At 68.9% G+C, this 54857-nt stretch carries 59 protein-coding genes (1 of these 59 only partly in view); 38 read left to right on the forward strand and 21 right to left on the reverse strand.

Going from position 1 to position 54857, the window contains the following annotated elements:
* Positions 1-14 precede the first annotated feature (14 nt).
* Positions 15-914, reverse strand: coding sequence for a LysR substrate-binding domain-containing protein (locus C0481_RS08935; protein WP_293402782.1), 900 nt, complete (start codon positions 912-914; stop codon positions 15-17).
* Between the two features lie 421 nt (positions 915-1335).
* Here C0481_RS08935 and C0481_RS08940 point away from each other — a divergent pair, with 421 nt between their 5' ends.
* From C0481_RS08940 to C0481_RS08955, 4 genes are all read left to right on the forward strand, one after another.
* Complete coding sequence (locus C0481_RS08940) at positions 1336-1698, forward strand: DUF4180 domain-containing protein (protein ID WP_293402784.1); 363 nt, start codon at positions 1336-1338, stop codon at positions 1696-1698.
* Positions 1699-1808: 110 nt separating this feature from the next.
* On the forward strand, positions 1809-2129 hold the full coding sequence (locus C0481_RS08945; protein WP_293402786.1) for a UrcA family protein: 321 nt from the start codon (positions 1809-1811) through the stop codon (positions 2127-2129).
* A 64-nt stretch (positions 2130-2193) separates the two neighbouring features.
* Positions 2194-2886 carry a Crp/Fnr family transcriptional regulator gene (locus C0481_RS08950; protein ID WP_293402788.1) on the forward strand — a complete coding sequence of 231 codons (693 nt, stop codon included), beginning with the start codon at positions 2194-2196 and terminating at the stop codon, positions 2884-2886.
* A 96-nt stretch (positions 2887-2982) separates the two neighbouring features.
* Positions 2983-3369: a hypothetical protein gene (locus C0481_RS08955; protein WP_293402790.1), complete on the forward strand. Its 387-nt coding sequence runs from the start codon at positions 2983-2985 to the stop codon at positions 3367-3369.
* Here the strand turns inward: C0481_RS08955 and C0481_RS08960 are convergent.
* Positions 3366-5129: an adenylate/guanylate cyclase domain-containing protein gene (locus C0481_RS08960; protein ID WP_293402792.1), complete on the reverse strand. Its 1764-nt coding sequence runs from the start codon at positions 5127-5129 to the stop codon at positions 3366-3368. The genes C0481_RS08955 and C0481_RS08960 overlap by 4 nt on opposite strands.
* Before the next feature lie 195 nt (positions 5130-5324).
* On the opposite strand from C0481_RS08960, the gene C0481_RS08965 reads away from it, so the two are divergent.
* Positions 5325-6440, forward strand: a complete 1116-nt coding sequence (locus tag C0481_RS08965; protein WP_293402794.1) for a histidine kinase — start codon at positions 5325-5327, stop codon at positions 6438-6440.
* On the forward strand, positions 6440-7189 hold the full coding sequence (locus C0481_RS08970; protein ID WP_293402796.1) for a LytTR family DNA-binding domain-containing protein: 750 nt from the start codon (positions 6440-6442) through the stop codon (positions 7187-7189). Before C0481_RS08965 ends, C0481_RS08970 begins: the two co-directional genes overlap by 1 nt.
* Before the next feature lie 66 nt (positions 7190-7255).
* On the opposite strand, the gene C0481_RS08975 is transcribed toward C0481_RS08970, so the two are convergent.
* Positions 7256-7909: a PEPxxWA-CTERM sorting domain-containing protein gene (locus tag C0481_RS08975; RefSeq protein WP_293402798.1), complete on the reverse strand. Its 654-nt coding sequence runs from the start codon at positions 7907-7909 to the stop codon at positions 7256-7258.
* A gap of 234 nt (positions 7910-8143) precedes the next feature.
* Here C0481_RS08975 and C0481_RS08980 point away from each other — a divergent pair, with 234 nt between their 5' ends.
* The 6 genes from C0481_RS08980 to C0481_RS09005 all read left to right on the forward strand — a co-directional run bounded on the left by C0481_RS08980 (position 8144) and on the right by C0481_RS09005 (position 11656).
* Positions 8144-8509: a YciI family protein gene (locus C0481_RS08980; protein WP_267230437.1), complete on the forward strand. Its 366-nt coding sequence runs from the start codon at positions 8144-8146 to the stop codon at positions 8507-8509.
* Positions 8506-9756, forward strand: a complete 1251-nt coding sequence (locus C0481_RS08985; protein WP_293402802.1) for an RNA polymerase sigma factor — start codon at positions 8506-8508, stop codon at positions 9754-9756. Before C0481_RS08980 ends, C0481_RS08985 begins: the two co-directional genes overlap by 4 nt.
* A 98-nt stretch (positions 9757-9854) precedes the next feature.
* Entirely contained in the window at positions 9855-10304 is a 450-nt protein-coding gene (locus C0481_RS08990; RefSeq protein WP_293402804.1) for a VOC family protein, read from the forward strand.
* Positions 10305-10320: 16 nt separating this feature from the next.
* On the forward strand, positions 10321-10848 hold the full coding sequence (locus C0481_RS08995; protein ID WP_293402806.1) for an SRPBCC family protein: 528 nt from the start codon (positions 10321-10323) through the stop codon (positions 10846-10848).
* A gap of 23 nt (positions 10849-10871) precedes the next feature.
* Positions 10872-11294 carry a DoxX family protein gene (locus C0481_RS09000; protein WP_293402808.1) on the forward strand — a complete coding sequence of 141 codons (423 nt, stop codon included), beginning with the start codon at positions 10872-10874 and terminating at the stop codon, positions 11292-11294.
* A 14-nt stretch (positions 11295-11308) separates the two neighbouring features.
* A complete protein-coding gene (locus C0481_RS09005; protein WP_293402810.1) occupies positions 11309-11656 on the forward strand; it encodes a DUF1801 domain-containing protein in 348 nt (115 codons plus the stop codon).
* 52 nt (positions 11657-11708) lie between these two features.
* Here C0481_RS09005 and C0481_RS09010 read toward each other — a convergent pair whose 3' ends face one another.
* Entirely contained in the window at positions 11709-13190 is a 1482-nt protein-coding gene (locus C0481_RS09010; RefSeq protein ID WP_293402812.1) for a PAS domain-containing methyl-accepting chemotaxis protein, read from the reverse strand.
* A 273-nt stretch (positions 13191-13463) separates the two neighbouring features.
* Here C0481_RS09010 and C0481_RS09015 point away from each other — a divergent pair, with 273 nt between their 5' ends.
* Positions 13464-14951 carry an MFS transporter gene (locus C0481_RS09015; protein WP_293402814.1) on the forward strand — a complete coding sequence of 496 codons (1488 nt, stop codon included), beginning with the start codon at positions 13464-13466 and terminating at the stop codon, positions 14949-14951.
* Entirely contained in the window at positions 14951-15550 is a 600-nt protein-coding gene (locus C0481_RS09020; RefSeq protein ID WP_293402816.1) for a GNAT family N-acetyltransferase, read from the forward strand. The genes C0481_RS09015 and C0481_RS09020 overlap by 1 nt, the downstream gene beginning before the upstream one ends.
* Here the strand turns inward: C0481_RS09020 and C0481_RS09025 are convergent.
* Positions 15517-16950 (reverse strand): sulfatase-like hydrolase/transferase, encoded by a 1434-nt coding sequence (locus C0481_RS09025; protein ID WP_293402818.1) that lies wholly within the window; start codon positions 16948-16950, stop codon positions 15517-15519. The two genes, C0481_RS09020 and C0481_RS09025, sit on opposite strands and share 34 nt — an antisense overlap.
* Positions 16951-17030: 80 nt before the next feature.
* Between C0481_RS09025 and C0481_RS09030 the strand changes: the two genes are divergently transcribed.
* The 5 genes from C0481_RS09030 (at position 17031) to C0481_RS09050 (ending at position 23003) form a co-directional block, all read left to right on the forward strand.
* The gene (locus tag C0481_RS09030) at positions 17031-17723 is read left to right on the forward strand and encodes a MarC family protein (protein WP_293402820.1); all 693 of its coding nucleotides are present in this window, start codon (positions 17031-17033) and stop codon (positions 17721-17723) included.
* 62 nt (positions 17724-17785) lie between these two features.
* The gene (purB, locus tag C0481_RS09035) at positions 17786-19108 is read left to right on the forward strand and encodes an adenylosuccinate lyase (protein ID WP_293402822.1); all 1323 of its coding nucleotides are present in this window, start codon (positions 17786-17788) and stop codon (positions 19106-19108) included.
* A gap of 195 nt (positions 19109-19303) precedes the next feature.
* Positions 19304-20530 (forward strand): PLP-dependent aminotransferase family protein, encoded by a 1227-nt coding sequence (locus C0481_RS09040; protein WP_293402824.1) that lies wholly within the window; start codon positions 19304-19306, stop codon positions 20528-20530.
* Positions 20531-20598: 68 nt separating this feature from the next.
* Positions 20599-21861 (forward strand): hypothetical protein, encoded by a 1263-nt coding sequence (locus C0481_RS09045; RefSeq protein ID WP_293402826.1) that lies wholly within the window; start codon positions 20599-20601, stop codon positions 21859-21861.
* A complete protein-coding gene (locus tag C0481_RS09050) occupies positions 21858-23003 on the forward strand; it encodes an MFS transporter (RefSeq protein ID WP_293402828.1) in 1146 nt (381 codons plus the stop codon). The genes C0481_RS09045 and C0481_RS09050 overlap by 4 nt, the downstream gene beginning before the upstream one ends.
* A gap of 33 nt (positions 23004-23036) precedes the next feature.
* Here the strand turns inward: C0481_RS09050 and C0481_RS09055 are convergent, their stop codons facing one another.
* Together C0481_RS09055 and C0481_RS09060 are read right to left on the reverse strand one after the other, a co-directional pair.
* The gene (locus C0481_RS09055; RefSeq protein ID WP_293402830.1) at positions 23037-24275 is read right to left on the reverse strand and encodes an acetyl-CoA C-acetyltransferase; all 1239 of its coding nucleotides are present in this window, start codon (positions 24273-24275) and stop codon (positions 23037-23039) included.
* Between the two features lie 100 nt (positions 24276-24375).
* Positions 24376-25386, reverse strand: a complete 1011-nt coding sequence (locus C0481_RS09060; RefSeq protein ID WP_293402832.1) for a calcium-binding protein — start codon at positions 25384-25386, stop codon at positions 24376-24378.
* Positions 25387-25611: 225 nt separating this feature from the next.
* On the opposite strand from C0481_RS09060, the gene C0481_RS09065 reads away from it, so the two are divergent.
* Both C0481_RS09065 and C0481_RS09070 read left to right on the forward strand, forming a co-directional pair.
* Positions 25612-27156, forward strand: a complete 1545-nt coding sequence (locus C0481_RS09065) for an arylsulfatase (RefSeq protein WP_293402834.1) — start codon at positions 25612-25614, stop codon at positions 27154-27156.
* Positions 27157-27249: 93 nt separating this feature from the next.
* Complete coding sequence (locus tag C0481_RS09070) at positions 27250-28698, forward strand: coniferyl aldehyde dehydrogenase (RefSeq protein WP_293402836.1); 1449 nt, start codon at positions 27250-27252, stop codon at positions 28696-28698.
* A gap of 168 nt (positions 28699-28866) precedes the next feature.
* On the opposite strand, the gene C0481_RS09075 is transcribed toward C0481_RS09070, so the two are convergent.
* A complete protein-coding gene (locus tag C0481_RS09075; protein ID WP_293402838.1) occupies positions 28867-29190 on the reverse strand; it encodes a DUF1476 domain-containing protein in 324 nt (107 codons plus the stop codon).
* Between the two features lie 245 nt (positions 29191-29435).
* Between C0481_RS09075 and purC the strand changes: the two genes are divergently transcribed.
* The 5 genes from purC to purQ are packed head-to-tail and all read left to right on the forward strand — an operon-like array spanning position 29436 to position 31985.
* Positions 29436-30194, forward strand: a complete 759-nt coding sequence (gene purC, locus C0481_RS09080) for a phosphoribosylaminoimidazolesuccinocarboxamide synthase (protein ID WP_056023569.1) — start codon at positions 29436-29438, stop codon at positions 30192-30194.
* Positions 30194-30436 (forward strand): phosphoribosylformylglycinamidine synthase subunit PurS, encoded by a 243-nt coding sequence (gene purS, locus C0481_RS09085; protein ID WP_183773609.1) that lies wholly within the window; start codon positions 30194-30196, stop codon positions 30434-30436. Before purC ends, purS begins: the two co-directional genes overlap by 1 nt.
* Positions 30433-30813, forward strand: coding sequence for a hypothetical protein (locus C0481_RS09090; protein ID WP_293402846.1), 381 nt, complete (start codon positions 30433-30435; stop codon positions 30811-30813). The genes purS and C0481_RS09090 overlap by 4 nt, the downstream gene beginning before the upstream one ends.
* Before the next feature lie 13 nt (positions 30814-30826).
* A complete protein-coding gene (locus C0481_RS09095; protein ID WP_293402848.1) occupies positions 30827-31312 on the forward strand; it encodes a DUF3291 domain-containing protein in 486 nt (161 codons plus the stop codon).
* A gap of 10 nt (positions 31313-31322) precedes the next feature.
* Entirely contained in the window at positions 31323-31985 is a 663-nt protein-coding gene (gene purQ / locus C0481_RS09100) for a phosphoribosylformylglycinamidine synthase subunit PurQ (protein ID WP_183773605.1), read from the forward strand.
* On the opposite strand, the gene C0481_RS09105 is transcribed toward purQ, so the two are convergent.
* From C0481_RS09105 to C0481_RS09115, 3 genes are read right to left on the reverse strand one after another with little or no spacing between them, the layout of a single operon-like run.
* On the reverse strand, positions 31982-32395 hold the full coding sequence (locus tag C0481_RS09105; protein ID WP_293402850.1) for a hypothetical protein: 414 nt from the start codon (positions 32393-32395) through the stop codon (positions 31982-31984). The genes purQ and C0481_RS09105 overlap by 4 nt on opposite strands.
* 45 nt (positions 32396-32440) lie before the next feature.
* Positions 32441-32911 (reverse strand): hypothetical protein, encoded by a 471-nt coding sequence (locus tag C0481_RS09110; RefSeq protein WP_293402852.1) that lies wholly within the window; start codon positions 32909-32911, stop codon positions 32441-32443.
* A 59-nt stretch (positions 32912-32970) separates the two neighbouring features.
* A complete protein-coding gene (locus C0481_RS09115) occupies positions 32971-33369 on the reverse strand; it encodes an SRPBCC family protein (RefSeq protein WP_293402854.1) in 399 nt (132 codons plus the stop codon).
* 142 nt (positions 33370-33511) lie between these two features.
* On the opposite strand from C0481_RS09115, the gene C0481_RS09120 reads away from it, so the two are divergent.
* Positions 33512-34537 carry a DUF2804 domain-containing protein gene (locus C0481_RS09120; protein ID WP_293402856.1) on the forward strand — a complete coding sequence of 342 codons (1026 nt, stop codon included), beginning with the start codon at positions 33512-33514 and terminating at the stop codon, positions 34535-34537.
* Positions 34538-34700: 163 nt separating this feature from the next.
* On the opposite strand, the gene C0481_RS09125 is transcribed toward C0481_RS09120, so the two are convergent.
* On the reverse strand, positions 34701-35969 hold the full coding sequence (locus C0481_RS09125; RefSeq protein ID WP_293402858.1) for an MFS transporter: 1269 nt from the start codon (positions 35967-35969) through the stop codon (positions 34701-34703).
* 142 nt (positions 35970-36111) lie between these two features.
* Here C0481_RS09125 and C0481_RS09130 point away from each other — a divergent pair, with 142 nt between their 5' ends.
* Entirely contained in the window at positions 36112-36621 is a 510-nt protein-coding gene (locus C0481_RS09130) for a response regulator (RefSeq protein WP_293402860.1), read from the forward strand.
* A gap of 4 nt (positions 36622-36625) precedes the next feature.
* Here the strand turns inward: C0481_RS09130 and C0481_RS09135 are convergent, their stop codons facing one another.
* The 4 genes from C0481_RS09135 to hdhA all read right to left on the reverse strand — a co-directional run bounded on the left by C0481_RS09135 (position 36626) and on the right by hdhA (position 41241).
* Complete coding sequence (locus C0481_RS09135; RefSeq protein ID WP_293402862.1) at positions 36626-38146, reverse strand: hypothetical protein; 1521 nt, start codon at positions 38144-38146, stop codon at positions 36626-36628.
* A gap of 124 nt (positions 38147-38270) precedes the next feature.
* Positions 38271-38723 (reverse strand): sugar O-acetyltransferase, encoded by a 453-nt coding sequence (locus tag C0481_RS09140; RefSeq protein WP_293402864.1) that lies wholly within the window; start codon positions 38721-38723, stop codon positions 38271-38273.
* A 98-nt stretch (positions 38724-38821) separates the two neighbouring features.
* On the reverse strand, positions 38822-40531 hold the full coding sequence (locus tag C0481_RS09145; RefSeq protein ID WP_293402866.1) for an amidohydrolase: 1710 nt from the start codon (positions 40529-40531) through the stop codon (positions 38822-38824).
* A 38-nt stretch (positions 40532-40569) separates the two neighbouring features.
* Positions 40570-41241, reverse strand: coding sequence for a 7-alpha-hydroxysteroid dehydrogenase (gene hdhA / locus C0481_RS09150; RefSeq protein WP_293402868.1), 672 nt, complete (start codon positions 41239-41241; stop codon positions 40570-40572).
* Between the two features lie 192 nt (positions 41242-41433).
* Between hdhA and C0481_RS09155 the strand changes: the two genes are divergently transcribed.
* Together C0481_RS09155 and C0481_RS09160 are read left to right on the forward strand one after the other, a co-directional pair.
* Positions 41434-42579, forward strand: a complete 1146-nt coding sequence (locus C0481_RS09155; RefSeq protein ID WP_293402870.1) for an aminotransferase class I/II-fold pyridoxal phosphate-dependent enzyme — start codon at positions 41434-41436, stop codon at positions 42577-42579.
* Positions 42580-42644: 65 nt separating this feature from the next.
* Positions 42645-43103: an SRPBCC family protein gene (locus tag C0481_RS09160; RefSeq protein ID WP_293402872.1), complete on the forward strand. Its 459-nt coding sequence runs from the start codon at positions 42645-42647 to the stop codon at positions 43101-43103.
* A 15-nt stretch (positions 43104-43118) separates the two neighbouring features.
* Here C0481_RS09160 and C0481_RS09165 read toward each other — a convergent pair whose 3' ends face one another.
* Positions 43119-43451, reverse strand: a complete 333-nt coding sequence (locus C0481_RS09165) for an antibiotic biosynthesis monooxygenase (RefSeq protein WP_293402874.1) — start codon at positions 43449-43451, stop codon at positions 43119-43121.
* Between the two features lie 122 nt (positions 43452-43573).
* On the opposite strand from C0481_RS09165, the gene C0481_RS09170 reads away from it, so the two are divergent.
* The 4 genes from C0481_RS09170 (at position 43574) to C0481_RS09185 (ending at position 46215) form a co-directional block, all read left to right on the forward strand.
* On the forward strand, positions 43574-44446 hold the full coding sequence (locus C0481_RS09170) for a LysR family transcriptional regulator (protein ID WP_293402876.1): 873 nt from the start codon (positions 43574-43576) through the stop codon (positions 44444-44446).
* Between the two features lie 49 nt (positions 44447-44495).
* Positions 44496-44939, forward strand: a complete 444-nt coding sequence (locus C0481_RS09175) for a GNAT family N-acetyltransferase (protein ID WP_293402878.1) — start codon at positions 44496-44498, stop codon at positions 44937-44939.
* Between the two features lie 64 nt (positions 44940-45003).
* Complete coding sequence (locus tag C0481_RS09180; RefSeq protein WP_293402880.1) at positions 45004-45321, forward strand: hypothetical protein; 318 nt, start codon at positions 45004-45006, stop codon at positions 45319-45321.
* Positions 45322-45390: 69 nt separating this feature from the next.
* On the forward strand, positions 45391-46215 hold the full coding sequence (locus C0481_RS09185) for an enoyl-CoA hydratase-related protein (protein ID WP_293402882.1): 825 nt from the start codon (positions 45391-45393) through the stop codon (positions 46213-46215).
* Here the strand turns inward: C0481_RS09185 and C0481_RS09190 are convergent.
* Entirely contained in the window at positions 46212-46805 is a 594-nt protein-coding gene (locus tag C0481_RS09190; protein ID WP_293402884.1) for a murein L,D-transpeptidase catalytic domain family protein, read from the reverse strand. The two genes, C0481_RS09185 and C0481_RS09190, sit on opposite strands and share 4 nt — an antisense overlap.
* Before the next feature lie 90 nt (positions 46806-46895).
* Positions 46896-47159, reverse strand: a complete 264-nt coding sequence (locus tag C0481_RS09195; protein WP_293402886.1) for an acylphosphatase — start codon at positions 47157-47159, stop codon at positions 46896-46898.
* Between the two features lie 131 nt (positions 47160-47290).
* Here C0481_RS09195 and C0481_RS09200 point away from each other — a divergent pair, with 131 nt between their 5' ends.
* Positions 47291-48124: a phosphatase PAP2 family protein gene (locus C0481_RS09200; RefSeq protein ID WP_293402888.1), complete on the forward strand. Its 834-nt coding sequence runs from the start codon at positions 47291-47293 to the stop codon at positions 48122-48124.
* A gap of 181 nt (positions 48125-48305) precedes the next feature.
* Here the strand turns inward: C0481_RS09200 and C0481_RS09205 are convergent, their stop codons facing one another.
* The gene (locus C0481_RS09205) at positions 48306-48782 is read right to left on the reverse strand and encodes a VOC family protein (RefSeq protein ID WP_293402890.1); all 477 of its coding nucleotides are present in this window, start codon (positions 48780-48782) and stop codon (positions 48306-48308) included.
* Between the two features lie 169 nt (positions 48783-48951).
* On the opposite strand from C0481_RS09205, the gene C0481_RS09210 reads away from it, so the two are divergent.
* Complete coding sequence (locus C0481_RS09210; RefSeq protein WP_293402892.1) at positions 48952-50136, forward strand: hypothetical protein; 1185 nt, start codon at positions 48952-48954, stop codon at positions 50134-50136.
* A 27-nt stretch (positions 50137-50163) separates the two neighbouring features.
* On the opposite strand, the gene C0481_RS09215 is transcribed toward C0481_RS09210, so the two are convergent.
* Positions 50164-50979, reverse strand: a complete 816-nt coding sequence (locus tag C0481_RS09215; RefSeq protein WP_293402894.1) for a hypothetical protein — start codon at positions 50977-50979, stop codon at positions 50164-50166.
* A gap of 191 nt (positions 50980-51170) precedes the next feature.
* On the opposite strand from C0481_RS09215, the gene C0481_RS09220 reads away from it, so the two are divergent.
* Both C0481_RS09220 and C0481_RS09225 read left to right on the forward strand, forming a co-directional pair.
* Complete coding sequence (locus C0481_RS09220; RefSeq protein WP_293402896.1) at positions 51171-52361, forward strand: acyl-CoA dehydrogenase family protein; 1191 nt, start codon at positions 51171-51173, stop codon at positions 52359-52361.
* Positions 52362-52551: 190 nt separating this feature from the next.
* A protein-coding gene (locus tag C0481_RS09225) for a TonB-dependent receptor (protein ID WP_293402898.1) crosses the window boundary here: on the forward strand, positions 52552-54857 show its 5' portion. 10 nt of this gene lie beyond the right edge of the window; only the first 2306 of its 2316 coding nucleotides appear in the window; the start codon lies at positions 52552-52554; the stop codon falls past the right edge of the window.

Here is a 54857-nt window from a genome sequence, read left to right on the forward strand (position 1 = left end):
CGGATATGGTCGGTCTACAGCTCAGCCGCAACGGCGCGGACCGGCGGCGGCGGAGCGGCGGCCGCCTCCTCCAGCAGCCAGTCGCGGAACGCCGCGGTCACCGGCCGTGCAGAGGCCCTCGGCGTCACGAAATGAAATCGCGCCGGGGTCCGCACGAAGCCATAGGGCGCGACCAGTCGGCCTGAGGCGATGTCGCCGGCCACGTAGATCCACGGCGAGACCCCGACCCCGAGGCCCGCGACCGCCGCCTCCAGCATGTAGAACAGGTGCTCGTACTCGCGATGCTCGCCGCCGGCGCCGATCGGCACGCCGGAGTGGTCGGCCCACTCGCGCCAGGCCTGGCGGTGCGGGCGGGTATGCAGCCGCGGGGCGCCCGCCAGGTCGAGCTGCGCCAGCGGCGGCGCCATTACCGGGCCATGGTAGTTGTCGAGGAACGGCGTCGCCTCCAGCCCCTCCCCGGCGATGGTCTCGGCCAGCCGGATCGCCGCATCGAACGGGTCGCGCCCGAAATCGACCGGCCCATAGGCCTCGGTCACGCGGATGCTCAGGCCCGGATGGCGCGCATGGAAGCCCGGCAGCCGCGGGATCAGCCAGCGCATGGCCAGCGTGCCGACACATGAGACATGCAGCTCGCGCTCGGCGGCCGAGCGCAGGGCCGTGAACGACCGCTCGATGCCGTCGAAGGCGCTGCCGAGGCTCTCGGCGAGGTTCAGCCCCGCCTCAGTCAGCCGCAGGCTGTTGCGCGGCCCCTGGGTCAACCGCACGCCGCACAGCCGCTCCAGGCTTCGCACCTGCCGGCTGATCGCCCCGTGGGTGACGCAGAGCTCGTCGGCGGCCAAGTTCATGCGCCCCAGGCGCGCGAACGCCTCGAAGGCGCGCAGGGCGGTGAGCGGCGGCAGGCTTCGCTTCGGCATGTGACCTCAGATCACAGACATATCGTGGTTATACGCTACGCCCGAACCCGCGACAGCAGGCCTTACTGATCGTTGTCGCCCGGTCCTTGCATCACCTTCATCCAGGCGTGCGGGGGTCCTCCAGGCCGTCGCGCGGTATCCCATGACGAGCCGCGACGCGCGCCCTGAGCAGCCACCAATAGCAGGCCCAGAGCCGGTGCAGTTCGTAGATCGCCCGATCGAGGAGCCAGCGGAAAATCCCGCGTTCCTCAGCTGGCGCCATCGTCATCTGCTCAACCAACATCGGTCAGCCCTCGATCTGCAGCCGCAGGATGCAAGGCCGCACATTGGGCCGCAAACGACTAGTTGGCCGCCGCTCTGTGAGCTGAGCTCACTTGGCCCTCACCGTTGACAGCGCCGCTGCGCGGTCCACCTTTCCGACATGGAAACCACTGAGATCTCCGGCCTTCGGGTCCTGCTCTGGCCCGAGGAAGGGCCGCCCCTGGCCTCCGGCCGCGACGCCAGCGACATCATCGGCGACGCCTTTTCCGTCCAAGCCCAGGTGGTGGTGATCCCGGCCGCCCGGCTTTCGCCGGACTTCCTGCGGCTGTCCACCGGACTGGCGGGCGAGGTGCTGCAGAAGTTCGTCAACTACGGCCTGCGCGCGGTGATCCTCGGCGACGTCTCGGCCGCGGCGGCCGCCAGCGCCCCGCTGCGGGATTTCATCGGCGAGTCCAATCGCGGCCGCCAGGTCTGGTTCCTGCCCGACCTCGCCGCTCTCGAAGCCAAAGCCGCCATCGCGTAACAACGTTCTGCGGCGTGACCCAGGTCACAGCCGGTCGGCCGCAACGGGCCTACGAATCTGCCTCACAAGACGGCCGCATCCCGCGGTCCTTCACTCCCCTGGAGGCAGTCATGCATCGCTTGGTTCTCCCGACCCTCGCCGTTCTCGCCCTGTCCATGGCGGCCGGCGCCCATGCCGAAGAAGGCATCATGCGGGTCAAAGTCGGTGATCTGAACGTCCATTCGGACGCCGGCGCCCGCACCGCATTCAAGCGTATCAACATTGCAGTCCGCAACTTCTGCGGCCCGCTGCAAGGCTACTCGCCCGGTTATCCGGCCGAGGTCCGCGCCTGCCGCAAGGAGATGACGGACAAGGCGGTTTCGAAGCTCGACGCGCCGCTGGTCACCGCCCTCTACACGCCGCAAGCCACGACCCAGCTGGCGCGGCGCTGAACCTACCGCCCACGGTTCGCACCGCTGTGATAGCCTCCGCCCCTCTGGAGCGGAGGCTATCGCTGTGTCCGATCGGATCGACGGCGTAGAGGCGGTGCTGGCGAGTCTGGGGCGCAGTCCCGTGCTCGCCCGCTTCACGCCGCAGGGCCTCGAACGCCTGGCGCGCTCCGGCGGCTGGCGCTCGCTCGCTCCGGGCGAGGCGCTGTTCCAAGCCGGCGATCCTGGCGACGCGGTCTATGTCGTGGTCGAGGGCGAGGTCGAGGTGCGCGCCTCGACCCAGGGCGGGCGCGACGTGCGGCTGATCTCGCTCGGCCCCGGCGACCTGGTCGGCGAGATGGCCGCCCTCGACGGCGGCCCGCGCTCGGCGGACGTGGCCGCGCTGCGCCGCACGCGGCTGTGGCGCATCTCCCGCGTCGCCATGCTCGCGGCGCTCGAAGCCGATCCGAAGGCCGCCGTAGCGCTGGTGGTCGAGCTCAGTGCCCGCCTGCGCGCCGCCGACGCCGCGATCAGCGATCAGGCGGTACTGGACCTGGGCGGCCGCCTCGCCCGCCTGTTGCTGGCCGAGCAGGGCGCGGGCGGCCTCGTCTCCCTGACCCAGACTGAAATCAGCCGCCGCCTCGGCCATTCGCGTGAAAAAGTGAACCGCAAGCTGCACGACTGGGTCCGCGAGGGCTCGGTCGAACTGGCCCCCGCCGGGGTCCGGGTCCTCATCGCCCAGCGGCTGGAGGCCTTGATCGGGCATCGGTTGCGGACCTGATCCCAGCGGCCTCGAAGGTGCGGTACGGTGCGTTCCAACCTGGCGTCGCCGACGGCGCTTGCGCGGCGCCGTTGCTCAACTACGAGGGACGCCTGCATGCCTGCGCTCCAAACCGCGATGACCAAGCTCAACGCTTCGTTCGGCCCCGACGAGATCGACAAGTTCGCCGCCGCCAACGCCAAGTCCTTCGCCCCTGGCGGCAAGATCGAGGCCGGCCTGCTCACGCCCCCCGGCACGGTGCTGCACCGTGCGCTCGGGACCTACCTCGAGACCCTGCCCGGCGCCTTCCACGAGACCCTGCGCGGCATCCTGCATTATGCGCTCAGCGCCGCCCCGCCGATCCCGGTCACCTTTGCCTGGGCCCCCGGCTACGACTTCGAGCTCAACATCTGGCAGGCCCCCGATGCGCCGGAGACCCGCGGCGGGATCACCGTGCTGATCAAGAGCCGCTATCCGGCCGACAAGCATCCGCTAAGCCGCTAGTAGGCGCGCTCGCCCTCGTCGCCGCCCAGGAACGCCAGGCGCACGCCCTCGCGCAGGTGCCGCTCGTCCTCGGGATTGGCGTAGGTCACCAATCGCGGTGCCTCGGCCCGTGCACGCGCACGTACGTCCAGCGGATAGGCCGCGCGGGCGTCCTCGAACCGGCCGAGCCGCGCCAGTCCGGCCGCCAGGATCGCCGCGGCGCGGGAGTCGTTCAGCCGCACAGCCGACTGCGCATGGCGCACGGCCTCACCGTAGTTGCGCGCCTGATAGTGGGCCAGGGCCAGCAGCTGCAGCATCGGGGCGATCTGCGGGTCATAGGGGCTGAGCCTCAGGCTGCGCTCGATCGGCTCGACCGCCTGCGCCGGCTGGCCGGAATAGATCAGCACCTGACCCAGCCGGAAGTGACCGAAGGCGAAGTTCGGGTTCAGCGACAGCGCCCGCTGCGCCTGCTCCAGCGCCTCCTCGTGACGGCCCAGATAGAGCGCCGCCCCGGCTCCGGCGAAGTAGCCGTAGGCGTCGCGCGGATCGAGCGCCACCGCCCGCCGCGCCGCCTCGCGCGCCTCCTCCAGATCGGCGACCGGCTGCTCGGACCAGCCGTAGATCGCCCCGCCATAGAGCATTCGCGCCAGGCCGACATAGCCCAGGGCCAAGGTCGGATCGCGGGCGATGGCCTGGCGGAACAGCTCCAGCGCCTGGTGGTAGTCGCCCCGGCTCATCCGGTTGAAGTGCCACATGCCGCGCTGGAAGCAGTCGAGCGCGCTGAGGTCGGCCAGGCTCTTGCGGGCGATCCGCGCGGCCTCGGTGTCCAGCATCGCCGGCTCGATCGCCGCCACCACGTGTTCGGTGATCTCGTCCTGCAGCGCGAAGAGGTCGGCCATGCTGCGGTCCAGGGCGTGCGCCCAGATCTGCTGAGCGCTGGCCGCCTCGATCAGCCGCACATTGACCCGGACCCGCTCGCCGGCCCGCCGGACGCTGCCTTCCAGCACGTAGCGGACGCCCAGGTCGCGGCCCACCTGACGCGCGTCGACGCTGCGGCCCTTGTAGGTGAAGCTGGTGTTGCGATCGATGACGAAGAACCAGCGCCAGCGCGAGAGCGCCGTGACCACGTCGTCGGTGACCGCGTCGGCGAAGTAGTCGTTCTCGGCCTCCGCGCCAAAGCACTGGAACGGCAGCACCACCATCGACGGCTTGTCCGGCAGGGCCAGCCCAGTCCGCCGCCCGCTCTCGGCCGCGCCGTCCAGCAATACCCGGTAGACCCGCACCGGCCGCGCCATGTTCTTCAGGCTCTGCTCGCCGACGTCGTCGAACCCGACGTCGACGCGGCCCTGCGCATCCTCCTGCACCCGCGCCGACACCCAGATGCCGCCCGGCTCGGCCAGGCCTTCCAGCCGGGCGGCGACGTTGACCCCGTCGCCGAGGATGTCGTCGCCATCGATCACCACGTCGGCGGCGTTCACCCCGACCCGGAAACGGATCTGCTCGTCCTCGGCCACGCCGTCATTGAGACCGGCCATGCCGCGCTGGATCTCGATGGCGCAGTTCAGCGCCTCGACGACGCTGTCGAACGCCGCCAGCAGCCCATCGCCCGCCGTCTTGATGATCCGCCCGCGCCGTGCGGCGATGGTTGGCTCGATCAGCCCGTGCAAGTGATCGGCGAAGCGCGCCAGCGTCGCCTCCTCGTCGGCCTCGACCAGGCGGCTGTAGCCGACGACGTCGGCGGCGAGGATCGCGGTCAGCCGACGCTCCATGGGACCGGCCAAGTCTCCTTCTGGCCCGCCCCGACGCCGCGGCGACTATAGCAAACCCAGCGCCGGCCAAACGCCCTCATCGGCGATCACGGTTCAAAATCATCGGCTTAGCCGCAAATGCGACCAATCCGGACACCGGGTCGACCAGCAGGGAGCCGCAATCGCAGCTTTGCTGCTAACTTCTCGCGAGCAAACCCGAGGGCTGCGATGTTCAAGACCGACGTATCGCGACAGGCCGCGTGGCTGACGCTCGGCATCTGGCTGCTGTCCGGCTCACTCGCCTCGACAATCGCCGCCATCGTCGGCGTGCGGATGACCCCGGCCCTGGTCGGCACCGCCATCGCCATCAACCTGGTCGGCATCCTCTGCTCGGTGTTGCTCTACCGGGTCTCCGTGCACGTTCGCGACAAGAACGCCTTCCAGCGCATCGCCCTGATGGCCGCCGCGGTCGTGTTCCTGGCCGCCGTCCTGTCCGGCTCGGACATGCTGATCATGGACCTCTCCAACACCGCCAAGCAGTGGTCGCCCAACCGCACCCTGTGGATGCGCTTCGCCAACAACGCCGGCGGCTTCTTCTGGATTTTGGGCGCCCTGGGCGCGATCTACACGACCCTCCAGGCCAACCACATGGTGCGCGAGCGCGAACGCCAGCTCGCCGACGCCCGCACCGCCGCCAGCGAGGCCCACGCCGCAGCCAGCGCCGCGCGTCTGGCCGCCCTGCGCTACCAGCTCAACCCGCACTTCCTGTTCAACACGCTCAACGCCGTCTCGTCCGCCGTCATCACCGGCCGCAACGACGAGGCCGAGAGCATGCTCTCCAAGCTCGCCGACTTCCTGCGCGTGACCCTGGTCGCCGATCCCGAGGCGCTGATCTCGCTCGACGACGAGATGGCCACCCTCCAGGCCTATCTGGAGATCGAGAGCGTCCGCTTCCGCGAGCGACTGGCCCTGGAGTTCGTCTGCCCCGACGACCTGCGCACCGCGCTGATCCCCTCGTTCCTGCTGCAGCCGCTGATCGAGAACGCCATCAAGCACGCCGTCTCCCCGACCAGCGCCACCGTCACCATCCGCCTGGAAGCCACCCGCGACGGCGAGGACCTCGTGGTCCTGGTCCAGGACGACGGCGATGGCTCCCATGGGGGCGAAGTGCGCCCCGGCGCCGGCGTCGGGCTCAGCAATGTGCGCCAGCGGCTGGAAGCGCTCTATGGCCCGCGCGGCGTGCTGCAGGCCGCCCCGCTGGCCCGCGGCTTCCTCGCCATGGTGCGGCTGCCGCTGCAGCGCGCCGCCGCCGTCACTCCGCTCCGATCGAAAGCCGCCGCCTGATGCGTCTCCTGCTCGTCGACGACGAACCCGCCGCGCTCGAGCGGCTCTCGGCCCTGCTGACCCAGGTCAGCGACGTCGAGGTCGTGGGCCAGGCCCGCAACGGCCGCGAGGCCGCCGAGGCGGTCGAGGCCCTGAAGCCCGATCTGGTGCTGCTCGACATCCAGATGCCCGAGCGCAGCGGCCTCGACGTCGCCGCCGGTCTGCCGTTGGAGGAGCGGCCGGAGATCGTCTTCGTCACCGCCTTCGAGCTCTACGCCGCTGACGCCTTCGAGGTCGAGGCCGCCGACTACCTGCTCAAGCCCGTCCGTTTCGACCGCCTGCGCCAGGCGATCGAGCGCGCCCGCCGCCGCCGCGCCATGCGCGCGGCCGCCGCCCGCGCCGAGGACGCCGCGGCCTCGCCGGCCGACGAGGATCCCGACGGCTTCTGGGTCCAGGTCCGCACCGGCTACGTGCGCGTGCCGCTGGGCGAGATCGACTGGATCGAGGCCGCCAAGGACTACGTGCTGCTGCACACCGCCACCCGCAGCCATATCCACCGCGCCACCATGACTGCGCTGGAGCGCAAGATGCCGCCGGCCGAGATGATCCGCGTGCACCGCTCGGCCTTCGTGCGGCCGGCCAAGGTCAAGGAGGTCAAGCGCCTGGGCAAGGGACTGATCTCGCTGGTGCTGGAGGACGGCGTCAACGTCGCCGTCGGCCCCTCCTACGTCAACGCGGTCACCGAGCGGCTGGCTCTCTACCAGGACTGAACCGCACAAACGAAAACGCCGCCCCTAATGCAAGGGCGGCGCTCGCAGCAGGACAGATGTTCGGCGTCAGCCGAAGGCCAGGCTCCGCCGACGATTGCGGATCGCGGTCCCGGCCAGGCCGAACCCCATGATCATCATCGCCCAGGTCGCCGGCTCCGGCACCGCGCTCGGCATCGCGCCGGTGACCAGCAGGTTGTCGAACTTCACCCCGCGGCCCAGCGCAGCATAGTCGCTGGCGAACTGGAAGCGGATGTCGACCACCTGGCCGGCCAGCGCGCTCAGGTCGTACGTCGCCCGCCCCGACTGCGTGCCGGAATAGCCCTTGCCGCCCAGCAGCGTCGCGGCCCGGCCGGAGAGGTTGTAGTAGGTGTCGCTCGAAGCCGGGGTCAGCATCGCGCCCGGGCCGAACACGCCGCTGGTCGAGAACGCCAGGTTGAAGGCGTCGTAGCCGTACTCGCTGACGATGTCGTAGTCGAAGGCCAGCAGCGCGTCGGTCGCCTTCGTGAGGTCCAGTCGCACCTGATAGAACGAGTATTCGTTGTTGGTGTAGACGCCGCCCTGGTGGCCGACCGTGCCGCCTCCGACGCTGAACTTGCCGCCCAGGCTCTCGTTCGCGCCCAGCCCGGTGTTGAAGTTCTGCGAGAAGATCGTCGCGGCCTGCGCCGCTCCGGTCATCAGGGCGCTCGCGGCCACCGCCGCCAGCAGTATGCTTGTCTTCATCAGAAGCCCTCGTTGAGCGCCGCGACGTCCGCGGCGGCTTTCGGGGACTCCTCTTGGCGAGCGCGGGCCGAAGCGTCAGCGCAGCTGCGCCCAAACCCGACCGGAGGGCGCTCCGCGCGACGAAATACGACGTACGGTCGACCAGTCCTGTGCGACGTTCACCTCTAGTTTTATATCTGACCGATGTCGGGAACGGGCGCCCTGCCCCGTCCTTAGGGAGAACGAGACACACCCATGCGCTACGCCATCCTTTGCTACAACGACGAAGCCGTGACCTCCGCCTGGAGCAAGGAGGAGGACGACGCGGTGATGGAAAAGCTGGAAGTGGTCCAGGAGCGGCTGCGACAGGAGGGCAAGCTCGGCCCGGCCATCCGCCTGCTGCCGACCACCTCGGCCACCACCCTGCGCAAGGCCCAGAACCTGGTCGTGGACGGTCCGTTCGCCGAGACCAAGGAACAGCTGCTCGGCTTCTACATCGTCGACGTTGAAACCCTTGAGGACGGTCTGCAGATCGCCCGCGACCTCGCCGTGGCCAATCCCGGCGGCGCGTACGAACTGCGTCCGATCGCCCTCTTCCTGCCCGGAATCGAGATGACGTGACCACCGACCCCGCCTGGATCGACGCCGCCCTGACCTCCGCCCGCCCGCAGGCGGTCAGCGCCCTGCTGCGCTACTTCCGCGACCTCGACCTGGCCGAGGAGGCGTTCCAGGACGCCTGCCTGCGGGCGCTGAAGTCCTGGCCGGACAAGGGCCCTCCGCGCGATCCAGCCGCCTGGCTGATCCTGGTCGGCCGCAACAGCGGCATCGACGCCACGCGCCGGCGCTCGCGCCTCCAGGCCCTGCCCTCCGAAGTACTGCTGTCCGATCTCGACGACGTCGAGGCGCCGCTCGCCGAGCGTCTCGACGGCTCGGACTACCGCGACGACATCCTGCGGCTGCTGTTCATCTGCTGCCATCCGGACCTGCCGGCGGTGCAGCAGGTGGCCGTCGCCCTGCGCATCGTCAGCGGCTTGTCGGTCAAGCAGATCGCCCGCGCCTTCCTGGTCAGCGAGGCGGCGATGGAACAGCGCATCACCCGTGCCAAGGCCAAGATCGGCCAGGCCAACGTCGCCTTCGAGGCCCCCGGCCCCGCCGAGCGCGCCGAGCGCCTGGCCGCCGTCGCCGCGGTCATCTACCTGATCTTCAACGAGGGCTACTCCTCGACCGTGGCCGAGGCCGACGCCCGCACGCCGTTCGCCGAAGAGGCCATCCGCCTCGCGCGCCTGCTGCTGCGCCTATTCCAGACCGAGCCGGAGATCATGGGTCTGGCCGCCCTGATGCTGCTGCAGCACTCGCGCGCCGCCGCCCGCTTCGACGCCGATGGCCAGATCGTGTTGCTCGACGACCAGGACCGCGGCCTCTGGAACCGCACCCTGATCGCCGAGGGCCTGGCCCTGATCGACAAGGCGCTGCGCCACGCCGCCCCCGGCCCCTACCAAGTCCAGGCCGCCATCGCCGCACTGCACGCCCGCGCCGCCAGCGCCGCCGACACCGACTGGCCCCAGATCGACCGGCTCTACGCCACGCTGGAGCAGATGAACCCCTCGCCGGTCGTCACCCTCAACCGCGCAGTCGCGGTCTCCAAGACGCAGGGACCAGAAGCGGCGCTGGCGATGATCGACCCGCTGGAGGCGCAGCTTTCCGGCTACTTCTACTTCCACGGGGCCCGCGGCAGCTTCCTCAAGCAGCTCGGCCGCAAGGACGAGGCGCGCATCGCCTTCGACCGCGCCATCGCCCTGGCCAACAGCGCGCCGGAGGCGGCCCACATCCGCCAGCACCTCGACAGCCTGGCCGGCGAGGCCGGCTGAAACGCATTTTTTGCAAGACCCGCTGTCGGATCGGGCTAACCTCGTTCGTCCTTGGATCAGACGCCCCTCTCAAGGGGCCAGCCAGGAAGGAAGCCGCCATGTCCGTCACCGCGACCATGGAAACCACCGCCGGCGAACTCGCCGCGATCGATATGCCGCCGATGACCGGCGTCACCCCGCACCTCAACCTCGTCGGCGCCAGCGACGCCTCGGCGTTCTACCAGAAGGCCTTCGGGGCCCGCGAAGCCTTCCGGCTGCCGGCCGACGACGGCCAGCGGCTGATGCACTGCGCGCTGGTGATCAACGGCGGCAATCTAATGATCTGCGACTGTTTCCCGGAAATGGGACACGGCTTCGAGCACCAGCCCTCGGCCTCGTTCACCATGCATCTGCAGGTCGACGACATCGAAGCCTGGTTCCAGCGCGCCGTCGACGCTGGCGCCCAGGTGCTGCAGCCCATCGAGGACATGTTCTGGGGCGACCGCTACGCCCGCCTGCTCGATCCCTACGGCGTCCACTGGGCGCTGGGCCAGACCAAGACAGGCTGACCCGAAAGGACATCCCATGCTCGCCGCGCTCATCGGCATCCTGATCATCGCGCTGTTGGGCTTGATCGCCTACGTCGCGAACCACCCCTCCGACTTCCGGCTCGAGCGCTCGACCACGGTCCGCGCCGCGCCGGAAACGCTCTTCGACCTGATTTCGGATTTCCACCGCTGGACCGCTTGGTCGCCGTTCGAAGGCATCGACGCCGACCTCAAGCGCGCCTACGGCGGGGCCGACCAGGGGGTCGGGGCGACCTACGGCTGGGAAGGACGCAAGACCGGGTCAGGAAGCATGGCCATCACCGAGGCCGAGAAACCCTCCCGGGTGCTGATCGACCTCATGTTCATCAAGCCGGTCCAGGCCCACAACAAGGCCGAGTTCACCCTCGAACCGGACGGCGATGCGACCAAGGTCACTTGGGCGATGTCAGGCCATAGCGGCTTCTTCGCCAAGCTGATCGATGTCTTCCTCCCGATGGAGAAGATGGTCGGACCGCGGTTCGAACAAGGCCTCGCCAAGCTCAAGGCGCTCGCCGAGCAGGCCTGACCGCCACTCCAAGGATTACTGCAATGACCTCCCTCGACCCGGCGGCGCGCGCGACTGCGCCCGCCGCCTCCAAGGCCCTGACCTGGGCCGGCTGGGGCCTCACGGGCCTGGCCACCCTGTTCATGACCTTCGACATCGCCATCAAGCTGATCGACCTCCAGATCGTCCGCGACACCATGGTCCAGCTCGGCTACCCGCCCGAGCTCGGCCGCACCATCGGCGTGATCGAGCTGATCTGTCTGGCCCTCTACCTGAACCCCCGGACGGCGGTGCTCGGCGCGGTGCTGTTCACCGGCGTCATGGGCGGAGCGATCGCCACTCACCTGCGGATCGGCGACCCGCTGTTCAGCCACGTCCTGTTCGGCGTCTATCTCGGCGCCGCGATCTGGGGCGGCCTTTGGCTGCGCGACACGCGCCTGCGCGCCCTCTTCCCCGTCCGTCTCTGACCAGGAGCCTGAGCATGTCCGACAAGGTCGACGCCTACCTCGCCGCCCTCATAGCCGTCCGCGCTGAAGCGCAGGCCGCCGGTCTCTCGGAAGACTTCAAATGGGGCCACCCCATGTGGTCCTCCGCCGATGGCGCGGTGTGCCTGATCAAGGGCTTCAAGACCCATGTGAACCTCGCGTTCTGGCGCGGAGCCCAGATGACCGAGCTCGACGCCCGGCTGACGCCCAGCGGCGGCTTCCAGATGGCGACGATCAAGTTGACCGATCCAGTCGAGCTGAACCCTGGCCAGCTCCGCGGCCTGATCGAGGCGGGCGCCGCGCTTAACGCCAAGCACGGCGACCCGTTGAAGGCGAAAGCCTAGTCGCGACCGCGCGAAGCCTCGGCGACGTCTCCCGTCGCCGAGGTGATCGCTCCTAGAATTCTTCCCAGGCGTCGGCCGCCGGCTCCAGCTTGCGCGCGGTCGCCGCGCCCGAGGCGGCGATCCGCATCGGGGCCTGGACCGTGCGCCGCTGTTGCGGTGGCGGGGGACTGGCGGCGCCCAGCTCGAACTGCGCCATCGAATGCCCCAGTTCCGCCGCCTGCTGGGCCAGGGCGTGGCTGGCGGCGGTGGACTGCTCGACCATCGCCGCGTTCTGCTGGGTCATTTGGTCCATGTCGTTGATGGCGGTGTTGACCTGCGCCAGGCCCACGGCCTGTTCCTGGGCCGAGGCCGCGATCTCGGTCACCAGCTCGGTGATCTTGGCGACCTCTCCGACGATCCGCCGCAGCGCCTCGCCGGTCTTGCCGACCAGTTCGACGCCCGAGCTCACCTGGGCGGTCGAAGCGGTGATCAGCGCCTTGATCTCCTTGGCCGCCTCGGCCGAGCGCTGGGCCAGGGCCCTCACTTCCGACGCCACGACCGCAAAGCCGCGACCGGCCTCTCCGGCCCGGGCCGCTTCGACCCCGGCGTTCAACGCCAGCAGATTGGTCTGGAAGGCGATCTCGTCGATCACCCCGACGATCTGGCTGATCTGGGTGGCCGAAGACTCGATCTTGCCCATCGCCGAAATCGCGTCGGAAACCACCACGCCGGAGGCCTCGGCGTCGCCGCGAGCGGCGTTGACGACGCTTTGCGCCTCCTTGGCCCCTTCGGCGGTCTTCCTGACCGTGGCGGTGATCTCGTCCAGCGCCGCCGCCGTCTCCTCCAGGTTGGCCGCCTGCCGCTCGGTCCGGTGCGACAGGTCGTCGGCCGCTGAGGTGATCTCCCCGGTGCCCGACTGAATGGCCCCGGCGGCGGTCGCCACGCTGTCCATGACCTCGTGCAGACGGCCGATGGCCGCATTGAAGTCGGCCTGCAGGCGCGCGTACTCCTCGGGGAACTCGCCGTCGATGCGATAGCTCAGGTCGCCCCTGGCTAGCCGCGCCAGCGCCTTGGCCGTGGCTTCGACTGCAAACACCTGCTGCTCACGCGCCGCCGCGCGCTCGGCGTCGCGCCTCTGGTGCTCCAGCTCGGTGGCGGTGATGTCGGTGGCGAACTTGATGACTTTGTAGAGCCGGCCGGACTTGTCGAACATCGGGTTGTAAGTGGCCTGCAGCCAAATCTGCCGGCCGCCCTTGGCGACGCGAAGAAACTTGTCGGACAGGAACTCGCCGCGGTTCAGGCCGCGCCAGAACTCGCGGTACGCCTCGCTGGACCCGTACTCGGACGTGACGAACAGGCTGTGCTTGCGCCCCACCACCTCGCCGGGGGTGTAGCCCATCGCGCTATAGAAGTTGTCGTTGGCCTTGATGATCGTGCCGTCGAGTTCGAATTCGATCACGGCTTGAGACTTATGCACCGCGCCCATGATCGCCTCGAGCTCGGCGACCGCACTGGCCGCCGCCTCGTCGGCCGGCGTCCTTCTCTTGAACATCATGTGTCAGTTCCCCCGCAGTGCGGCGGCACGACCCGCCTCACCCTAGGAGGGTTGCCCTGACGCGGTAAACGAAACCGTAAGGCTGAACGACAAAATTATACGTACTTTCCGTAACTTACGCGCGACCACTTGCCAGATTTTTGAGCAGCGGAACGGCGCGCCGGCCGCGCACGCGCGCCGCATTCGAAACCTGCGTCGCATCGGCCCTTCCCCTCGGCCGCTGCTGCAGCCATGCTCGCCGCAACGAACAAGTCGGGGGAGGAAACCACACTCATGGCCGCCACAGATGCGGGCGCCGCCGCGCCGCCGCGCCAGCCGTTGTTCTCAGAGGGCTACAAGCAGTCCGTCCTGTGGCTGCTGGTCCTCGCCTACACTTTCAACTTCATCGACCGGACGATCATCTCGACCATCGGCCAGGCGATCAAAGTCGACCTGAAGCTGACCGACACCCAGCTCGGCCTGCTCGGCGGCCTGGCCTTCGCCCTGCTCTACACGACCCTCGGCATTCCGATCGCCCGCCTGGCCGAGCGCCATAGCCGGGTCAACATCATCACCATCGCCATCGTCGTCTGGTCAGCCTTCACCGCGCTTTGCGGCATGGCCACCAGCTTCCTGCAGCTGCTGCTGTTCCGCGTCGGCGTCGGGGTCGGCGAAGCTGGCCTCTCCCCGCCCGCCCACTCGCTGATCTCCGACTACTTCGAGCCCCAAAAGCGCGCCTCGGCGCTGTCGATCTACTCGTTCGGGATTCCGCTCGGCACCATGTTCGGCGCGGTCGCCGGCGGCTGGATCGCCCAGAACCTCGATTGGCGCATGGCCTTCATGATGGTCGGCCTGCCTGGCGTCATCGTCGCCATCCTGCTCAAGGTCTTCGTCAAGGAACCGCCGCGCGGCTATTCCGACCGCCTGGTCGCCCAGCAGGCCGCCGACGCGCCGGTTCTGGAGGGTGATGAGACCGCGCCCACCGTCCACGCCAAGCCGCCCTCGATCCTGGCGGTGGCCAAGCGGATCTTCGGCAAGTGGGGCTTCTTCCACATGGTGGCCGGCATCACCCTGGCCTCCTTCGCCGGCTACGGCACCGGCCAGTACTCGGCCCCGTACTTCATCCGCATGTTCGGCCTGGACCTCGCCACCGTTGGCCTGATCTTCGGGGTCATCGGCGGGATCGCCGCTGGCATCGGCACCCTGCTCGGCGGCTTCCTCACTGACTATGCCGCCCGCAAGTCCGGTCGCTGGTACGCGCTGGTCCCGGCCATCGGCCTGCTGATCGCCTGCCCGCTCTACATCCTCGTCTACACCCGCGACGACTGGAAGCTGGCCGCCGGCCTGCTGCTGATCCCGGGCATCTTCCACTACACCTATCTCGGCCCGACGTTCGGGGTGATCCAGAACGCCGTCAGCCTGCGCATGCGCGCCACCGCCACGGCGCTGCTGTTCTTCGTGCTGAACCTGATCGCGCTGGGCTTCGGCCCGCCCTTCTGCGGCTGGGTGATCGACATGCTCAGCCAGGGCCAGTTCGCCGCCAAGGACCTCGGTCCGTTCTTCGACCTCTGCCCCGGCGGAGTCGGCAAGGAAGGCGCCGGCGCGGCCATCGACGCGGCCTGCAAGGCCGCCGTCGCCCAGGGCACACGCGAGGGCATCGTCTGGAACCTGCTGATCTACGGCTGGGCCGGCCTCCACTACCTGCTCGCCGCGATCACCCTGCCCAAGGACATGGCCGACGCCCTCGCCAAGACCGAGGCCGAAGCCGCGGCCGGCGCCTGATGGACGGTCAGGCGGAACAACCCGGCCGCCTGATCGGCCTGCCCGAGCGACTGACTGACGACGTGGTCCTGCTCGACGGCCACGTCCTCGCCGACGCCGAGGCTCACCTGGCCGGCGAGGACGCCGAGATGCTGCTGCGCTTCGAGGCGCCGCACGCCTCCACCCTCGATCAGACCCGCGCGGCCATCGGGCGCTGGATCGCGGCTCGCGCCGCCGGCGGCCCGATGTTCGCCTACGCCGTGCGCGACGCGTCGGGGGAGCTGGTCGGCGGCTGCGAACTGCGTCTCGCCGCCCCCGACAGCGCCGACGTCTCCTACTGGGTGTTCCCGGCCTTCCGCGGCCAGGGCTACGCCCGGCGGGCGCTGACCCTGCTCTGCCAGGCGGCGGCCGGGCTGGACGACGTGAACTGGGCCGAGGCCCACATCGACCCCGACAATCTCGCCTCGCGCTGCGTCGCCGAGCGCGCCGGCTTCGTCGAGACCGGGGTGGTCAGCGACGCCACCGCCTCGGGCGAGACCGCGCGCCGCGTGCTCTACACCCTAGCGCTTGCGCCCGAGCTCGGCCGCTACTCCGGCCAGCGGCCGACGCCGCCGTCCTGAACGAGCAGCCCAGTGAGTGTGCGGTCGGCGTGCTGGGCGCGCCAGGCCAGCATCGCCTGGGCCTGCGCCAGCACCCGTCCAGGGTCGCTCGTCAGCGTCCGCCAACTCGGATCGGCCGCGAGGTCAAAGCACAGCCAGTCACCGTCGGCGAATTGGACATAGGCCTCGGTCGCAGTCCGCCGCACCGCCAGGCTCTGCCGTTCCAGCCGCCGGTCCCAGGGCCACGGATGCGGCCCGCGCGGAATGTTCCCGAACCGCCAGTCGAACTCCCAGTGCGCCGCCTCGCGCCACCATGGCGGGTCGCCGCCCTCGAGGAACGGCGTCAACGGCAGCCCGTCGCACTGGGCCGGCACCGCAACGCCCATCGCCTCGCACAGGGTCGGCAGCAGGTCGACGTTTTCGGTGAACCGCTCGACGACCCTCCCGTGGGCCTGCGGCCGGCGCGGATCGCGGACGATCCCCAGCACGTGATAGCTGGCCTCGAAGTAGCCGGCCTTCTGGATCAGCCCCTGGTCGCCGAGCTGCTCGCCATGGTCGGCCGTCACCACGATGAAGGTGTCGTCCCACTGGCCCGCCGCCTCCAGCGCCGCCCAGACCCGGCCGAGCTGATGGTCGACCTCGCTGATCATGCCGAAGTACTGCGCACGCAGCTTGGCCATCTCGGCCGCATCGCTCGGCGCGGCCAGCCCCGACTTCAGCAGACCCTCGTGCAGTCGGTGCCGCTCCTCGCCGGCCGGAACCGGAGCCGGGACGTCGGCGGGATCGTACATCGTCGCGAACTCGCCGGCCGCAGCGTACGGCGGATGCGGGCGCAGCTGCGACAGATGCGCGAACCAGGGCCCATCCTGACGCCCCAGCCAATCGAGGAAGACGTCGGTGTGGAACGCCGACAGGCTGTGTTCGGCCGGTCGATCCGGCTCGCCGGCCAGCGCGCCGTCGCTATCGTCAGGTACCTGGTGACCCAGGGCCCTTAACCTGCCGATCCAGGCGCTCGGGTCGTGTGTCGTGAAGTTCAGGCCGACCTCGAAACCCGGCAGTACGCCCTCATAGGTGAACAGCCGCGGATCCTTACGGTCATTGACCTCGCGGGGGTCCACAGCCTGGTCGGTGTAGCCGAAAAGCGTCGGAACGTATCCGGCGCGAGCGGCGGCTTTCGCCACGTTGTCGAGCCTGCGATCCAATGGCGTCCCGTTGGCGACCACCCGGTGATTGAGCTGGTAGGTCCCGGTGTAGAGGCTGGCCCGCCCCGGCCCGCAGGGCGCGGCCTGGCTGTAGTGCCGCGCCAGCCGAACCCCTTGCCGCGCCAGGCGGTCCAGGTTGGGCGTGCGCACGATCGGATGCCCGGCGCACGACAGGCAGTCGGCGCGGAACTGGTCGAGGGTGATGAAGAGGATGTTCACGCCCGCCACACTGAACGCTGCGTGGCCGAAGGGGAAGCAGCCTAGCCTGGCGCCTAGGGTTGCGCTTACCCTCCCCCCGCATGACTCTCTCCGATCTCAGCCCCCTCCCGCTCACCACTGTCGTCGGCGCCTTCCTTCTGGCGTTTCCGGCCCTGTTCTCGATCGTCAATCCGGTCGGCGCGGCGATCACCTTTCACCAGGTCACCGAGGGGCGTTCGGACAGGCACGAGCTGGCCTGGCGCATCGCCTTCAACGCCTTGCTGATCTTGCTGGGGTCGCTGCTGCTGGGCGGCTACATCCTGAACTTCTTCGGCGTCAGTCTGGGCGCCCTGCGGGTCGCCGGCGGCCTGGTCGTCGCCATCCGCGCCTGGCAGCTGCTGATGCAGCCCGAGGCCCAGGAAAGCCGCAAGGCCAACGCCGCCGCCTCGGCCGAGCAGCACGTGCAGGAAGACGTCGCCTTCTTCCCGCTGACCATGCCGTTCACCACCGGCCCGGGGGCGATCTCGGTGGCCATCGCGCTGGCCTCGCAGCGCCCGGCCGACGGCCATGGCGTGCTGTCGTTCTTCGCGGGGGTCAGCATCGCCGCGGTGCTGGTCGCCTTGCTGGTCGGCGTTTCCTACCGCTGGTCGAGCAAGGTCCTGTCGCTGCTGGGCGCGTCGGGCGCTCGGGTGATGTCGCGGCTGGTGGCCTTCCTGCTGCTCTGCGTCGGCGTCCAGATCATCTCCAGCGGCCTGGAAAGCCTGGTCACCTCCTATCTGAAGGCCGCGACCTAAGGCCCCCGAACGTTGCGATTCCGGCTCGGTGGGGCTAACACCCGCCGCGAAGGAGCCCCGCCATGATCCCCCGTTACGCCCGCCCGGAAGCCGCCGCCATCTGGGACCCGCAAACGCGGTTCAAGATCATGTTCGAGATCGAGGCCCACGCCGCCGACAAGATGGCCGAGCTGGGCGTGATCCCGAAGCAAGCCGCCGAAACCATCTGGGCCAAGGGCCGCGACGCGGTGTTCGAAGTCGAGCGCATTGACGCCATCGAGCGTGAAGTGAAGCACGACGTCATCGCCTTCCTGACCCACGTCACCGAGATCGTCGGCCCCGAAGCCCGCTTCCTGCACCAGGGCATGACCTCGTCGGACGTCAACGACACCGCACTGGCCGTCCAGCTCAGCCGCGCCACCGACCTCCTGATCGAGGACGTCGACCTGGTCCTGGCCGCCCTTCAGAAGCGCGCCTTCGAGCACAAGCTGACCCCGACCGTCGGCCGCAGCCACGGCATCCACGCCGAGCCGACCACCTTCGGCCTGAAGCTCGCCGGCCACTACGCCGAGTTCGTGCGCGCCAAGGAACGCCTGGCGATGGCCAAGTTCGAGATCGCCACCTGCGCGATCTCCGGCGCGGTCGGCACCTTCGCCAACGTCTCGCCCGAAGTCGAAGCTCACGTCGCCGAGAAGATGGGCCTGGCCGTCGAGCCGGTCTCCACCCAGGTGATCCCGCGCGACCGTCACGCCGCCTACTTTGCCGCCCTCGGCGTCGTCGCCTCGTCGGTCGAGCGCCTCGCCGTCGAGATCCGCCACCTGCAGCGCACCGAAGTGCTTGAAGCCGAAGAGTTCTTCGACGTCGGCCAAAAGGGCTCGTCGGCCATGCCGCACAAGCGCAACCCGATCCTCACCGAGAACCTGACCGGCCTCGCCCGCCTGGTCCGCTCGGCCGTGGTCCCGGCGATGGAGAACGTCGCCCTCTGGCACGAGCGCGACATCAGCCACTCGTCGGTCGAGCGCGGCATCGCCCCGGACACCACCATCCACCTCGACTTCGCCCTGCGCCGCCTGGCCAACGTCGTCGACCGCCTGCTGATCTACCCGCAGAACATGCTGAAGAACCTCGACCGCCTCGGCGGCCTGGTCCACTCCCAGCGCGTGCTGCTGGCCCTGACCCAGAAGGACATCAGCCGCGAGGGCGCCTACGCGGCGGTCCAGCGCAACGCCATGAAGGTCTGGCGCGGCGAAGGGAACTTCCTCGACTTCCTCAAGGCCGACCCGGAAGTGATCCTGTCGGACGAAGAGCTCTCCGAGCTGTTCGACAACGGCTATCACTTCAAGAACGTCGACACCGTCTTCGCCCGCGTGTTCGGCGAAGACGCCATGAAAGCCGCGGCGGAGTAGTTCCGTCGCACGCCAAGTCAGGCTAGAGATCGGTCATGATTACGACCTCACGTGGTCGGCGGCGCTTCTGGCTCCGCCGGACCCAGGGCCCGACCTGCATCGTATGACGCCCCTGATCTGATTCAGGCGACGCCGCACGGCCGTGCGGCGTCTAGGGGCGGCCCGCGCCGCCAGCGACACATACGAGACCCTTCGATGACCGATCACACCACCGCCTGGGCGCAGCGTTTCAGCGAGCGCATGTCCCGCGTCCGCGCCAACGAGATCCGCGAGTTGCTCAAGCTGCTCGACCAGCCCGACATCCTCTCCTTCGCCGGCGGCATTCCTGACCCCGGCCTGTTCCCCTCCGAGCGCATCCAGGCCAGCTACCAGGCGGTCCTGACCGACCCCGAGCTGTCCCAACAGGCGCTGCAGTACTCGGTCAGCGAGGGCTATCTGCCGCTGCGCGAGTGGCTGGCCGAGCGGATGGCCACGCATGGCGTCGCCTGCGGGCCGGAGAACATCATGCTGACCGCTGGCTCGCAGCAGGCGCTCGACCTGCTGGGCAAGCTGTTCCTGAGCCGCGGCGACACCGTGGTCGTCGCCCGCCCGACCTATCTGGGCGCCCTGCAGGCCTTCACCGCCTACGAGCCGAACTATCTGGACTTGCCGGAAGGCGCCTTGGACGGCGACTGGGACGCCGAGAGCCTGATGGCCGGTCGCGCGGCCCGGCCGCTTGGCTACTTCGTCCCCGACTACGCCAACCCGACCGGCGAGAGCATGACCACCGCCCAGCGCCAGGCGCTGCTGGAGCTGGCCGACGCGACGGACATGACGCTGATTGAGGACGCCGCCTATCGCGAACTGCGCTTCGCCGGCGAGGCGCTGCCCAGCCTGCTGGCCCTCGACATCACCCGGTCTGGCTCGATCGAGCAGGCGCGCACGCTCTATTGCGGCACGTTCTCGAAGACGATTTCGCCGGCGCTGCGGCTGGGCTGGGTCTGCGGCCCCAAGGCGGTCATCGAAAAGCTGGTGCTGCTCAAGCAGGGCAGCGACCTGCACGTCTCGACGATCAACCAGATGGTCGGCTGGCGCACCGTGACCGAGGACTACGAGCAGCACCTTTCGCGTCTGCGCAACGCCTATGGGGCCAAGGCCCAGGCGACGCTGGACGCCCTGGACCGTCACATGCCGCAGGGCGTGACGTGGTCGAAGCCGGAGGGCGGCATGTTCGTCTGGCTGCGGCTGCCGGAGGGGATCGACGGCAAGGACCTGCTGGCCCGCGCCATCGCCGAGGAGCGCGTGGCCTTCGTGCCCGGCGCGCCGTTCTTCGCCGAGACGGCGGCCGACAACACCATCCGGCTCAGCTACTCGCTGCCGTCGGCCGACGAGATCGACGACGGCGTGGCGCGCCTGGCCCGGCTGATCGCCCGGCAGGGCTAGCCCCGGCGGGAGACCAGCGTTCGCCCCACTCCCGCCGCGCGGCGATCGGTGCTTCTATGGCGCCCTAGATGGTCCACCTCGCCCTGCTTCTGATCGGCGCAAAGGCGCTCCAGCCCCACTGGCGCACCCTTGTGGCGCTGGGGCTGGTCTGCATCGCCTTCGGGGCGGTGCTGGTCGCCGACGTCTGGAACGGGGTCGACATCTTCACGATCGACGTGGTCGGCGCGGTGCTGTTCGTCTACGGCCTGATCGACCTCGCAGCCGCGCTGTTCGTCGGCGCGCGCCGCAGCCGCCCGGCCGTGCTGCGCGGGCTGGTCTTCATGGTCTGCGGCTTCCTGGCCTACAACTTCCCGTCCGATCGCAACATCGGCGCGACGGTGATCCTCGGCACGGCCTTCGCCCTCGACGGCGGCTTGCGGATCCTGACCGCGGCGACGGTGCGCTTCCGCACGTGGCGCTGGGCGGTGGCCGGGGCGCTGGGCGAGCTGGCGCTCTCGGCGATGATCTTCGCCGACTGGCCCTTCCACCATCACCTGACAGCGCCGTTCTGCCTGGGCCTGGCGCTGACCATGACCGGACTGGCCTTCTTCCGCCTCGGCCGCCAGCTCCGGCTGCTGCCGCCGGGCGCCTCAGTCACCGCCCTGCCGCTATTCTCGCACTGGAACTGGCACGCCCGCACGCCGCTGCCGGACCCCGACGCCGAGGCGCCCTGGGCGCACTCCGACCCGATGACCGTTTACGTCTGGACGCCTATCGGCTCGGCGCTGGATCCGCGCCGCCGGCCGGTGGTCGACCGCTACGTCGCCGCCGTGGATCGCAAGGGGGTCATCTCGACCGGCCACTCGGCGCTCGACTGCCCGCCCGAACTCTATGTGAGCCACTATCCGGGCGTAGAGATCGACCACTCGCCGACCGATTTCTCGCACATACTGCGCGCCACCTCGGAGAACGACATCCGCGGCCGCTTCCTGCCCTCGCACGAGGCCGAAGTCGCCGACTGGTGTCCGCCCGATCGACACATCAACTTTCACCGCTACAACCGCAAGGCCCTCGCCCAGTTCTGGCGCGGCTACAGCCAGGACGACACCTACAACCTGACCCGCCGCAACTGCTCCTCGACCGTGGTCATGGCGCTGGATTCGGCGATCGAGGGCGTCTTTGGGCATGAACGGCCGGGGACGCGTCTGCTGCGGCTGTTTCTCGACCCGAACATGTACCTGCTGGCCCTGCTGCGCGGCCGGGCCGAGAGCATGACCTGGACGCCCGGGCTGGTGCTCGACTACGCCACTCGCCTGCAGGCCGTCACCCAGCCGAAGGCGCGGTCGGCGTGAGCGAAGTTCGAGCCGCCCCCCGGCCGCTTGCGATCGGCGTGGTCATCGCCACCGCGGCGATCTTCGGACTTACCTACGGCCTGGTCTCGCCGCTGATCTCGCTGAACCTGGTCAAGCGCGGCCTGGGCGAAGGGGCCATCGGCCTGAATGCGGCGATGTACGCGCTCGGCGTGCTGCTGGTGGCGGTCTTTCTGCCGCGACTGGCGGCGCGCTTTGGCCTGCGCAGCCTCAGCCTGACGGCGCTGGCGGCCGCCGCGGTGGTGCTGGCGCTGTTCCCGGCCGCGCCGTGGATCTGGCTGTGGTTCCCGCTGCGCTTCTGTCTGGGTCTCGCGTCCGAACTGCTGTTCGTCAGCTCCGAGGCCTGGCTGAACGGCATGGCCACCGAGGAGAGCCGCGGCCGCACCATGGCCGCCTACACCGCCACCCTGTCGCTCGGCTACGCGGTCGGGCCGATGGTCCTCTCGGTGGTCGGGACCGACGGAGCCACGGCCTACCTGATCGGCGCCGGCATCACCCTGACGGCCTTCGCAGTGATGGCGCTCTCGAGGGTGCACGCGCCCCGCTTCGACGAGCCGCCGACCGTGCGGCCGTTGGCCTATCTGAAGCTCGCCCCGGTCGGGATCGCCGCCACCGCGCTGAACGCCGCAATCGAGACCGCCGGCCTCAGCTTCTTCGCCATCTACGCCATGCACTCGGGCTGGAACGAACCGGGCGCGGCGCGGCTGCTCTCGACGCTGCTGGTCGGGGCGGTGCTGCTGCAGTTGCCGATCGGCTGGCTGGCCGACCGCGTCGACCGCCGCCGACTGTTGGTCAGCCTGGCGCTGCTGGCCGCAGGCGGAGCGCTCGTCTGGCCGCTGATCCTGCCCGATCCCTACCTGGCCTATCCGGCCATCTTTCTGTGGGGCGGGGTGTTCGTCGGGGTCTACACCATCGCGCTGGCCCATGTCGGCGGCCGCTTCAGCGGCGGCGACCTGGTCGGGATCTATGCGGTGATGTCATTGGCCTGGGGCTTGGGAGCCCTGCTCGGCCCGGCCACGGCCGGCCTGGCCATGGAGGCGACCCCGCAGGGCCTGCCGCTGTTCGCCGCCGCAGCCTGTTTCGGCTTCGCGGTGCTGGCCTGGCGCCTGCGCAAGGGCGCATAGGCCCGAGGGACGGCTCCCCCGGGCCCGCTGTCGTCAGATGCGCTCGACGATGATCGCCGGGGCCATGCCGCCGGCGGCGCACATGGTGATCAGCCCGCGCTTCAGGTCGCGGCGTTCCAGTTCGTCGAGAACGGTGCCGATCAGGATCGAACCGGTGGCGCCGATCGGATGGCCCAGCGCCATCGCCCCGCCGTTCACATTGACCTTTTCACGGTCGAGCTTCAGGTCGCGGATGAACTTCTCGGCCACGACCGCGAAGGCCTCGTTGATCTCGAACAGGTCGATGTCGTCGATGGTCAGGCCGGCCTTGGCCAGCACCTTCTGCGCCGCAGGCACCGGGGCATTCAGCATCAGGGTCGGGCTGTCGCCCATGTTCGCCATGGCCACCACCCGGCCGCGCGCCTTCAGGCCGTTCTTGGCGGCGTAGGCCGGCGAGGCCAGCAGCACCGCCGCCGCCCCATCGACCACGCCCGACGAATTGCCTGCGTGGTGGACGTGGGTGATCTTCAGGTCCGGATAGACCTGGCGGATCAGGTCGCCATAGGTGGTGCCCTTGTCGTCGACCGGCACATTGGCGATCATTTCGAACGACGCCTTCAGGGCCGAGAGGCCCTCCAGCGTGGTCTGCGGACGCGGGAACTCCTCGCGGTCCAGGGCCAACGAGCCGTCCTCGCGATAGACCGGCACCAGCGACTTGTCGAAGCGGCCTTCGCGGATCGCCACGTCGGCGCGCTGCTGGCTGAGCAGGGCCAGTTCGTCGAGCGCCTGCCGCGGGATCCCCTCGAGCGTGGCGATGGCGTCGGCGCAGACGCCCTGCTGGCTCTGCGGATGGCGCGCGCGCAGGCGCAGGTTGCCGCCGTCCATCATCGGCGGCGTCGACGGATCGCCCGTCGAGGAGGTGTAGGACATCATCTCGGTGCCGCCGGCGATCACCAGGTCTTCCATGCCCGACATGATCTGGGCGGCGGCCAGGTTCACCGTGGTGATGCCCGAGCCGCAGAAGCGGTCCAGGGTCATGCCGCTGGCCTTGACGTCATAGCCGGCGTCGAGCGCGGCCATGCGGCCGAGGTCGCCGCCCTGCTTGCCGCGCTGGCTGGAGGTGCCCCAGATGATGTCGTCGACTTCGCCGGTCTTCAGGTTATTGCGCTCGGCCAGCGCCTTGAGAACCGTGGCCGCCAGGTGCTGCGGGTGAAAGTCGGCCAGCGCGCCTTTGCCGACCTTGCCGATGCCGCGTGGCGTGCGACAGGCGTCGATGATCAGGGCCTCGGGCATATCGTGTTCCTTCCTGGTGTCTCCGGCGCGCGCCGGTTCGTTTGGAGGAACAGTCGTCCACCCGCCGCCACGTCAGTCCAGCGCAAATGCGTCGCAGGCCTCAGGCCGAGAAGATCCAACCGCCCGGCAGCGACGACAGCTGCACCCCGGCCAGGATCAGCACGTCCGGGCCGCCCAGGTTGACGAGTACGTCGCTCCCCACCTGGCTGACGGTATAGGCGACGCCGCCCTCGACCCGAACCCGGTCGCCCTCGCCGGCATTGAAGTCCAGCACCCGGTCGATGCCCGCGCCCGCAAATGTGTTGAAGATATCAGCCCCGCTGCCGCCGGCGACGGTGTCGGTTCCGCGGTCGCCGCTGATGAAGTCGTCGCCGCCCTCGCCGTACAGCACGTCCGAGTTCTGGCCGCCGCGCAGGGTGTCATTTCCCTCGCCGCCGAAGCCGGTGTCGTCGCCCATGTTGCCGTAGACCTGGTCGGCGCCCTCGTCGCCATAGAGCAGGTCGCCGTCCTGGCCGCCGACCACCCAGTCGTCGCCTTCGCGTCCGCGGATGGTGTCGCGGCCGGTGTTGCCGTTGATGTCGTCGAACCGGATGCCGCCGACGATCGAGTCCTCGCCCGCGTCCCCCCGCATATAGCTGTCGCCGGGCCCGTAGTTGGTCCCGCTGACAATGACGTCGTTCCCCGCCCCGCCATAGATGATGTCGTAGCCGCCGCCGCCGTCGATGGTGTCATGGCCGTCGAAGCCGCGCAGTATGTCGTCGTGCGAGGCGCCCAATAGGCTGTCGTCGCCGTTGAGGATGATCTGGAACGCCGTCGGCATGTCGCCGTCCGCGGCCAGTCCGACGATGCGCGTCGCCGAGGCGGAAAATCCCGAGACGTCGAAATGCAGGTAGCCGGACAGGTTCTCCTGGATATGGCTCAGCTCGCCGCCCGCGAGACGGCCCGCGCCGTCGAAGCTGAAGTTCCCGAACAGCGCCACCCGGTCGCCGAAGGCGCCGTCAGAGTAGATCCGCCCGGTGTTGGCCAGGGTGACCACGCCGCTGAAAAGAATATTGAGATCAATGGTGTCCATGTTGACGCCAAACCTGGCGCCGGCCTTCAGAAACGCCATCACATGCTCCCGTCGGTTCGCCGGCATGACGGGCTCGCCCCAGACGCGCGTCAATGGCCAACGCGCGCAAGTGGCGCGGTGTTAAGACGAATTAGGAAAATCCGGCCACGCCGCAGCCCCGCCTATGAGGCCAGGGTATCGCGCGCGACGTCCTGGGGTTTCACCCGATCCCTGGCTTGCCCGGCGACAGCTTCTCTGGCGGCTCGCAGCAATCGGAGCGTAGCCATGGCCGCCAAGCAGCCGAACATCCTCGTCATCTGGGGCGACGACATCGGGATCAGCAACCTCAGTTGCTATTCCCACGGCCTGATGGGCTACGACACGCCCAACATCGACCGCCTCGCCAAGGAAGGGATGATGTTCCTCGATTCCTACGGCGAACAGTCCTGCACGGCCGGCCGCTCGTCGTTCATCACCGGCCAGAGCGTGCTGCGGACCGGGTTGTCGAAAGTCGGCGCGCCTGGGGCGCCGGTCGGGATGAGCGACAAGATCCTAACCATCGCCGGCGCGCTGAAGAACCAGGGCTACGCGACCGGGCAGTTCGGCAAGAACCACCTGGGCGACCTCAACCAGATGCTGCCGACTAACCACGGGTTCGACGAGTTCCTCGGCAACCTCTACCACCTCAACGCCGAGGAAGAGCCGGAGATGTACGACTACTTCCCCGACAAGGACTTCCCGAATTTCCGCAAGAAGAACGGCCCGCGGGGCGTCATTCACTCCTGGGCGACCGATGTCGACGATCCGACCGTCCACGAGCGCTGGGGCAAGGTCGGCAAGCAGAAGATTGAAGAGACCGGCCCGCTGACCAAGGCGCGGATGGAAACCTGTGACGACGAATTCGTCGCCGCGGCCAAGGACTTCATCAAGCGCCAGAACGACGCCGATACGCCGTTCTTCGTGTGGGTGAACACCACGCACATGCACATGTTCACGCACACCAAGAAGTCGAGCCTGGGCCAGGCCGGCCGCTGGCAGTCGCCCTACCACGACACCATGATCGACCATGACAAGAACGTCGGAGACCTGCTCGACTATCTCGACGAGCTGGGCCTGGCTGACGACACCTTCGTCATGTACTCGACCGACAACGGGCCGCACCGCAACAGCTGGCCGGACGGCGGCATGACCCCGTTCCGCAGCGAGAAGAACTCCAACTGGGAAGGCGCCTTCCGCGTTCCGAAGCTGGTGCGCTGGCCCGGCAAGGTCGAGGCCGGCTCGGTATCGCGCGAGATCGTCCAGCACCACGACTGGTTCCCGACCTTCCTGGCCATCGCCGGCGAACCGGACATCGTGGAAAAGGTCAAGAAGGGCTACCAGGCCTGCGGCCGGACCTACAAGAACCACATCGACGGCTTTAACCTGCTGCCCTACCTGACCGGCAAGGAGAAGGAGAGCCCGCGCAAGCTGTTCGTCTACATCAGCGACGACGGCGACATCCTGGGCGTCCGCTACGACAACTGGAAAGTCGTGTTCATGGAGCAGCGGTGCCAAGGCACCATGCAGATCTGGGCCGAGCCGTTCACCCGGCTGCGCCTGCCCAAGCTGTTCAACCTGCGAACCGACCCCTACGAGTTCGCGGACGTCACCTCGAACAGCTACTACGAGTGGTTCCTCTACCACGCCTACATGCTCTACGGGGCCTGGGCGATCGCCGACCAATGGGCCGCGACGTTCAAGGATTTCCCGCCCATCCAGAAGCCGAACACCTTCACGATCGACGACGCGATCACCGCGCTTCAGGAAGCGTCCACGACCGGCGCCTCCTGAGCGACAAGGCCGGGGCGGCGGTTCTGGCCCGCCGTCCCGCGCCTATCGCGCCGCCCTTCCATTCCGTAACGTCACTATCCGAACATCCGCCGGATGCTCGGGGAGGAGACTAACGTTATGGACGCTGCTGCGATGAACGGCCTGCTGGCCAGGCAGAAGGCCGCTCACCTGCGTGACGGAGAGCCCTCCGCCCAGGTCCGCATCGATCGCATCGACCGCGCGATTGCGCTGCTGATCGACAACCGCGCGGCCATTGAGGACGCGATCAACCAGGACTTTGGCTCGCGTTCGCGCGAGGCGACCGCCTTCACCGACATCGCCGCGTCCATCGGCCCGCTCAAACACGCCAAGGATCATCTGGCCAAGTGGATGCGGCCCGAAAAGCGCAAGCCGACGCCGGCGATTCTCGGCCTGTTCGGCGCCAAGGCCGAGATCCGCTTCCAGCCCAAGGGCGTGGTCGGGATCATCAGCCCGTGGAACTTCCCGGTGAACCTGACCTTCGGGCCGCTGGCCGGGGTGCTGGCGGCCGGCAATCGGGCGATGATCAAGCCGTCCGAGTTCACCCCCGCCACGTCGGAGCTGATGGCGAAGATGTTCGCCGGCGCCTTCGCCGAAGAGGAAATCGCCGTAGTCACCGGCGGCCCTGAGGTCGGCCAGGCGTTCTCCTCGCTCGCCTTCGACCATCTGATCTTTACCGGCGCCACCTCGATCGCGCGGCACGTGATGCGCGCGGCCGCCGAAAACCTTGTGCCGCTGACCCTGGAACTTGGCGGCAAGAGCCCGGTGATCCTCGGCAAGTCGGCGGACATCGGCGTCGCCTCGGCGCGGATCATGAACGGCAAGACGCTGAACGCCGGGCAGATCTGCCTGGCCCCCGACTACGTCCTGACGCCCAAGGAAAGCCTGGAGCCGTTCATCGCCGGGGCCCAGGCCTCGGTGTCGAAGATGTTCCCGACCCTGAAGGACAACCCCGACTACACCGCCATCGTCGCCCAACGGCACTACGACCGGATCAAGGGCTACATCGACGAGGCCAAGGCCAAGGGCGCGCGGGTGATCGAACTGAAGCCCGAGGGCGAGGACCTGTCGCAGCAGGAACATCGGAAGATCGCCCCGACCCTGATCATCGACCCCAGCGACGACCTGAAGGTCATGCAGGAGGAGATCTTCGGCCCGGTGCTGCCGGTGAAGACCTATTCCGGCATCGACGAGGCCATCGCCTATGTGAACAAGGGCGAGCGGCCGCTGGGCCTCTATTACTTCGGCTCCGACGAAGCCGAACGCGAGAAGGTGCTGGCGAGCACGACCTCCGGCGGGGTGACGGTCAACGACGTCATCTTCCACGTCGCCCAGGAGAATCTGCCCTTCGGCGGGGTCGGGCCGTCGGGCATGGGCAGCTATCACGGCGTCGACGGCTTCCGCGAGTTCAGCCACGCCAAGTCGATCTACCGGCAGATCAAGGCCGACAAGCCGCTGCAGCAGATGCGCCCGCCGTACGGTCCGGCCATTCGCAAGTACCTGGACGGCCAGCTGAAGCGCTGACCGGGGCCGCCAGTTCCGAATCGGCGGGGCGGGCGGCGCTCGTCCCGCTCTCGCCGGCGGCGGACTCGGCGACTAGACGGCGACGTCTGGAAATCGCGGCCCGCGACGCATCCAACAAAAAACGCCGCCCCGAGGGGCGGCGCTCTTTTCGTGCAATGCTGGAAAGGCCTACTCGCCCGCGCGCAGTTGCTCGCGAGCCTGAGCCATCAGTTCGTCCATCTTCATGCGCACTTCGCCTTCGCTGACGGCGACGCCCGAGCCCTTCAGGTCCTCGAACACCTTGCGCAGCACGTCTTCGTCGCCCGGCAGCTCGAAGTCGGACTTGACCACGGCCTTGGCGTATTCGGCGACGCTGTCGACACCCAGGCCCATCAGACCAGCGGCCCATTCGCCCAGCATGCGGTTGCGACGAGCACCAGCCTTGAATTCTTGCTCCTGGTCGAGCTCGAACTTCTTTTCAAAGCCACGCTCGCGATCGTCGAAGGTCGTCATGTGTTCCCCAGTAGGCGGTCGGTCGGCGTTGCATATCCCGTGAGCCGCGCCGTAGCAACGTAAACGCACGATGAGGCGCTGCGGCTCTTGCGCCGTTTGCGCCGCGCCGGCCAATCCGTTAGTTTTTTCGGGCCTCATATGAGTGAGAGGGCCATACGGTCGGAGCCGCGCGCGTTTGCATCGAACTGCGCGCGTTTTTCGTTTTTCCGCTGGCGGCCAAGCCCTCGCTCTGGGAGAAGGCGCACATGACTACCCGCCGCAAGAAGATCTACGAAGGCAAGGCCAAGATCCTCTACGAGGGCCCCGAGCCCGGGACCCTGATCCAGTACTTCAAGGACGACGCCACCGCGTTCAATTCGCAGAAGAAGGCGATCCTCGAAGGCAAGGGCGTCATCAACAACCGCATCAGCGAGTACGTGATGACCAAGCTGAACTCCATCGGGGTTCAGAACCACTTCATCCGCCGGCTGAACCTGCGCGAGCAGCTGATCCGCGAGGTTGAGATCATCCCCCTTGAGGTCGTCTGCCGCAACGTGGCGGCCGGCAGCCTGTCGCAACGCTTCGGCCTGCCCGAAGGCCAGGCCCTGCCGCGCTCGATCATCGAGTTCTACCTGAAGGACGACAAGCTCAGCGACCCGATGGTCGCCGAAGAGCACATCACCGCGTTCAACTGGGCCTCGACCCAGGAGATCGACGACATGATGGCCCTGACCCTGCGGGTGAACGACTTCCTCACCGGGCTGTTCGCCGGCGTCGGCATCACCCTGGTCGACTTCAAGGTCGAGTATGGCCGCATCTACGAGAACGACTTCTCGCGGGTGATCCTGGCCGACGAGATCAGCCCCGATTCGTGCCGCCTCTGGGACAGCCAGACGAACGAGAAGCTGGACAAGGACCGCTTCGGCCGCGACATGGGCGACGTCATCGAGGGGTACACCGAAGTGGCCCGTCGTCTCGGCATCATGAAAGAGATGCCTACTGTCATCCAAGGAGGCCTGCACTAGTGCGCGCGAAAGTTCATGTGTTCCTGAAGCCCGGCGTGCTGGACGTTCAGGGCAAGGCCGTCGAGAGCGCTCTGCACGGCCTGGGCTGGCCGCAGGTCGACGGCGTGCGCGTCGGCAAGACCATCGAGTTCGACCTGAAGGACGCGACCGACAAGGCCGCCGCCGAGGCCCAGGTGAAGGACATGTGCGAGAAGCTGCTCGCCAACACCGTCATCGAAAGCTACCGGATCGAGGTGGCGTGAGAGGGCTAGTCGCCCTCTTCCCCATTCTCCCACTGATCCTGACCGCCTGCGCGCCGGAGCCTGAACCGCCCCGGCCGCGGCTGGCGCTCGACTGCTCGCTCTCCTACGAGGCCCTGTCGGCCAAGGTGCTGGCCCAGCCGGGCCTGATCCCCGCGCCGCAGGAGCGCGGCGAGCCTTACCGCTTCTACAACGTCCAGGGCGGCGGCGAGGCCTTCGTCCTGACCCAGCCCGGCGCGCCCGGCCATCCGGCGGTCTTCAAGCAGGAAGGGGCGCAGGAAAACGGCCGCAAGGTCATGAAGAACACCGGCTGCGCCTATGGCGACAAGGCTGGATTCGATCAGGTGATGACCTATCTGGAGAGCCTGAGCGCCAGATGAGGGGGCACTACCGTTGAGCGGCTATCACCTCGCCCAGATCAATGTGGCCCGGCTGAAGGCGCCGATCGACGCGCCCGAGACGGCGGACTTCAAGAACAACCTCGACCGCATCAACGCCCTGGCGGAAAGCTCGCCAGGCTTTGTCTGGCGGCTGACCGGCGATGGAAACGACGCCACCGACCTCGTCGCCTTCGACGACCCGCTGATCATCACCAACCTCTCGGTCTGGGAAAGCCCTGCCGCGCTGGGCGCGTTCGTCTATCGCTCGGGCCACGTCGAGATCATGCGCCGCCGCGCCGAGTGGTTCCACGAGATCGAGGCCTACATGGCGCTCTGGTGGGTTCCCGTCGGCCACGCGCCGACGCTCGCCGAAGCGGTCGCGCGGCTCGAGCTGTTGCGGGCCAACGGCCCGGGTCCGGACGCCTTCACCTTCCGCGCGCCGCATCCGGCGCCGGATGCGACCACCTCCCCCCTCCCAATTCTCGACAAATGCGCGTAAAGGGCCGCCCATGAAAGCCGCCGTCATCGTATTCCCGGGTTCCAACTGCGATCGCGACTGCAAGGTCGCCGTCGAACGCTCCACCGGCGCCAAGGTCGACATGGTCTGGCACGCCGAGACCCAGCTGCCCCAGGGCCTGGATCTGATCGTGCTGCCCGGCGGCTTCTCCTACGGCGACTACCTCCGCTGCGCGGCCATGGCCTCGCTGGCCCCGGTGATGACCGAGGTCCGCGCTGCAGCCGATCGCGGCGTCGCCGTGGTGGGGATCTGCAACGGCTTCCAGGTGCTGACCGAGTCGAAAATGCTGCCCGGCGCCCTGCTGCGGAACGAGAAGCTCAAGTACGTCTGCAAGCCGGTGGCGCTGGAAGTCACCAACGCCCAGACCCGCTTCACCGCCGGCTATGCCGGTCGCCGCGAGGTCGAGATGACCGTCGGCAACGGCGAGGGCAACTACTTCGCCGACGAGGAAACCCTCGACCGGCTGGAGGGCGAAGGCCAGGTGGTCTTCCGCTACCTCGACAACCCGAACGGCTCGTCGCGCGACATCGCCGGCATCGTCAACAAGCGCGGCAACGTCATCGGCCTGATGCCGCACCCAGACCGCGCCTTCGAAGCCGAGCTGGGCTCGGCCGACGGCGCGATCCTCTTCCAGAGCGCGCTCGCCAGCGCCTAGTCCTCGTCGTCTTCGCCGGTCTCGTCGCCGATCGCCTCGGTGACCAGCCGGCGCCAGACGGGATCGCTGTCGTCGACCAGGTCGACGTCTTCCAGCAACGCCACCGCGCCGCCGCCATCGGGCAGCACCAGGCCGAGCACCTCCATGGTTTCGCCGTCTTCGGAGTGGTGCGCTTCGGCCTGGACGGCGACGGCGGCGACTTCCCCGTCGTCCTCCCACCAGATCACCGGCTGCGGCAGTTCCATGTCGATCGGTCGCCCGCCGCTGGTGTCGCCCAGCGCGAAGATCGCCACGCGGTTCTGCACATCCTCCAGCGTCGCCACCGCGCCGGTGAAGGGCTTCAGCCGCGACCAGTCCTCGGCGTCATAACCGCCGCCGTCGAACCCGAGTTCGTCATCATTGTCATTCATCGGGCCTGCCTAGACCCGATGACGGCGCGATTCCAGCGCGCGAATTCAGTGCACGGTGGCGGACACGCCCGCATCGTCGTCCCACATCCGCACCGGCATCGGGAAGCCGGCGTTGCAGAGCGCGACGTTGAGGGTCCGGGCCAGCAGCACCGGCGCCTCCGGCGCGCCGACCAGCGGCCGCAGCAGCTGCAAGGCTACGTCCGGCGCGGTGCGGGCGACGCCGCAGGCCAGCACCACCCGCTGCTCGTCCTGCGAATAGCCGCCGCAGGCGACGCAATGCACCTCCATCGACCGCAAGGCGTTGCGCTCGATGTGCTCCATCAGCGCGACGAACACGCTGGCCACGGGCCTGGAGCTCACGTGCGTCAGGCCCGGCTGCACCAGCTCGCGCGGATCATCGCCGGCCATGCGGGCCCGCGCCCAGGCCCGCAGCGAGGCCAGCACCAGCTGTTCGGACACCGCCAGACCCTGGGGGCCGACGCGGAGGGAAGCCGCGGCGAGGGGGGCGATGGCCATGGGAGCGCTCCTTTATTGCGAATGACTCGCAATATCGATACGCCCACGAGGATCGCCGGTCAATCCGGCTGCGCGCCTTCGAGGTTGCGTTTCAGCGCCGCCAGGCCGGCCTCCATCAACGGCGTCACCATGTCCGCCAAGGCGTCGGGCTTGATGTCGCTGAACCACACGACCCGGCTTCCCTGCCCGTCCGCGACGACCTGCATCGAGGCCGCGTGCCGCGTGAACGGCCCGTCGACGACGCTGTAGGCGACCCGCATCGAGGGCTCGTCGACGCCGACGATCTGTTCGGTCACCACCATGCCGTTGGCGAAGGTGACCGTCCGGAGGTCACCGTCGATGCGGCCGTCGACCAGCACGCCCGCGAACAGTTCGTGCGCCTGGCCGACCTGTCGTAAGCGCTCCCAGACGTCGGCTATCGGCAGGTTTACCGACACGTCTCGCAGGATCGTGACCATGGGAAATCTCCGCGGATTGATTTTGCAGGGACAATAGCCCTCCGGGCCGGCGGTTTCTGGCGGCTATCGGACCCTATCGGCAGGCTTTGCGCTGCCGTTGCGTCATGCCGTAAGCACACCCCCGACAAGCTGCGGAGGCGACATGCAGAAGCTGATGGGATCGGGCGCATTGCTCGACGCGAACGGACATCTGGTCGAGCGCGGTTGGGCGCCCAGCGAGGTCCGCCGCTACGAGCGCGCCGCCATCGGCGTCGCCCATGACCATACGGCGATCAAGGAGTGGGACTACTACGCCATCCTCTCTCCCGACTTCGGGCTGGCGCTGACCGTCGCCGACAATGGCCACATGGGCTTCCTCGGCGTCTCGTGGATGGACTTCCAGGCCAGGAGCTTCGTCAACGGCGGCGTCGGGCTGCCCGCCCCGCACGGCGCCATGAACCTGCCGCCCAGCGCCGACGCCGGCGACATCGTCCACGTCCATCCGAAGATGGAGATCGCCTTCCGCTTCGCCCCTGGCGGCCGGGTGCTGACCTTCGATGCGCCGAGCTTCGACAAGGGCGCCGGCATCTCCGGCGAGATCGTCCTGGCCCAGCCGCCGATGGACCGCATGGTCATCGCCACGCCCTTCGCCGAGCAGGCGAGCGCGTTCTACTACAATCAGAAGATCAACTGCATGCCGGCCTCGGGCCACGTGATCTATGCCGGCAAGCGCTACGAGTTCGAGCCCACGAGCGCGTTCGCGGTGCTCGACTGGGGCCGCGGGGTCTGGACCTACGACAACACCTGGTACTGGGGCTCGGCCTCGGGCCTGGTCGACGGCAAGCCGTTCGGCTTCAACATCGGCTACGGCTTCGGCGACACCTCGGCCGCGTCCGAGAACATCCTGTTCTTTGACGGCAAGGCCCACAAGCTGACCGACTTGGAGTTCCACCTGCCGGACGGCGCCCACGACAGCGGCCCCTGGCGCTTCACCTCCAGCGACGGCCGCTTCGAGATGAGCTTCGAGCCGATCGTCGACCGCCACGCCGACTTCGCGATGGGGCCGGTCAGCAGCCGCCAGCACCAGGTGTTCGGGAAGTTCTCAGGCGTCGCGGTGCTGGACGACGGCACGCGGCTGCAGGTCCGCGACCTGATCGGCTTCGCCGAAGAGGTCGAGAACCACTGGTAGCGAAGGGCCTCGCCCCGCCCGTGTCATCCCGGTTTGCGAAGCAAGACCGGGACCCATGAACACCGGATGGATCAGAAGGCGGCTCGGCCCCGCCCCACCCTGCTCGAATAGCGCGAATGGGTCCCGGTCTTCGGCTGCGCCGAAACCGGGATGACTCTCGATGCTAGGCCTGCTGCTGCTTCAGCGGCAGCAGGGCCACCAGGCTGATCAGCGCCGCCACGGCGAGGTAGATCCCGACCGGGACCAGGCCGCCCTGCGTCGACAGCGCCTGGGCGACCAGCGGGGTCAGGCCGCCGCCGATGATGCCGCCGACGTTGAACGCCATCGAAGCGCCGGTGTAGCGCACCCGCGCCGGGAACAGGCCCGGCAGGAACGCGCCCAGCGGGCCGTAGACGAAGCCCATGGTCAGCAGCGCCAGCGACAGGAACGCCCAGCAGCCGAGCAGCGAGCCGGAGCCCATCATCGGCGCCATCAGCGCGCCGACCGCGATGGCCATGAAGCAGCCGGCCATCAGAACCCGGCGCGGATTGCTGGCGTCCGACCAATAGCCGGCCAGGATGATGCCCAGCGCCATGAAGCCGATCGCCCCCAGCTGCACGCCCAGGAAGGTCTCGCGGCTGTAGCCCAGAGTCTGGGTGCCGTAGCCGAGCGCGAAGGCGGTCGCGAGGTAGAAGGTCGCGAAGCAGGCCACCACCGCGAAGGTGCCGGCCAGGGTGGGCATGAGGTGGCGCTTGAACAGCTCGGCCAGCGGCACGTCGGACGGCTTCTCCTCGGCCAGGGCCTTGGAGAAGGCCGGGGTCTCGGTGAGCTTCAGGCGGACCCAGAGGCCGACCCCGACCAGCAGGGCGCTGCCCAGGAACGGAATGCGCCAGCCCCAGGCCTGGAACTGCTCGGGCGACAGCAGCATGCCGAGGATCAGGAACAGGCCGTTGGCGGCGATGAAGCCGACCGGCGCGCCGAGCTGCGGGAACATGCCATAGCGCGCGCGCCAGCCGGGCGGGGCGTTCTCGACCGCCAGCAGCGCCGCCCCGCCCCACTCGCCGCCGAGGCCGAAGCCCTGGCCGAAACGCAGGATGCAGAGCGCGACTGGGGCCAGCCAGCCGGCCTGCTGATAGGTCGGCAGGAAGGCGATCAATACCGTCGAGGCGCCCATCAGCAGCAGCGAGGCGACCAGGGTCGACTTGCGCCCGATGCGGTCGCCGTAGTGGCCGAACACGATCGCCCCGACCGGGCGCGCGAAGAACGCTACCGCCATGCTGGCGTAGGACGACAAGAGCTGCATCGAGGGCGAGGCGGCCGGGAAGAACAGCGGCCCGAACACCAGGGAGGCGGCGGTCGCATAGATGTAGAAGTCGTAGAATTCGACCGCGGTGCCGACCAGGCTCGCGCCCAGGACCCGCCGCGTCGACGGCGCCTCAACAGTCTTCGACATCCACACCCCCAATGATTGGCGTTTCGCTTCGCGCCAGACGCCTGTCAGGTCAAGGCGCGGGCTGTGAAAACTGCGCTGCGGGGGTTGCGACAGTTCGCCCGATTGGCGTCTATCAGCACATAGATTCGCCGGAGACGGGAAAGTGACGCAAGGACTTGGGGCTCTGCGAATACTGGTCGTCGACGACAACGAGCAGATGCGCACGATCATCGGCACGGTTCTCGCCGCCGCCGGCGTCGGGCGGCTCTACTACGCGACCGACGGACGACATGGCCTGGACCAGCTGATGAGCCAGCCCGTCGATCTCGCCTATGTCGATTATGAGATGCCGACGATGAACGGCCTCGACTTCATTTCGCGGGTTCGGGCCCTGCCCGGCGAGGCGCGCTATTTGCCGATCATCATGCTGACCGGCCATTCGGACCTGCCGCGCCTGAACGCCGCGCGTGACCGCGGCGTCAACGAGTTCCTCGCCAAGCCGGTCACCGCCCGCGACATTCTCAAGCGGCTGGAGTCGGTGATCCTGCGCCCCCGCCCCTACGTCGCAGCCACCGACTTCTTCGGGCCCGACCGGCGGCGGCGCCGCTCGCCGACCGGCTACACCGGGCCGATGCGCCGGGCCGTCGACCAGGCCGGCGTGCTGGAGCTCTAGGCGGCTACCAGGCCCGGCACGCGGCGTCGGGAACCGAGGCGACGCGGACCCAGCGATAGCCCTGCACCTGAACGCCGCCGACCTCGTAGGTGGCCGCCTCGCGGGTGAAGCACGGCCCGAACGCGCCGGCGTCCGGAACCAGCATCTCGCCGCCGAGCACGACCTTCTCGAAGGTGGCGACCGCTTCTGGCCCCAGCTCGCCGCCGACCATCGCCTTCCAGGCCTCGTGGTCGAAGGCTGCGCCCTTCTCGCGGCTGACGAACATCGGCGCGAGCAGGTCGTCCAGCTTGCGCTTGCCGCCCGACTTGGCGCGGATCTTGGCGTCGAGGTCGGCGAAGTAGAGGGCGCCGCGGTTGTAGGGCACGTGGCGGATGCTCTCCGAGCCGAAGCCGGCCGTGGCGATCTTCTCGGCCGACCAGCCGCGCGCCTCGCTGCCCCAGTAGCCGCGGGTCATGGCGTTGATCTGCTCGCCATACTCGTCGACCGTGGAGAAACCGGCGCGCATGGGGGCGAGCGCCGTGAAGTGGGTGGTCAGGCCCTCGCTGAACCAGCTGCTGATCCCGACGGCGCCCGGCGACTCGATGCCGCCGACCCACTGGTGGATCATCTCGTGGGCGAAGGTCGTGCGCGGCCCCTGCTCGGACGGGTCGCGCGGGGCCGAACCGCGCGAGAGCATGAAAGAGTTCGCCAGCGCCGTGCCGCCGCCGACCGGCGGGGTGTCGAGGAAGCGCATGAACACGCGGTAGCGCGGGGCCGGCTTCAGGTAGCCGAAGTCCTTGTCGAGCTGCTGGTAGAGCTTGCCGGACCATTCGAGCTCGGCCGCCGGATCGAACGGCGCCTGGCCGAGCCAGGTCCCGCTGAAGCCGTCGATGTCGCCGCTCTTCGGATAGCGCCCCATCGGCCCGGCCATGTACCAGGCCTGGCGCAGCTTCTCCGGATCGCCGGTCAACGCAACGTCGCCGTCGCCGAACGAGGCGACCCCGCTCGAGCCCTTGGCCAGACCGCTGAGGTCCCAGCGAACGTTCAGCTGCGTCTCGCCCAGCTTCTCAGGCAGGATCAGGAAGCCGGCGCCAGCGCCGCTGACGCCGCCGCCCGAAGGCCGGATGCCGAAGGGCGGGCCCTGCGGGGCGCCGGCCGGCTGCACCGCCGAGCGGTAGCTGATCTTCACCGGATAGGAGACCGCGCGCTGGGCGGTCCAATGACGGAAATAGGGAAAGCCGCCGGGCGCGGCCGGATCGTCGACGGAGACCAGCGGCACAACGCCCTTGGCGTCGGTGACGACCAGGTTCTGCACCCGCTCGGCGACGCCGCGCACGCCGGCGTAGACGACCGGCGCGGAGAGGACGAGCCCATCGCCCTCAGCGCCTGCGATCTCGGTCTTCACCTCGATGGCCGTGACCTCGGCCCCGCCGTCGCGGACCGGCTTCAGCATCGTGTCCAGCCGCGGCGCGGCCTGCGCGCCCAGCGCCAGCGCGCTCATCGCGCTCGCCAGCAGCCACGCCCGAGATCCCAGACCAATGCGCATTGTTCGCCCCCTGCGGTTCGTCACAAATGCTATGCGTCGACGGGGGCTTTTCTATGCAAAGTCGGCGACGTGACGTCGCTCGCCGAGCACGGCCATGCACGAAGCGGTCAGACGCCTGGAACGGCTATGCGCGGGCCCGGCCCGGGTTTCCGACCACGGTGGCGCCGGGCGGCACGTCGCGGGTCACCACCGCCCCGGCCCCGATGAGGGCGTCGTCGCCGATGCGCACGCCCGGCAGGATGATCGCCCCGCCGCCGATCCACACATTGGCGCCGATGCTGATCGGCCGGCCGAACTCCAGTCCGCCGGCGCGCTCGGCGGCGTCGCGGGGATGATCGGCGGTCAGGATCTGCACGCCGGGCCCGATCTGGGTCTTGGCGCCGATGGTGACCGCCACGACGTCGAGGATCACGCAGTTGAAGTTCAGGAACGCCCCGTCGCCAAGGCTGATGTTGAACCCGTAGTCGCAGTGGAACGGCGGGCGGATCGTCGCCCCCTTGCCGGCGAAGGCCAGCCGCTCGGCGAGCACGGCGTGGCGCTGGTCCATCGGCAGGTCGAGGGCGTTGAAGCGGGCCATCCAGGCGACGGCGCCCGCGTGGTCGGCCTAAATCTCCGGGTCGCTCGCGTCATAGAGCTCGCCGGCCAACATTCTCTGCTTCTGGGTCGCCGCCATGCCTATCCGCGCCAGATGCTGACGCCCTCCTTGATCGTCTCGACCACCTTCAGCGAGGCCAGTTTCTCGGGATCGACGGCGGTCGGGTCCTGAGACAGCAGCGCGAAGTCGGCCAGCTTGCCGGCGACGAGCGAGCCTTTCGTCGCCTCCTCGAAGTGCTGATAGGCGGGCCAGATGGTCATCGCCTTCAGCGCGACCTCGACAGGAACGCGCTGATGCGGCCCCAATATGTCGCCCGAGCGGGTGCGGCGGGTGACGGTCGCCGACAGCACCCGGATCGAGTCCGGATTGGCCACCGGCGCGTCGTGGTGGGTGGTGAACATCATCCCCCGGCGCAGCGCCCAGCCGGTCGGCGAGATGTTCTCGGCCCTCACCGGCCCGAGCACCGAGTCGCGATGCCAGTCGCCCCAGTAGAAGGTGTGCATCGGGAAGAACGACGGGATGATCCCCAGCGCCTTGCAGGCGTCGACCTGATCCTCGCGCGCGGTCTGGCCGTGGATCAGCACCGGGCGGCGATCGCCGGGGCCGTGCTTCTTCGTCGCCTCGCGCACGCCCGCAATCAGTACGTCGATGGCGGCGTCGCCGTTGGCGTGAACCAGGATCTGCCAGCCGTTGGCGAAAGCCTTGTCGATCGCCGCCAGACACTGGTCGACGGGGATGGCCGGATAGCCGGCATAGGCCGCGCTCTGTCCCTCCGGCGGCACGAAGTAGGGCTGCGAGAGCCAGGCGGTCTTGCCCTGCGGCGAGCCGTCGATCGAGAGCTTCACCCCGCCGACCCGCAGGCGGTTCTGGTAGCTGCGCCCCAGCAGCGGCGGGACAACGACGTCGGTCGCGGTCATCACGTCCGGATAGGCGACGACGTCGGCGATGAGCATCCCGCGGCTGGCCGCCAGCTGCAGGGCCTTGACCCCGCCGCTTGAGGACTTGCCGTCCTGGCAGGTGGTGTAGCCGTACGACGTGTAGAGCTTCACGCCCTCGGCGATCATCTTGAGGTTGGCGTCGAGGTCCAGCCGGCTCAGCAGCTTGACCATCACGCCCATGAAGGCGTGCTCCTCCATCACCCCGTTGGGCTCCTTGCCGCCGGGCTCACGGCGGAACACGCCGCCCTGCGGATCGGGGGTGGCGGCGCTGATCCCCGCCGCCTCCAGGGCCTTGGAGTTGGCGACGCCCAGGTGGCCGGACTGGTGGATGAACAGCACCGGGACCTCGCTGGTGATCTCGTCCAGCTCCCTGCGGGTCGGATGGCGCTGCTCGCGCAGCTGGGAGTCATCGTAGCCGAAGCCCATGACCAGCTTGTAGCGCTCGATGAACGGGCGGTTGGCCTCGATCCAGGCGCGGGTCACGCGCTGCAGTTCGGCGACCGAATTGCCCTCGCCGTCCGGGGCCGGCAGCAGGTTGGCCGAGATCGCCTGCAGGCCGACGAACGAGACGTGGCCGTGCGGATCGACGAAGCCCGGCAGAAGGGCCCGACCGCCCAGGTCCACCTGCCGCGCGCCGCGTCCGGCCTTGGCCAGCACCTCGTCACGGCCGCCGACCGCCAGGATGCGCCCGCCGCGCACGGCGACCGCCTCGGCCCGCGGCCGGGCGTCGTCCATGGTCAGGATCGGTCCGCCGAAATAGACGGCGTCGCTCTCGGCGGCGAAGGCCCGCGGCCCCGCCGCCAGCGCCGCCGCGCCGCCCAGCATCACGTCTCGACGCGTTCCCCGGCCCATGCCCCTCGTTCCTCCACGTTCGCGGCGCTTTCCGCCGTCTAATCCAGTTCCTGCACCCCGCCGCCGCTGACGGTCAGCACCTGACCGCTGATCCAGGACGCCGCCGGCGAACAGAGGAACAGCGCCGCGTTGGCGATATCCTCAGGTTCGCCCAGCCTGCCAAGCGGGGTATGGCGCAGCATCGCCCGTTCGGCCTGCGGTGTCAGCACGCTGGCCAGCGCCTGGGTGCGGATCGCGCCGGGGGCGATGGCGTTGACCCGCACCCCCAGCGGGCCAAGGTCGAAGGCGAGATTGCGGGTCAGGTGGTTCGCCGCCGCTTTCGAGGCGCCGTACGAGGTCATCCGGACGTTGCGGTTCTCGCCGGCCATCGAGGAGATGTTCAACACCGCGCCGCCGCCGGCCGCCTGCATGTGCGGCGCGCACAGCTGGCAGAGCCGGAACACCGAGAACACGTTCAGCTCGAAGGCCCGCACGAAGTCGGCCATCGGCATGTCGAAGGGCTTGGGTCCGCCGCCGCCGGCGTTGTTGACCAGGATCGTCAGCCGCCCGAACCGCCCGACCGCGGCCAGGACCATCTCTTCCAGATCCTCTTCGCGGGTGACGTCGCAGGCGAGCGCGAGGGCCTTGCCGCCGCCCGCGGCGATCTCGTCGGCGACGGCTTGGGCCGCGGGCAGGTCGCGGTCGCCGACCGCCACCGCCGCGCCCGCCATCGCGAACCGCGAAGCGATGGCCCCGGCCGATGCCCGCTCCGCCGCCGGTGACGATCGCCACCTGATCGGTCAGCGCCAGCAGTTCCCCTACGCCCGTCGCCATGTCGGCCTCCGTCGCTGCTTCGGTGCTAACGCGCCGCAAGAACCGAGGGCTCCTTGATTTGGCCGCTGGGCTGCGCCAGAGCATCGGTCATGTCCCTGCGCATCGATCCGTTCCACGCCATCTCCGTCAGCGGCCTGGCCCATCGGCTGAAGTCCGAGGGCCGCTCGGTGATCCACATGGAGTTCGGCCAGCCCTCGACCGGGGCGCCGAAGGCCGCGATCGAGGCCGCGCACCACGTGCTCGACAGCGATCCGATGGGCTACTGGGAAAGCCCGGCGCTGAAGGCGCGCATCGCCCGCCACTACAAGGACAAGTACGGCGTCGAGGTCGCGCCGAACCGCATCACCCTGACCTGCGGCGCCTCGCCGGCCCTGGTGCTGGCCCTGGCCTCGTCGTTCAATCCGGGCGACCGCGTCGCCCTGGCTCGGCCCGGCTACGTCGCCTATCGCAACACGCTGAAGGCCCTGCACATCGAGCCGGTGGAACTGGCCTGCGGCGCGAACGAACGCTACCAGCTCAGCGCCGAGCGCATCGCCGCCCTGGACCCTGCCCCGGCCGGCGTGATCATCGCCAGCCCGGCCAACCCGACCGGGACCATCATTCCGGCCGCCGAGCTCGAGGCCATCGCCAAGGTCTGCCGCGAGCGGAACATCAAGATCGTCTCGGACGAGATTTATCACGGCCTCAGCTACGTCGAGCCGGCGCGCTCGATGCTGGAGTTCGAGCCGAACGCCCTCGTCGTCAACTCGTTCTCGAAATACTTCAGCATGGCCGGCTGGCGGCTCGGCTGGCTGCTGTCGCCGCCCGACCATGTGAAGGCGGCGATCGCCTATATGGGCGCGCTGTTCCTGACCCCGCCCTCGCTCGCCCAGCACGCGGCGCTGGCGGCGATGGACAGCGAGGACGAGCTGGAAGGCCACATCGAGGTCTATCGCGCCAACCGCGCCCTGCTGCTGGAGGCGCTGCCGCGGCTCGGTCTGTCGGCCATCGCGCCGCCGGACGGGGCCTTCTACATCTATGCCGACGTCGCCCACCTGACCGACGACAGCCTCAGCTTCTGCCAACGGCTGCTGCAGGACACCGGCGTGGCCACCGCGCCCGGCGTCGACTTCGACCCGGTCGAGGGCCACCACTTCATCCGCATGTCGTTCGCGGTCTCGACGCCCGAGATCGAGGAGGCGATTTCGCGGCTGGAGCCCTGGTTCGCCGCCCAGGCCGCGGCGAGCGCGAAATAATTCACGGCGGATGTCGCATCGCGCCCGACTGCCGCGTCCTAGGGGCAGACCGCAAGGAGATCGACATGACCGACCGTGAACTCGTCCTGACCCGTATCGTCGACGTCCCCGCCGACAAGCTGTACCGCGGCTGGACCGAACCCGAGCTGATGAAGCAGTGGTTCGCCCCAAAGCCGTTCACGGTGCCGGTCGCCGAGACCGACGTGCGCCCGGGCGGGTCCAGCTTCGTGGTCATGAAGGGTCCGGACGGGAACGAGTATCCCAACCGCGGCGTCTATCTCGACGTCGTGCCGGGCGAGAAGATCGTCTTCACCGACGCTTTCACCGAGGCGTGGACGCCCTCCGACAAGCCGTTTTTCGTCGGCACCATCACCTTCGAGGACCTCGGCGGCGGACAGACCCGCTACACCGCCGTCGCCCGCCACTGGAGCGTGGAGGACAAGCAGGCCCACGAGCAGATGGGCTTCCACGAAGGCTGGGGGATCTGCCTCGACCAACTGGTCGAGGTGGCCAGGGCGCTCTAGGCGCCCCCGCCGAAGTCAGGCGCCGATCGGCAGGATCGGGGCCTCTGCGCGATAGAGGTGGAACTCGCTGGCGCAGAGGCTCCGCAGCCGCTCGAACTTCTCGGCGAAGGCCGGGTCCGAGAAGAACTGCCCGACATTGTCGGGGTCGGCGATGGCCTCGACATTGACGACGGTCTTGCCGTCGAGGCTCTTGGACAAGGTGCTCCAGAGGAACCCCGGCTTGGTCGCCGCCAGACGCACGATGTCGTCGATCGTCGCCAGCACGGCGTCCTGTCCGCCGGGCTCGGGGTGCATGACGTTGACGACGAAGACCGTGCCGGCCGGCAGGGGCGCGCTCGGATGGGACATGATGATGGTGCTCCATGCGCGGGTCGTTGCGCCGCCGCGTGGATCTAGCGCCAAGCGCATATCGGAAAATCAGGCCATAGTTCCGGACACTGCGGACAAATATTCCGCAATTGGAGCAGGCCATGAGTGACAGCAATCTCGCCGCCTTCGCGCTGGTCGCCCGGACCCGCAGCTTTACCGAAGCGGCGCGGCAGCTCGGCCTCTCGGCCTCGGCGTTGGGCAAGACCATCGCCCGGCTCGAAGGAGAGTTCGGGGTGCGCCTGTTCAACCGCAGCACCCGCAGCGTCGCCCTCACCGCCGAGGGCGCGCTTCTGCTTGAACGCGCCCAGCGCATTCTCGCCGAGTACGAGGCCGCCCGCGCCGAGCTCTCGCAGGCCGCCGCCGCGCCGCAGGGACGCCTGCGCGTAAGCCTGCCCCTGGTCGGCGTGGTGGGCGACGACGTCCTGGCCGCTTTCGCCGCGGCCTATCCGCAGGTCGTCCTCGACCTCGACTTCAGCGATCGGCTGGTCGACGTGATCCAGGAAGGCTTCGACATCGTGGTCCGCACGGGCGAGGCGGGAGACTCGGGGCTCTCGACGCGCACCCTCACGACTTTTCATCACGCGGTGGTGGCCTCGCCCGCCTACCTCACGCGTCATGGCGCTCCGCGCACGCCCGCCGATCTCGCAGACCATGCGCGGCTGCTCTATCGCTTTCCATCGACCGGGCAGGTCGAGGCCTGGCCCGTCCCCGGAGCTCCGACCGCCTTCCCCGCGGCCGCGACATCCAACTCCATCCGGTCTCTGATCGCCCTCGCGCGGGCGGGCCAAGGCCTGGCGTGCCTGCCCGCCTTTGCGGTGCAGCCGGCGATCGCCGCCGGCGACCTTGTCGAGGTGCTGGCCGATCACCTGGGACCATCCCGCGCCTTTCGCCTGCTTTGGCCGTCAGGTCGCCGCCCGCCTCCGAAGGTCCGCGCCTTTATCGACTTTGTGACGGCGAGAAGCGGCTCTGGCTGAAACACACCTGATGCTGGCAGAGTTGGTCGCCCGACACCCGGAGCCTCAGATGAGCGTCCAGATCCGCCCCTTCGTCGAAGCCGACCGTCCAGCCTGCCAGGCCATCGCCGCCTCGGCGGCGCTGACGTCCTACGGCGCGCACATGCCGCCGGAGTCGTTTGGCCCGCACGAGCCGCTTGAGCCAGCCGACCAGCGTGCGGTGGCGATCGTGGACGGCGAGATCGTCGGCTTTATCGAGCTGGTCGGCGCCCACGTCTCCAACGTGTTCGTCGGCCCGGCGGCGCAAGGCAAAGGCGTCGGCGGGCTGATGATGGCCTGGGCGGAAGCGCAGACCGAGGGACCGCTGACGCTGTCGGTGTTCACCGTCAATCCCAACGCCCGGCGCTTCTACGAGCGGCTCGGCTTCGTGGTTGAGGGGACCAAGACCATCGCCTTCGCCGGCGGCGAGCACGAGGTCTGGCGCATGCGCAAGGACCGCGCCGGCCCGGTTTGACGACGATCAAGGCGGGCTGCATCCAAGCCCCCTACTCAGACGTTGCAGTGACCAGGAGGTCGCTATGGCGCTTCTTTCCCACCCCCTGAAGACGCCGCAGCGCTTGCTCGGTCCGCGGCGGTCCTCCCTCGATCCGCCGCCCGGCGCTCCTCCGCCGCTTCGTCTGTCGCCAGGACGAGCGGCGGCGGGCGCATTGCTCACCATCATCGGCGTGGCCACGCTGGCTGGCCAGATCTTCGTCTTCAACTGCGGCTCGCAGGCGTGCGATCGCGCGATGATGACCATCGGCCTGGCGCTCGGCGCGGCATTGGCGGCGCTCTCCCAGTTGGCGATCATCCTTGGCCTGTGGCTGCTCTGGACCGCGCGGCGGCGCGACGCCTAAGGGCCTTGCCGCCTCCTATCGCGGCGCATAGGCTGGCCTCATTAATTTACGCCATAAAGGGAAGCGACGATGAGCGCGGCGGTGGAAACGACCCCCAAGTCGGAAGAGGTTCTCTATGAGGTGGCTGACGGCATCGCCACCCTCACCCTGAACCGGCCCGAGCGACTGAACACCATTTCCGGGCCGATGCTGGCCCGCCTGACGCAACTCTTGATCAAGGCCAACGAGGATCCGGCCGTCCGGGTCATCGTGCTGACCGGAACCGGCCGCGCCTTCTGCGCCGGGCTGGACCTGGTCGACGCGACGCAAGGCTCGGGCATCGGCTCGGACAAGCAGGTCTCGACGATCTCGGTGAACCTCGACCTGCGCAACACCCCGCCGACCGTGCTCTTCGCCATGGACAAGCCGACCATCTGCGCCCTCAACGGCTCGGCCGCCGGTTACGGCATGGACACCGCCATGGGCTGCGACATCCGCATCGCCGGCGAGAGCGCCAAGATGGCCGCCGCCTTCGTCAAGCGCGGGGTGGTGCCCGAGAGCGGCGGCACCTGGATCCTGCCGCGGCTGCTGGGCTGGGCCAAGGCGGCCGAGCTGATCTTCACCGGCCGCACCCTGTCGGCCAAGGAGAGCCTGGAGCTGGGCCTCGTCAACCACGTGGTGCCCGACGCCGAGCTGGCGGCCAAGACCCGCGAGATCGCCCTGGAGATGGCGGCCAACGCGCCGCTGGCGGTGCAGTCGGCCAAGCGGCTGATGCGGATGGGCCTGTCAGAGACGTTCAACGACCACGTCCACCACGTCTATCTGCAGTTCCTGCAGCTGATCCGCACCCACGACTTCAAGGAAGGCATGACCTCCTTCCTCGAGAAGCGTCCGGCGGACTTCCAGGGCCGCTAGAACTTCCCCGCCAGCAGCAGCCGGCCCGGCCCCAGCCGGGCCAGCACCTGCGGCAGGTCGCCCTCGTCGAAGGCGAAGCAGCCTTCGCTGCGGCCCAGCATGCCGTGCTCGGCGACCATCTTCGGGCTGACGTACCAGGCGCCATGCACGACGATGGCCCGCGGCTCGGCGTTGCTGTTGGAGCCTTCCAGGCCGTGCAGCCGCATCGAGCGGCCGTGCTTGCCGACATAGTAGTCGCCGGTGACGTAGGCCCCCTGGGACGTCGCCGCCGATCCCACGTCGTTGGAGAACGAACGCAGCCAGCCGCTGTGGGCGGGATCGGATCCGCGTCCGTGGGCCACCAGCAGACTGGTCGCGGTTCCGTTGCGCAGATCGACGAGGTGAAAGCGCGGCGCCTTCGACGGCGCGGTGAAGTCGGCGATCCCGACCACGTCGCGATAGGCGACCGCCCCGCCGGCGCGCTCCAGGCCGCGCCGCGCGAGCGACACGAGCGCCGGCGTCGTGGACGCCAGGGCCGGCGTGGCCGCACCAGCCGCCAAGGTGGCGAGCGCCGCCTGCATCAGGCGACGGCGATGAAACTGTCCGTCCAAGTCCGGCTCCATGGCTAAGCCGCAAATCTAGGGTCGCAGGCCGGCCATGACACCCGCCGGCAGCGAAAATGCGCGCTCCTGTCGCAGGGGCTAGCTGCGCGCGCCGAACCCGATGCTGCCGTCATCGTCCGCGCCGAGGGTCTGCACGCCGAGCACCGCGGCGGCGGGCGGGCCGCCGCGACAGGCCTCGGCCATCCGCTCCAGCGCGACCTCGTCGCCGATCGCCAGCAGTTCGACCGAGCCGTCCGGGCAATTGCGCACCCAGCCGTCCAGCCCGAGCGCCCGCGCCTGGCGCTCGGCCCACCAGCGATAGCCGACGCCCTGCACGCGTCCGGTGATGCGCAATCTGACCACGCGCCGTTCCATGTCGCCAACATGCGCCGCCCGACCGGGCGGTTCAATGTCATGGCCTAGGGGCGCGCCCGATATCCTGACGTATGGTCACCCGCCTAGGCTGTATGGAATCGATGGCGAGGGAGAAGGCGATGATCAGGCAAGCATGGGTGTTCGCGGTTGCGGCGATGGCGGCGAGCTGCGCGGCTCCGGGCGGCCAGGCGCCGCAGGTCCAGGCCAAGGCCGAGCCCAAGCCGATCCCTGAGATCCGCCCTGGCTACCTGGCCGGCTACATGCAGATGGGCAGCGCGCCCAACAGCCTGGCCATCATCCCCGGCCCGCCGACGGCCGGCTCGCCCTCCCAGGCCCGCGACGACGCCTCGGCCAAGGCGGCCGTGGCGCTGAACGGCAGCCCGCGCTGGTCGGTGGCCGTCCAGGACGCCGAGCTGAAGTTCCCGGCCGCGGCCGAAACCTTCTCCTGCGCGCTGGGGGTCAAGGTCAGCCCAGAGACCACGCCGCGGCTCTACACCATGCTGCGCCGGACCTTGGTCGACACCGGCCTGTCGACCTATCCGACCAAGACCAAATACCAGCGGGCCCGGCCGTTCATGGTCAACAACACCCCGATGTGCACGCCGCAGGAGGACGCCGAGCTGCGCAAGGACGGCTCCTATCCCTCCGGCCACAGCGCCATCGGCTGGGGCTGGGCGCTGATCCTGGCCGAGGCGGCGCCCGACCGCGCCACCGAGGTGCTGCATCGCGGCCGCGCCTTCACCCAGAGCCGCGTGGTCTGCAACGTCCACTGGCTGAGCGACACCGAGGAAGGCCGCATGATGGGCGCGGCCACCGTCGCCAAGCTGCACGATAACGCCGACTTCAAGGCGGATCTTGAGGCGGCCAAGGCCGAGATCCTGGCCGCCCGCGCCGCGGGCCAGCTGCCGACCCGCGACTGCGCGGCCGAGACCGCGGCGCTGGCGAACGGCTAGGTTCACGACCGCATCGCCCACAGATGTCATCCCGGTTTGCGCAGCAAGACCGGGCCCCATGAACACCTGAAGGGGCAAGGCGGCGCGGCCTTGGCCAAATCCCCTGCACCGCGCGAATGGGTCCCGGACAAGCCCTGACGGGATTTTCCGGGATGACACCAAGGGGCGCCGGAAGCGCGGATCAGCCGGCGTGGGCGGCTTCCAGGTCGGCGACGATGATCTTGCTCATCTTCAGCATGGCCTGGACCACCCGCCCGGCCTTGGTCGGGTCGGGATCGCTCATCAGCCGCGGCAGCGCCTTGGGCACGACCTGCCATGACAGTCCGAAGCGGTCCTTCAGCCAGGCGCACTGGCTGGGGGATCCGCCGCCGGCGATCAGCCCGTCCCAGTAGCGGTCGACCTCGGCCTGGTCCTCGCAGTCGATCACGAACGAGACCGCCTCGGTGAACTTGAAGTTCGGCCCGCCGTTCAGCGCCGTGAACCGTTGGCCGTCCAGCTCGAACTCCACGGTCATCACCTTGCCGTCCATGCCGCCAGGCGAGCCGGGCGGATAGCGCGTCACCGAGTGGATTTTCGAGTTCGGGAACAGCGAGACATAGAGCTCGGCCGCTTCGTGGGCCTGGCCGTCGAACCACAGGAACGGGTGGATCTTGCGCATGTCGTCCTCTCCAAAGGCGCCCGCTGGCCGGGGCGTCTCCAAAGGACGCACGAATACCGTCCACGCCGACATCCCGCCTCAACGCCAGGCGCGAACTCGGGTGAAGACCTGATTGCCGACGCCTCCGGCCCGCGCCCAAGCTTCAAGCGAGCCAGCATGGGAACGCGACTTGGCCGAGCAGCCATCGATCTTGCCGGTAAGCGGCGTCGACTCGATCTTCGAGGGCGGTCCTCCCCGGCGGCTGACCGCGCTGCTGCGACTGCCTTCGCCCGTCGCGCCCAACGCCGGCATGCGGGCGATGCTCACCATCGGGCTGGGCTGGATTCCGCTGGCGGTGCTGGTCGCCATCGACATCGTGCTCGGCCGCGCCGGCATCCTCTACAGCTTCGTCGAGGACATCGGCGTCCACGCCCGCTACGCCGTGGCCGCGCCGCTCCTGGTGCTGGGCCATGTCGTCTGCGCCCGGCGGCTCGGCCTGATCGCGCGCCACTTCCAAGGTTCGGGGCTGCTTAGCGAGGAGGACGAGGCCCGCGCGGCCCAGGCGCTCGACGCCGCCCGGCGCCGGGTGCACTCCCTATGGGCCGAGGCCGTCGTCCTGATCACAGTCTACGCCCAGGTCGCCACGCTATTCCTCACGGAGCCGGCCATTCTGGGCCAGGCGCGGTGGCAGGTCGTGGCCGACGGAGCGGGCCTGTCGCCCGCCGGATGGTGGCACGCCTTGGTCAGCATCCCGCTGCTGCTCGCGTTGCTGCTCGGCTGGCTCTGGCGCATCGCCAACTGGGCCTGGTTTCTGCGCACCGTCGCGCGCCTGGACTTGCGGCTCATCGCAGCTCACCCCGACCGATCGGGGGGGCTCGGCTTCCTCGCCCAGTCGGTCCGGGCCTTCAGCATCGTCGGCGCGGGGCTGGGGGCCATGGTCGCTGGCCGCCTCGCCTATGTGCACCGGCACGACCTTGCCGTGCCGTTCACCGATGCGATGTTGATGGGCGGCGTGACGGTCCTGATCGCGGCGCTCGCCGTCGGCCCGCTGCTGTTCTTCACGCGCCCGCTGATGAAGGCCTGGCGACAGGGCGCCTTGCAGTATGGGGCGTTGGCGACGGACATGGGAATCCAGTTCGAGCGCAGCTGGTTTCGCGGGCCGCGCGACCGCTCGATGCTGTCGGAGCCGGACTTCTCCGCCACCACCGACCTCTATCAGGTCGTTTCGAACGCCTATGAGATGCAGTTCGTCCCCGTCGATGTGCGCAGCCTGCTGATGCTGGCCGGCGCGACCCTCTTGCCCTTCGTGCCGGCGATGTTCCTCTCGATGCCGGCCGACGTCGTCATCGACGAGTTGAAGGCCCTGCTGTTCTGAGCCCGCGAAGCAGGTCCGGCCTCTGCCTCACCGTTCCAGCCAGCGCCGCCATTTCCGCTTGGGCTTCTCCGCAGGCGGCGGCGCGCGGGTCGCGACGGGCGGCGCGGGCGCCTCGGCCTTGGGCGGCGCGGGCGGCGGCAAGCTGAAGATCGCGCGATCGGCGGGCAGGAAGTCGACCCGTTTCAACACCCGCTCGCGCGGCGCCGTCAGGTCTCCGCCCGAAGCGACGACGCGGAACGGGATCATCACCGACCCCACCCTACGGTAGTCGGAAACCTCGATCGTCTCGGGCGCGCCCTGCCCGTCGTGCTCGATCATCCGAGCCAGCATGCCGGTGCGCGCATCGAACCACATGTCGCGCGGCGCGCCGCCCGCCGGCTGCACGCGCAGCACCTCGTAGCTGCGGCCCTGATGCTGGCGCACGCCCTCGTGAGAGCTGCGCAGGTCAAAGCGGCTCGGGAAAAAGTAGCCGTAGGCGCTGAAGAAGGCTTCGCCCCGAACCTTGGCCAGATAGGGCCCGCGGTCCGATCCGGTCGCCGCGCCGCTGGACAGGATCCGCCACTCGGCCGCGCCGTTGTAGCCCTGGATCAGCTTGGTCCCGCCGTCGATCTGGGTTTCCTGCCGCAGGCCAAAGCGCAACGGATCCGCCCAGCGCTCGACGGGCTGGCCGCCCTCTTCGCCGACCTCGTGCAACCCGCGCAGCATGTTCCAGGCGGCCGCCCCGCCCGAGGCCGCCCGCGCCTTGTCGAGCACGCGCTGGGCCGCGGGAGAGTTCTGGGCCTGCGCGGTCGCTCCGGCGGCCAGCACCGCGACGGCGACCACCGCGGCGAACAGCTTACGCATCGGCGAAATCCACATGAGCCGGGGAAGGAAGCGGCGAAGGTTGTCGAGAATGCGGCGAGTCGCACGCTCGTTCGGTTCTGTTAGCCCGCCGCGCCCTGACCGCAAAACGCGGGCCCGCAGTCTGGCGCTTGCTCCTGGTGAAAATTAGTTGCTATTTGCAAGTTAAAGAATGGCGCCGAGGGAGACGGTTCATGGACGACGCTGGTTTGGGGACGATCGAGGCCTTCCGCACCCAGGCGCGCGCCTGGATCGCGGCCAATTTCCCCGCGGACCTCGCCGGTCAGCCGGCGCCAGACATCGGCGAGACGCTCTCTCCCGTCCAGGACGCCTGGCGCCAGGCGATGGGCGCCTGCGGCTGGGGCGTGCCGACCTGGCCGGCGGAGTACGGCGGCGGCGGGCTCAGCCCCTCCGAAGCCCGCGTCCTGCGCCAGGAACTGACGGCCGCTCGCGCCTACAACCCGATCGGCGGCATGGGGGTCATGCTGCTGGGCCCGACGCTGCTGGAGTACGGGACGGACGCCCAGAAGCGCGAGCACATCCCGCCCATCGCCCGCGGCGAGCTCAACTGGTGCCAGGGCTTCTCTGAGCCGGGCGCGGGGTCGGACCTCGCCTCGCTGCAGACCCGCGCCCAGGACATGGGCGACCACTACCGGATCGACGGCCAGAAGGTGTGGACCAGCGACGCCCAGCACGCCGACTGGTGCTTCTGCCTGGTGCGGACCGACCTGGCCAAGAAGCACGAGGGCATCTCCTTCGTACTGTTCCCTATGGATCAGCCCGGCGTCGAGGTTCGGCCGATCGCGCTGATCGCCGGCAGCTCGCCGTTCTGCGAGACTTTCCTGACCGGCGCGCGGGCCGAAAAGAAGGACCTGCTGGGTCCGCTCGGCGGCGGCTGGACCATAGCCAAGCGGCTGTTGCAGCACGAACGCTCGGCGATCTCGGAGGCCGGCGAGGCGTTCGGCGCCGGTCGCCCGCTGCCGCAGCTCGCCGCGGAATACGTCGGTCTGGACGAAGCGGGCTGCATCGCCGATTCCGACCTGCGCATGCGCGTCGTCCAGTACGAGATGGACAACCGCGTCCTGCAGCAGACCGCCGACCGGGTGATGGCCGAGGCCAAGAGCGGCGGGCCGAGCGCCGCCACCTCGATCCTCAAGAACGCCGGCACCCGCGTGCTGCAGGACCGCGCCGAGCTGACCATCGAGATCATGGGCGCCCAGGGCCTGGGCTGGGAGGGCGAAGCGTTCACGGCCGAGGAGCTCGAGGTCGTCCGCATCTGGCTGCACGGCAAGGCCACCACCATCTTCGGCGGCAGTCACGAAGTGCAGAACAACATCATCGCCAAGCGGATCCTGGGCCTGCCCGACCCGATCGCGAAGACCTGACGCCGGCGGTCGGCGTCCGAAAGCCTTCCCTTCCCGTTGGACGGCCGGCTGTTGCAGCGGCCGCACACTCGCCTAATTACGATACTTTCGCGTTGACATAATATCGGGCACGGGGGAAAGGCTCGGCCGAATAACGCTGTGCGAGCAGCAGGCGCCTCGGCGCGCCGGGTACAAATCCAGGGGGATATTCATGTTCCACACCACCACCACGCGGTCGTCCGCGGCAATGAAGCGCGCGCTGCTGGCCGGCGCCGCAGCCGCCGCCGCGCTTGGCTCGGCCTCCGGCGCGCTGGCTCAGGACGCCGACTTCACGCTCGGCGAACTGGTGGTCACCGCCCAGAAGCGCACCGAGCGCCTGCAGGACGTGCCGGTCTCGGTCAACGTCGTCTCCGCCCAGACCCTGGCCGACAGCCATGTCTCGGGCCTGCAGCAACTGCAGCAGCTGTCGCCCTCGCTGACCTTCACGCCCTCGGCCAACACCCGCGGCCAGGGGCTGTCGGTGCGCGGCCTCGGCACCCTCAACTTCTCGGACGGCGTCGAGCCGACCGTGTCGGTGGTGCTGGACGGCGTCGTCATCGGCCGCAGCGCTGGCTCGTTCTTCGACTTCAACGACGTCGAGCGGATCGAAGTGCTGCGCGGCCCGCAGGGCATGCTGTTCGGCAAGAACGCGGCCGCCGGGGTGATCAACATCGTCACCGCCCGACCGAACCTCAATGAGTTCGAAGCCGACGCCTCGCTCAGCTACGCCACCTTCGACGAGGTGCGGGCCAAGGGCTCGGTCTCGATCCCGATCAAGAGCGGCGAGCTGGCCGCCCGGATTTCCGGTTTCTACAATGAATCCGAAGGCATCATCACCAACAAGTTCGACGGCAAGAAGTACAACGGCCTGAACTCCTACGGCCTGCGCGGCAAGCTGGTCTGGAGCCCGGACGACAGCTTCGACCTCTACGCGACGGTCGACTACACCAGCGCCGACCAGGACTGCTGCGTCAGCACCGTGCGCTCGATCCTGCCGACCACCCGCTACTTCGGCGCCACCGGCCCGACCCGCGCCTCGCTGTTCAACGGCGTCGAGGTCGGCCCCTACAGCCGCGAGGCCAATTTCGACGGCAAGGCGTTCAACGACCAGAGCACCTGGGGCGCCTCGGTCGAGATGAACAAGGAGTTCGACGCCTTCACCCTGACCTCGATCACCGCCTATCGGGCGTTCGAGGTCGAGGACAACAACGACGCCGACGGCGGCCCGCTGGCGATGCTGAACATCAACAGCGCCCATCAGAAGCAGGACCAGTTCACCCAGGAACTGCGCATCACCTCGCCGGCCGGGCAGCGGCTGGAGTACGTGGCGGGCCTGTTCTACTTCGACCAGGACGTCTCCACGACGACCGAGATCCTCGGCAACTTCGGCCAGGTGCTGCCGGCCGGCCAGTACTTCGAGAATTTCATCGATCGGGCGATCAGCACCCGCAACTTCGCGGCCTTCGGCCAGGCGACCTTCAACGTCACCGAAGACCTGCGGCTGATCGGCGGCCTGCGCTACACCAACGAAGAGCTTAAGGCGCGCTTCCTGCGCACCATTCCGGCCGGCGCGCGCGGCGCGGTCCCCAGCCTCGGCGGCCCGGCGCTCGACGCGCCGCACCTGAACGCCAAGGACGACGACGTCTCCGGCAAGCTTGGCGTGCAGTACGACTTCAGCGACGACGTCATGGCCTATGCGACCTACTCGCGCGGCTACAAGGGCCAGGCGATCAACCTGCTGAACAACCTCAGCGCCGCGACGGTCAACTCGGGCAAGTACGTGCTGGCCCCCGAAACGGTGAACAACTACGAGCTCGGCCTGCGGACCACGCCGTTCGACCGTCGGGTGGTCTTCAACATCACGCTGTTCCAGACCGAGATCGAGAACTTCCAGGCCCAGACCTTCGACGCCAACACGACGACGTTCGCCCTGGCGAACGCCGGTGAGCTGCGCTCGCGCGGCGTCGAGCTGGAGACCCAGTACCGTCCGAACCAGGCGTTCCAGTTCTCCGGCAACCTCGCCTACACCGACACCCGCATCGAGGACTTCGCCCCGGCCTGCTATCCCGGCCAGACGGCGGCCCTGGGCTGCGTCGGCGGACGCCAGGAAGTCACCGGCAGCGCCCTGACCAACGCCCCGATGTGGTCCTACACCCTGGGCGCCAACTACAACCGGCCGCTGGAGTCCATCCCGTTCGACCTGACGGCGGACCTCTCCTACAGCTACCGCTCGTCGGTGTTCTTCACCTTCCGCGACCCGAACACCATCCAGCCGGGCTACGGCCTGCTGAACCTGAATGTCGGCCTGCAGAGCCAGGACGGCCGTTATGGCGTCACCGTCTTCGCGCGCAACCTGCTGGACGAGCAGTTCTACTCCAGCATCGGCACCGGCTTCCTGGACACCAACGCCACCGGCGCCGGCTACACCCAGAGCCTGACCCAGGACGCGTTCCGCCGCGTGGGCATCGAAGCCCGCGT

Origin of the sequence: Phenylobacterium sp., assembly GCF_013822795.1 — a bacterium.
GTDB lineage: Bacteria > Pseudomonadota > Alphaproteobacteria > Caulobacterales > Caulobacteraceae > Phenylobacterium.

Bases quoted from the DNA above. Each gene is read 5' to 3' on its own strand.
- C0481_RS08935 (WP_293402782.1), bottom strand. From the start codon at position 914: ATGCCGAAGCGAAGCCTGCCGCCGCTCACCGCCCTGCGCGCCTTCGAG.
- C0481_RS08940 (WP_293402784.1), top strand. From the start codon at position 1,336: ATGGAAACCACTGAGATCTCCGGCCTTCGGGTCCTGCTCTGGCCCGAG.
- C0481_RS08945 (WP_293402786.1), top strand. From the start codon at position 1,809: ATGCATCGCTTGGTTCTCCCGACCCTCGCCGTTCTCGCCCTGTCCATG.
- C0481_RS08955 (WP_293402790.1), top strand. From the start codon at position 2,983: ATGCCTGCGCTCCAAACCGCGATGACCAAGCTCAACGCTTCGTTCGGC.
- C0481_RS08965 (WP_293402794.1), top strand. From the start codon at position 5,325: ATGTTCAAGACCGACGTATCGCGACAGGCCGCGTGGCTGACGCTCGGC.
- C0481_RS08970 (WP_293402796.1), top strand. From the start codon at position 6,440: ATGCGTCTCCTGCTCGTCGACGACGAACCCGCCGCGCTCGAGCGGCTC.
- C0481_RS08975 (WP_293402798.1), bottom strand. From the start codon at position 7,909: ATGAAGACAAGCATACTGCTGGCGGCGGTGGCCGCGAGCGCCCTGATG.
- C0481_RS08980 (WP_267230437.1), top strand. From the start codon at position 8,144: ATGCGCTACGCCATCCTTTGCTACAACGACGAAGCCGTGACCTCCGCC.
- C0481_RS08990 (WP_293402804.1), top strand. From the start codon at position 9,855: ATGTCCGTCACCGCGACCATGGAAACCACCGCCGGCGAACTCGCCGCG.
- C0481_RS08995 (WP_293402806.1), top strand. From the start codon at position 10,321: ATGCTCGCCGCGCTCATCGGCATCCTGATCATCGCGCTGTTGGGCTTG.
- C0481_RS09000 (WP_293402808.1), top strand. From the start codon at position 10,872: ATGACCTCCCTCGACCCGGCGGCGCGCGCGACTGCGCCCGCCGCCTCC.
- C0481_RS09005 (WP_293402810.1), top strand. From the start codon at position 11,309: ATGTCCGACAAGGTCGACGCCTACCTCGCCGCCCTCATAGCCGTCCGC.
- C0481_RS09010 (WP_293402812.1), bottom strand. From the start codon at position 13,190: ATGATGTTCAAGAGAAGGACGCCGGCCGACGAGGCGGCGGCCAGTGCG.
- C0481_RS09015 (WP_293402814.1), top strand. From the start codon at position 13,464: ATGGCCGCCACAGATGCGGGCGCCGCCGCGCCGCCGCGCCAGCCGTTG.
- C0481_RS09020 (WP_293402816.1), top strand. From the start codon at position 14,951: ATGGACGGTCAGGCGGAACAACCCGGCCGCCTGATCGGCCTGCCCGAG.
- C0481_RS09030 (WP_293402820.1), top strand. From the start codon at position 17,031: ATGACTCTCTCCGATCTCAGCCCCCTCCCGCTCACCACTGTCGTCGGC.
- purB (WP_293402822.1), top strand. From the start codon at position 17,786: ATGATCCCCCGTTACGCCCGCCCGGAAGCCGCCGCCATCTGGGACCCG.
- C0481_RS09040 (WP_293402824.1), top strand. From the start codon at position 19,304: ATGACCGATCACACCACCGCCTGGGCGCAGCGTTTCAGCGAGCGCATG.
- C0481_RS09045 (WP_293402826.1), top strand. From the start codon at position 20,599: ATGGTCCACCTCGCCCTGCTTCTGATCGGCGCAAAGGCGCTCCAGCCC.
- C0481_RS09055 (WP_293402830.1), bottom strand. From the start codon at position 24,275: ATGCCCGAGGCCCTGATCATCGACGCCTGTCGCACGCCACGCGGCATC.
- C0481_RS09060 (WP_293402832.1), bottom strand. From the start codon at position 25,386: ATGGCGTTTCTGAAGGCCGGCGCCAGGTTTGGCGTCAACATGGACACC.
- C0481_RS09065 (WP_293402834.1), top strand. From the start codon at position 25,612: ATGGCCGCCAAGCAGCCGAACATCCTCGTCATCTGGGGCGACGACATC.
- C0481_RS09070 (WP_293402836.1), top strand. From the start codon at position 27,250: ATGCTCGGGGAGGAGACTAACGTTATGGACGCTGCTGCGATGAACGGC.
- C0481_RS09075 (WP_293402838.1), bottom strand. From the start codon at position 29,190: ATGACGACCTTCGACGATCGCGAGCGTGGCTTTGAAAAGAAGTTCGAG.
- purC (WP_056023569.1), top strand. From the start codon at position 29,436: ATGACTACCCGCCGCAAGAAGATCTACGAAGGCAAGGCCAAGATCCTC.
- purQ (WP_183773605.1), top strand. From the start codon at position 31,323: ATGAAAGCCGCCGTCATCGTATTCCCGGGTTCCAACTGCGATCGCGAC.
- C0481_RS09105 (WP_293402850.1), bottom strand. From the start codon at position 32,395: ATGAATGACAATGATGACGAACTCGGGTTCGACGGCGGCGGTTATGAC.
- C0481_RS09110 (WP_293402852.1), bottom strand. From the start codon at position 32,911: ATGGCCATCGCCCCCCTCGCCGCGGCTTCCCTCCGCGTCGGCCCCCAG.
- C0481_RS09115 (WP_293402854.1), bottom strand. From the start codon at position 33,369: ATGGTCACGATCCTGCGAGACGTGTCGGTAAACCTGCCGATAGCCGAC.
- C0481_RS09120 (WP_293402856.1), top strand. From the start codon at position 33,512: ATGCAGAAGCTGATGGGATCGGGCGCATTGCTCGACGCGAACGGACAT.
- C0481_RS09125 (WP_293402858.1), bottom strand. From the start codon at position 35,969: ATGTCGAAGACTGTTGAGGCGCCGTCGACGCGGCGGGTCCTGGGCGCG.
- C0481_RS09135 (WP_293402862.1), bottom strand. From the start codon at position 38,146: ATGCGCATTGGTCTGGGATCTCGGGCGTGGCTGCTGGCGAGCGCGATG.
- C0481_RS09140 (WP_293402864.1), bottom strand. From the start codon at position 38,723: ATGGCCCGCTTCAACGCCCTCGACCTGCCGATGGACCAGCGCCACGCC.
- C0481_RS09145 (WP_293402866.1), bottom strand. From the start codon at position 40,531: ATGGGCCGGGGAACGCGTCGAGACGTGATGCTGGGCGGCGCGGCGGCG.
- hdhA (WP_293402868.1), bottom strand. From the start codon at position 41,241: ATGGCGGGCGCGGCGGTGGCGGTCGGCGACCGCGACCTGCCCGCGGCC.
- C0481_RS09155 (WP_293402870.1), top strand. From the start codon at position 41,434: ATGTCCCTGCGCATCGATCCGTTCCACGCCATCTCCGTCAGCGGCCTG.
- C0481_RS09160 (WP_293402872.1), top strand. From the start codon at position 42,645: ATGACCGACCGTGAACTCGTCCTGACCCGTATCGTCGACGTCCCCGCC.
- C0481_RS09165 (WP_293402874.1), bottom strand. From the start codon at position 43,451: ATGTCCCATCCGAGCGCGCCCCTGCCGGCCGGCACGGTCTTCGTCGTC.
- C0481_RS09170 (WP_293402876.1), top strand. From the start codon at position 43,574: ATGAGTGACAGCAATCTCGCCGCCTTCGCGCTGGTCGCCCGGACCCGC.
- C0481_RS09175 (WP_293402878.1), top strand. From the start codon at position 44,496: ATGAGCGTCCAGATCCGCCCCTTCGTCGAAGCCGACCGTCCAGCCTGC.
- C0481_RS09180 (WP_293402880.1), top strand. From the start codon at position 45,004: ATGGCGCTTCTTTCCCACCCCCTGAAGACGCCGCAGCGCTTGCTCGGT.
- C0481_RS09185 (WP_293402882.1), top strand. From the start codon at position 45,391: ATGAGCGCGGCGGTGGAAACGACCCCCAAGTCGGAAGAGGTTCTCTAT.
- C0481_RS09200 (WP_293402888.1), top strand. From the start codon at position 47,291: ATGATCAGGCAAGCATGGGTGTTCGCGGTTGCGGCGATGGCGGCGAGC.
- C0481_RS09205 (WP_293402890.1), bottom strand. From the start codon at position 48,782: ATGCGCAAGATCCACCCGTTCCTGTGGTTCGACGGCCAGGCCCACGAA.
- C0481_RS09215 (WP_293402894.1), bottom strand. From the start codon at position 50,979: ATGCGTAAGCTGTTCGCCGCGGTGGTCGCCGTCGCGGTGCTGGCCGCC.
- C0481_RS09220 (WP_293402896.1), top strand. From the start codon at position 51,171: ATGGACGACGCTGGTTTGGGGACGATCGAGGCCTTCCGCACCCAGGCG.